At 42.1% G+C, this 57,671-nt stretch carries 52 protein-coding genes and 1 tRNA gene (1 of these 53 running past the window's edge); 28 read left to right on the forward strand and 25 right to left on the reverse strand.

Translation table 11 applies throughout. From position 1 onward, the window contains the following. Positions 1-755: 755 nt before the first annotated feature. The 4 genes from thrS (at position 756) to rnr (ending at position 7,207) form a co-directional block, all read left to right on the forward strand. Complete coding sequence (thrS, locus tag I6E61_RS00005; RefSeq protein ID WP_197128347.1) at positions 756-2,690, forward strand: threonine--tRNA ligase; 1,935 nt, start codon at positions 756-758, stop codon at positions 2,688-2,690. A gap of 23 nt (positions 2,691-2,713) precedes the next feature. Continuing rightward, positions 2,714-3,217 (forward strand): translation initiation factor IF-3, encoded by a 504-nt coding sequence (gene infC, locus I6E61_RS00010; protein ID WP_194363269.1) that lies wholly within the window; start codon positions 2,714-2,716, stop codon positions 3,215-3,217. 339 nt (positions 3,218-3,556) lie between these two features. Then, positions 3,557-4,801, forward strand: a complete 1,245-nt coding sequence (locus I6E61_RS00015) for a toxic anion resistance protein (protein ID WP_197128349.1) — start codon at positions 3,557-3,559, stop codon at positions 4,799-4,801. 141 nt (positions 4,802-4,942) lie between these two features. Further along, positions 4,943-7,207: a ribonuclease R gene (gene rnr, locus I6E61_RS00020; protein WP_197128351.1), complete on the forward strand. Its 2,265-nt coding sequence runs from the start codon at positions 4,943-4,945 to the stop codon at positions 7,205-7,207. A 105-nt stretch (positions 7,208-7,312) separates the two neighbouring features. Here rnr and I6E61_RS00025 read toward each other — a convergent pair whose 3' ends face one another. The 3 genes from I6E61_RS00025 to hisA all read right to left on the reverse strand — a co-directional run bounded on the left by I6E61_RS00025 (position 7,313) and on the right by hisA (position 10,133). Next, a complete protein-coding gene (locus tag I6E61_RS00025) occupies positions 7,313-7,621 on the reverse strand; it encodes a hypothetical protein (protein ID WP_197128353.1) in 309 nt (102 codons plus the stop codon). Between the two features lie 83 nt (positions 7,622-7,704). After that, the gene (locus tag I6E61_RS00030; RefSeq protein WP_197128355.1) at positions 7,705-9,333 is read right to left on the reverse strand and encodes a mechanosensitive ion channel family protein; all 1,629 of its coding nucleotides are present in this window, start codon (positions 9,331-9,333) and stop codon (positions 7,705-7,707) included. Between the two features lie 59 nt (positions 9,334-9,392). Continuing rightward, positions 9,393-10,133, reverse strand: coding sequence for a 1-(5-phosphoribosyl)-5-[(5-phosphoribosylamino)methylideneamino]imidazole-4-carboxamide isomerase (gene hisA, locus I6E61_RS00035; RefSeq protein WP_197128357.1), 741 nt, complete (start codon positions 10,131-10,133; stop codon positions 9,393-9,395). 1,050 nt (positions 10,134-11,183) lie between these two features. Here hisA and I6E61_RS00040 point away from each other — a divergent pair. The 14 genes from I6E61_RS00040 (at position 11,184) to I6E61_RS00105 (ending at position 26,850) form a co-directional block, all read left to right on the forward strand. Next, positions 11,184-12,536, forward strand: a complete 1,353-nt coding sequence (locus I6E61_RS00040; protein WP_197128359.1) for a Na(+)-translocating NADH-quinone reductase subunit A — start codon at positions 11,184-11,186, stop codon at positions 12,534-12,536. A 5-nt stretch (positions 12,537-12,541) separates the two neighbouring features. Beyond that, the gene (locus tag I6E61_RS00045; RefSeq protein WP_197128361.1) at positions 12,542-13,777 is read left to right on the forward strand and encodes an NADH:ubiquinone reductase (Na(+)-transporting) subunit B; all 1,236 of its coding nucleotides are present in this window, start codon (positions 12,542-12,544) and stop codon (positions 13,775-13,777) included. Beyond that, positions 13,758-14,660 (forward strand): Na(+)-translocating NADH-quinone reductase subunit C, encoded by a 903-nt coding sequence (locus tag I6E61_RS00050; protein ID WP_194363277.1) that lies wholly within the window; start codon positions 13,758-13,760, stop codon positions 14,658-14,660. Before I6E61_RS00045 ends, I6E61_RS00050 begins: the two co-directional genes overlap by 20 nt. A gap of 1 nt (position 14,661) precedes the next feature. Continuing rightward, positions 14,662-15,333, forward strand: a complete 672-nt coding sequence (locus tag I6E61_RS00055) for an NADH:ubiquinone reductase (Na(+)-transporting) subunit D (RefSeq protein ID WP_110924425.1) — start codon at positions 14,662-14,664, stop codon at positions 15,331-15,333. Next, the gene (gene nqrE / locus I6E61_RS00060; RefSeq protein ID WP_011281361.1) at positions 15,333-15,941 is read left to right on the forward strand and encodes an NADH:ubiquinone reductase (Na(+)-transporting) subunit E; all 609 of its coding nucleotides are present in this window, start codon (positions 15,333-15,335) and stop codon (positions 15,939-15,941) included. The genes I6E61_RS00055 and nqrE overlap by 1 nt, the downstream gene beginning before the upstream one ends. A gap of 122 nt (positions 15,942-16,063) precedes the next feature. Then, entirely contained in the window at positions 16,064-17,299 is a 1,236-nt protein-coding gene (nqrF, locus tag I6E61_RS00065; protein ID WP_194196320.1) for an NADH:ubiquinone reductase (Na(+)-transporting) subunit F, read from the forward strand. 241 nt (positions 17,300-17,540) lie between these two features. Then, positions 17,541-18,341, forward strand: a complete 801-nt coding sequence (locus I6E61_RS00070) for an SDR family NAD(P)-dependent oxidoreductase (RefSeq protein WP_197128363.1) — start codon at positions 17,541-17,543, stop codon at positions 18,339-18,341. Between the two features lie 157 nt (positions 18,342-18,498). Further along, positions 18,499-19,617 (forward strand): FAD:protein FMN transferase, encoded by a 1,119-nt coding sequence (locus I6E61_RS00075; RefSeq protein ID WP_227685606.1) that lies wholly within the window; start codon positions 18,499-18,501, stop codon positions 19,615-19,617. Positions 19,618-20,035: 418 nt separating this feature from the next. Then, on the forward strand, positions 20,036-20,281 hold the full coding sequence (gene nqrM, locus I6E61_RS00080) for a (Na+)-NQR maturation NqrM (protein WP_197128367.1): 246 nt from the start codon (positions 20,036-20,038) through the stop codon (positions 20,279-20,281). A 350-nt stretch (positions 20,282-20,631) separates the two neighbouring features. Beyond that, complete coding sequence (locus I6E61_RS00085; protein ID WP_197128369.1) at positions 20,632-21,909, forward strand: CynX/NimT family MFS transporter; 1,278 nt, start codon at positions 20,632-20,634, stop codon at positions 21,907-21,909. A 94-nt stretch (positions 21,910-22,003) separates the two neighbouring features. Then, positions 22,004-22,867, forward strand: a complete 864-nt coding sequence (locus I6E61_RS00090; protein WP_197128372.1) for an arylesterase — start codon at positions 22,004-22,006, stop codon at positions 22,865-22,867. Then, positions 22,864-23,592, forward strand: coding sequence for an ABC transporter ATP-binding protein (locus I6E61_RS00095; protein ID WP_227685607.1), 729 nt, complete (start codon positions 22,864-22,866; stop codon positions 23,590-23,592). Before I6E61_RS00090 ends, I6E61_RS00095 begins: the two co-directional genes overlap by 4 nt. Next, a complete protein-coding gene (locus I6E61_RS00100) occupies positions 23,585-26,200 on the forward strand; it encodes an ABC transporter permease (RefSeq protein WP_227685608.1) in 2,616 nt (871 codons plus the stop codon). The genes I6E61_RS00095 and I6E61_RS00100 overlap by 8 nt, the downstream gene beginning before the upstream one ends. Positions 26,201-26,433: 233 nt before the next feature. Further along, positions 26,434-26,850 carry a hypothetical protein gene (locus tag I6E61_RS00105; RefSeq protein ID WP_197128374.1) on the forward strand — a complete coding sequence of 139 codons (417 nt, stop codon included), beginning with the start codon at positions 26,434-26,436 and terminating at the stop codon, positions 26,848-26,850. A 73-nt stretch (positions 26,851-26,923) separates the two neighbouring features. On the opposite strand, the gene I6E61_RS00110 is transcribed toward I6E61_RS00105, so the two are convergent. Beyond that, positions 26,924-28,372, reverse strand: a complete 1,449-nt coding sequence (locus tag I6E61_RS00110) for a protein kinase (protein WP_197128376.1) — start codon at positions 28,370-28,372, stop codon at positions 26,924-26,926. A 435-nt stretch (positions 28,373-28,807) separates the two neighbouring features. Between I6E61_RS00110 and I6E61_RS00115 the strand changes: the two genes are divergently transcribed. Next, a complete protein-coding gene (locus I6E61_RS00115; protein WP_197128378.1) occupies positions 28,808-30,124 on the forward strand; it encodes a valine--pyruvate transaminase in 1,317 nt (438 codons plus the stop codon). A gap of 28 nt (positions 30,125-30,152) precedes the next feature. Here the strand turns inward: I6E61_RS00115 and I6E61_RS00120 are convergent, their stop codons facing one another. From I6E61_RS00120 to hisB, 4 genes are all read right to left on the reverse strand, one after another. Further along, the gene (locus I6E61_RS00120) at positions 30,153-31,187 is read right to left on the reverse strand and encodes an SH3 domain-containing protein (RefSeq protein WP_227685609.1); all 1,035 of its coding nucleotides are present in this window, start codon (positions 31,185-31,187) and stop codon (positions 30,153-30,155) included. A 176-nt stretch (positions 31,188-31,363) separates the two neighbouring features. After that, entirely contained in the window at positions 31,364-31,738 is a 375-nt protein-coding gene (locus I6E61_RS00125) for a hypothetical protein (RefSeq protein WP_197128382.1), read from the reverse strand. Between the two features lie 274 nt (positions 31,739-32,012). After that, a complete protein-coding gene (hisH, locus tag I6E61_RS00130) occupies positions 32,013-32,648 on the reverse strand; it encodes an imidazole glycerol phosphate synthase subunit HisH (protein WP_197128384.1) in 636 nt (211 codons plus the stop codon). Positions 32,649-32,836: 188 nt separating this feature from the next. Next, a complete protein-coding gene (gene hisB, locus I6E61_RS00135) occupies positions 32,837-33,484 on the reverse strand; it encodes an imidazoleglycerol-phosphate dehydratase HisB (protein WP_197128386.1) in 648 nt (215 codons plus the stop codon). Positions 33,485-33,860: 376 nt separating this feature from the next. Between hisB and I6E61_RS00140 the strand changes: the two genes are divergently transcribed. Further along, entirely contained in the window at positions 33,861-34,283 is a 423-nt protein-coding gene (locus I6E61_RS00140) for a hypothetical protein (RefSeq protein WP_197128388.1), read from the forward strand. 122 nt (positions 34,284-34,405) lie between these two features. Continuing rightward, positions 34,406-34,481 (forward strand) — tRNA-Phe (locus I6E61_RS00145). A 343-nt stretch (positions 34,482-34,824) separates the two neighbouring features. Here I6E61_RS00145 and I6E61_RS00150 read toward each other — a convergent pair. Continuing rightward, positions 34,825-35,178: a hypothetical protein gene (locus tag I6E61_RS00150; protein ID WP_197128390.1), complete on the reverse strand. Its 354-nt coding sequence runs from the start codon at positions 35,176-35,178 to the stop codon at positions 34,825-34,827. A 104-nt stretch (positions 35,179-35,282) separates the two neighbouring features. Between I6E61_RS00150 and I6E61_RS00155 the strand changes: the two genes are divergently transcribed. Both I6E61_RS00155 and I6E61_RS00160 read left to right on the forward strand, forming a co-directional pair. Further along, positions 35,283-35,783 (forward strand): DUF4385 domain-containing protein, encoded by a 501-nt coding sequence (locus tag I6E61_RS00155; protein ID WP_197128392.1) that lies wholly within the window; start codon positions 35,283-35,285, stop codon positions 35,781-35,783. 201 nt (positions 35,784-35,984) lie between these two features. After that, positions 35,985-36,677, forward strand: a complete 693-nt coding sequence (locus tag I6E61_RS00160; protein WP_197128394.1) for a phosphoglycolate phosphatase — start codon at positions 35,985-35,987, stop codon at positions 36,675-36,677. 84 nt (positions 36,678-36,761) lie between these two features. Here the strand turns inward: I6E61_RS00160 and I6E61_RS00165 are convergent, their stop codons facing one another. Continuing rightward, positions 36,762-38,336 carry a YifB family Mg chelatase-like AAA ATPase gene (locus I6E61_RS00165; RefSeq protein ID WP_197128396.1) on the reverse strand — a complete coding sequence of 525 codons (1,575 nt, stop codon included), beginning with the start codon at positions 38,334-38,336 and terminating at the stop codon, positions 36,762-36,764. A gap of 401 nt (positions 38,337-38,737) precedes the next feature. Between I6E61_RS00165 and hemN the strand changes: the two genes are divergently transcribed. After that, complete coding sequence (gene hemN, locus I6E61_RS00170) at positions 38,738-40,201, forward strand: oxygen-independent coproporphyrinogen III oxidase (RefSeq protein ID WP_227685635.1); 1,464 nt, start codon at positions 38,738-38,740, stop codon at positions 40,199-40,201. Positions 40,202-40,312: 111 nt separating this feature from the next. Here the strand turns inward: hemN and I6E61_RS00175 are convergent, their stop codons facing one another. From I6E61_RS00175 to I6E61_RS14255, 5 genes are all read right to left on the reverse strand, one after another. After that, positions 40,313-41,173 carry an SPFH domain-containing protein gene (locus tag I6E61_RS00175; RefSeq protein ID WP_110922177.1) on the reverse strand — a complete coding sequence of 287 codons (861 nt, stop codon included), beginning with the start codon at positions 41,171-41,173 and terminating at the stop codon, positions 40,313-40,315. A gap of 15 nt (positions 41,174-41,188) precedes the next feature. Further along, positions 41,189-41,668 carry an NfeD family protein gene (locus tag I6E61_RS00180; RefSeq protein ID WP_197129407.1) on the reverse strand — a complete coding sequence of 160 codons (480 nt, stop codon included), beginning with the start codon at positions 41,666-41,668 and terminating at the stop codon, positions 41,189-41,191. Positions 41,669-41,864: 196 nt separating this feature from the next. Then, positions 41,865-42,437, reverse strand: a complete 573-nt coding sequence (locus tag I6E61_RS00185) for a porin family protein (protein ID WP_197128400.1) — start codon at positions 42,435-42,437, stop codon at positions 41,865-41,867. 209 nt (positions 42,438-42,646) lie between these two features. After that, positions 42,647-43,186 carry a porin family protein gene (locus tag I6E61_RS00190; protein WP_197128402.1) on the reverse strand — a complete coding sequence of 180 codons (540 nt, stop codon included), beginning with the start codon at positions 43,184-43,186 and terminating at the stop codon, positions 42,647-42,649. Positions 43,187-43,282: 96 nt separating this feature from the next. Continuing rightward, the gene (locus tag I6E61_RS14255; protein WP_265091270.1) at positions 43,283-43,414 is read right to left on the reverse strand and encodes a hypothetical protein; all 132 of its coding nucleotides are present in this window, start codon (positions 43,412-43,414) and stop codon (positions 43,283-43,285) included. A 316-nt stretch (positions 43,415-43,730) separates the two neighbouring features. Between I6E61_RS14255 and I6E61_RS00200 the strand changes: the two genes are divergently transcribed. Together I6E61_RS00200 and I6E61_RS00205 are read left to right on the forward strand one after the other, a co-directional pair. Then, on the forward strand, positions 43,731-44,963 hold the full coding sequence (locus tag I6E61_RS00200; protein ID WP_197128404.1) for an 8-amino-7-oxononanoate synthase: 1,233 nt from the start codon (positions 43,731-43,733) through the stop codon (positions 44,961-44,963). Positions 44,964-45,139: 176 nt separating this feature from the next. Next, positions 45,140-45,949 (forward strand): methyltransferase domain-containing protein, encoded by an 810-nt coding sequence (locus I6E61_RS00205; protein ID WP_197128406.1) that lies wholly within the window; start codon positions 45,140-45,142, stop codon positions 45,947-45,949. A 216-nt stretch (positions 45,950-46,165) separates the two neighbouring features. On the opposite strand, the gene dnaK is transcribed toward I6E61_RS00205, so the two are convergent. Both dnaK and grpE read right to left on the reverse strand, forming a co-directional pair. Beyond that, positions 46,166-48,109 (reverse strand): molecular chaperone DnaK, encoded by a 1,944-nt coding sequence (dnaK, locus tag I6E61_RS00210; protein WP_110922170.1) that lies wholly within the window; start codon positions 48,107-48,109, stop codon positions 46,166-46,168. A 256-nt stretch (positions 48,110-48,365) separates the two neighbouring features. Next, positions 48,366-48,965, reverse strand: a complete 600-nt coding sequence (grpE, locus tag I6E61_RS00215; RefSeq protein WP_197128408.1) for a nucleotide exchange factor GrpE — start codon at positions 48,963-48,965, stop codon at positions 48,366-48,368. A 474-nt stretch (positions 48,966-49,439) separates the two neighbouring features. On the opposite strand from grpE, the gene I6E61_RS00220 reads away from it, so the two are divergent. After that, a complete protein-coding gene (locus tag I6E61_RS00220; RefSeq protein WP_197128410.1) occupies positions 49,440-50,678 on the forward strand; it encodes an alpha/beta hydrolase in 1,239 nt (412 codons plus the stop codon). Here the strand turns inward: I6E61_RS00220 and I6E61_RS00225 are convergent. Then, positions 50,663-51,793 (reverse strand): metallophosphoesterase, encoded by a 1,131-nt coding sequence (locus tag I6E61_RS00225; RefSeq protein ID WP_197128412.1) that lies wholly within the window; start codon positions 51,791-51,793, stop codon positions 50,663-50,665. The two genes, I6E61_RS00220 and I6E61_RS00225, sit on opposite strands and share 16 nt — an antisense overlap. Positions 51,794-52,085: 292 nt before the next feature. Next, entirely contained in the window at positions 52,086-53,159 is a 1,074-nt protein-coding gene (locus tag I6E61_RS00230; RefSeq protein WP_197128414.1) for a metallophosphoesterase, read from the reverse strand. A 154-nt stretch (positions 53,160-53,313) separates the two neighbouring features. Here I6E61_RS00230 and I6E61_RS00235 point away from each other — a divergent pair, with 154 nt between their 5' ends. Beyond that, positions 53,314-53,787 (forward strand): hypothetical protein, encoded by a 474-nt coding sequence (locus I6E61_RS00235; protein WP_197128416.1) that lies wholly within the window; start codon positions 53,314-53,316, stop codon positions 53,785-53,787. Between the two features lie 46 nt (positions 53,788-53,833). Here I6E61_RS00235 and I6E61_RS00240 read toward each other — a convergent pair whose 3' ends face one another. The 6 genes from I6E61_RS00240 to I6E61_RS00265 all read right to left on the reverse strand — a co-directional run. Beyond that, complete coding sequence (locus tag I6E61_RS00240) at positions 53,834-54,295, reverse strand: thiol-disulfide oxidoreductase DCC family protein (protein WP_197128418.1); 462 nt, start codon at positions 54,293-54,295, stop codon at positions 53,834-53,836. Position 54,296: 1 nt separating this feature from the next. Further along, positions 54,297-55,166 carry a fatty acid desaturase gene (locus tag I6E61_RS00245; protein WP_197128420.1) on the reverse strand — a complete coding sequence of 290 codons (870 nt, stop codon included), beginning with the start codon at positions 55,164-55,166 and terminating at the stop codon, positions 54,297-54,299. A 116-nt stretch (positions 55,167-55,282) separates the two neighbouring features. Beyond that, the gene (locus I6E61_RS00250) at positions 55,283-55,738 is read right to left on the reverse strand and encodes a hypothetical protein (RefSeq protein ID WP_197128422.1); all 456 of its coding nucleotides are present in this window, start codon (positions 55,736-55,738) and stop codon (positions 55,283-55,285) included. Positions 55,739-55,817: 79 nt separating this feature from the next. After that, the gene (locus I6E61_RS00255; protein ID WP_197128424.1) at positions 55,818-56,300 is read right to left on the reverse strand and encodes a hypothetical protein; all 483 of its coding nucleotides are present in this window, start codon (positions 56,298-56,300) and stop codon (positions 55,818-55,820) included. A 117-nt stretch (positions 56,301-56,417) separates the two neighbouring features. Beyond that, positions 56,418-57,389: an epimerase gene (locus I6E61_RS00260; protein ID WP_197128426.1), complete on the reverse strand. Its 972-nt coding sequence runs from the start codon at positions 57,387-57,389 to the stop codon at positions 56,418-56,420. Positions 57,390-57,408: 19 nt separating this feature from the next. After that, positions 57,409-57,671, reverse strand: the 3' portion of a protein-coding gene (locus I6E61_RS00265) for a hypothetical protein (RefSeq protein ID WP_197128428.1). The gene runs 238 nt beyond the window's last position; the window shows 263 of its 501 coding nt (coding positions 239-501); the start codon falls outside the window, past its right edge — the gene reads right to left on this strand; its stop codon occupies positions 57,409-57,411.

Consider the following 57,671-nt stretch of genomic DNA (forward strand, 5'->3'; position numbering starts at 1 on the left):
CGGCTTATCCTATTTAGCGAGCTGACTATCATATCATGTTTTAATAGTCTGTCAACTTCTTTTTTTATCTCGTTTCAGTAAGTTAACCACGTTATTTCAGTGTAATTATACACTTCCTAACTGCTAGTTCCCCCTAATGAGGTGCGTATTATATAGAGTTCTCACCCTGTGTCAACACCTAAACCAAAGGTTTTTTATCTAATTTCACTGCACTTTTAATAATCGATACTTTTCAATGGGTTAGGGATAGAAATGCTTAAACCGCATTTTAAGAAAGTCTTTTCACTGCTATTTTTTGTTGATTTGAAGGCTCATTTCTATTATCTAGCCTTTCATTACGAACTTATTATAGTCATTGATATGGGATTTAACGTTACCTATATTCATCACTATTGATATTGGTACAAAGTGCACCTATATAAAGTGCACCTATATATAGAGGCAGACCTGACCCCTTGCTATCTAGTGTTAATAAGCAGTTTTTGCTATAATAGCCGCTTTTATGACATTGCCTAATAGCCGTTCTGCTTTATCGTACGAGAAGGTAGTTCGTTTCACCTTATATAGCGTTGATTATAGCTTGTTAAATGGCGCTTAGTCATCATGCTATATAAGGTAAAAGACAGTGCTATTAAGTCGTGCTTATCTCTTACAACATATCATAGTAGTTAGATATAATTGACGTGGTCTTACGGTTATATGATTGATGGTTGCAATCATCACTGCCAACGGATCCAAAAACAGGTGAATAGATTATGGTAGCGATTACTTTACCCGATGGTAGCGTAAAAAACTTCGAAGGCAATACTACGGTCATGGAAGTGGCGCAAAGTATAGGGACAGGACTGGCGAAAGCAACAGTTGCTGGACGTGTAGATGGGCATTTGGTAGATGCGCATGATCCTATCATTGCTGATGCTAAAGTCGAAATCGTGACACCAAAAGACGACGACGGTGTCGATATCATTCGTCACTCATGTGCGCATTTGCTAGGTCATGCAGTCAAGCAACTGTACCCTGATGTGAAGATGGTCATCGGTCCAGTAATCGAAGATGGCTTTTATTATGACATCTATAGTGAGACGCCATTTACCCCTGAGCATATGGAAGCTATTGAGAAGCGCATGATGCAGCTGATCAAGCAAGATTATGACGTTGTTAAAAAGATGACACCACGTGCAGAAGCGATTGAGATATTTGAGTCACGTAACGAAGATTATAAGCTTAAGTTAATCAATGATATGCCAGGCGAAGAAGCCTTTGGTCTGTATCATCATCAAGAATACGTCGATATGTGCCGTGGCCCACACGTGCCAAACACACGATTCCTAAAAGTATTTAAACTGACCAAAATGTCTGGTGCTTACTGGCGCGGTGATGCGAAAAACGAGCAGTTGCAACGTATTTATGGCACCGCTTGGGCAGATAAGAAACAGTTAAAAGCCTATATCCAACGTATTGAAGAAGCAGAAAAACGTGACCATCGTAAGATTGGTAAAGCGTTGAATCTGTTCCATATGCAAGAGCAAGCACCCGGTATGGTGTTTTGGCATGCAAACGGTTGGACGATTTATCAAGTACTTGAACAATATATGCGTAAAGTGCAGCATGATAATGGCTATGAAGAAATCAAAACACCACAAATCGTCGATCGTAGCTTGTGGGAGCGTTCTGGACATTGGGGCAACTATGCCACCAATATGTTCACGACCTCTAGTGAAAACCGTGATTATGCTGTAAAGCCGATGAACTGCCCTTGCCATGTGCAAGTATTTAACCAAGGCCTAAAATCTTACCGTGACCTGCCTTTGCGTATGGCAGAATTTGGTTCTTGTCATCGTAACGAACCATCAGGTTCATTGCATGGCTTGATGCGTGTTCGTGGCTTTACCCAAGATGACGCGCATATCTTCTGTACCCAAGCGCAAATTCAACAAGAAGTGGCTGATTTTATTAAGCTGACGCTTGCAGTCTATGAAGATTTCGGTTTCGATAACATTATCATGAAACTCTCAACCCGTCCTGAAAAACGTGTTGGTAGTGATGAATCATGGGATTTTGCAGAGAAAGCCTTGTCAGATGCACTTGATAGCTCAGGTCTTGACTGGGATTATTTACCAGGCGAAGGCGCATTCTATGGTCCAAAGATTGAATTCAGTCTAAAAGATTCATTAGGTCGTGTATGGCAGTGCGGTACCATTCAGGTTGATCCAAACATGCCTGAGCGTTTAGATGCTGAATTCGTCAATGAGCAGAATGAGCGCGAAGTACCTGTTATGTTGCACCGTGCTATATTGGGTTCATTTGAGCGTTTCATTGGTATATTGATTGAAAACTATGCGGGTTGGATGCCAGTATGGCTAGCACCACAGCAAGTAGTTGTCATGAATATCACCGATAAACAAGGCGAAGCTTGTGAAAACGTCGTCAGTGAACTAAAAAATGCAGGTTTGCGAGCTATTAGTGACTTGCGTAACGAAAAGATTGGATTTAAGATACGAGAGAAAACATTAGAACGTATTCCCTATATGCTAGTATTAGGGGATAAAGAAGTCGAATCGGGCAGTGTCAACGTCCGTACGCGTGAAGGTGAAAACCTTGGCGTAATGAGTGTTTCTGAATTTATTACATTAGTACAGACCGCTGTCAGTAAAAAAGGCCGACAGACCCCAAAAACAGATGAGGAGTAATACCTATTAAACAGTCGAACCGTTTGAACATCAACGAAGATATCAGTGCCAAAGAAGTCCGTCTCGTTAAAGAAGATGGCGAACAAATGGGCGTGGTCGATATCGCAACCGCGATGAAAGCGGCACGTGAAGACAGTCTAGATTTGGTTGAATTAGTTCCTGAAGCTAAGCCGCCAGTATGTAAGATCATGGATTATAAGCATTTCCTCTATGATCAAAAACAAAAGGCAAAAGAAGCTAAGAAGAACCAAAAACAGACTCAGCTCAAAGAGATGAAGCTACGTCCTAGTACCGAAGAGGCCGATTATCAGGTTAAACTGAGAAAAATCGTGAGCTTTTTGGAAGATCAAGACAAAGTTAAAATTAGCATCCGTTTCCGCGGACGTGAAATGGCACACCAAGAAATCGGTCGCAAACAACTTGATCGTATCATCGAAGACACCGCTGACATCTCAAACGTCGAACAGTATCCTAAGATGGAAGGTCGTCAGATGGGTATGCTGCTTGGACCAACCAAAAAGAAATAATCGATTTTTAAGGTTATTTTGAGCGGGCACTGTCAACTGACATAGATATTTATCACTATGACCATCAATATGCTGCGGGATATTGATGGTTTTTTAATATTCAGGCCTATGAATAGCCATTTTTTAATATAATAAGTCGACGCTACTTTACAAAATCTATCTTCTCAACCTTTTCATTACCAGTTAGTCTAAAGGTCTGCTGTACGACATTTATACCATTCAAATAAGTACAATCGAGTGTATAAAAATATCCATTTACTGCTAACGTGTTTTACGATTACCGTCTTTTGTAGCTATTGACCAAAAATACTGTCCATTTCAGATATTATAGGAAACTTCATGCAAGAATTGACTCCACCAGAAAACGCAACAACTCCAAGTATTTCTTTGACTCCGCCTGAACCTGTGAAAGAAATACAAAAAAGTGAAGCAGATCAGATGGTCAAGTTGGATGAAAGCCAGATTCCAGAGCTCGATGCCAAAGTTGACGCTTTTGTAGATCACGTTATCACTAACTCTGTGCATAGCGATGAGTTTAGACAAAACGTGCAGTCTATTCATAACTTGGGTACGAAAGAGATTCGTGAATCGGCACAAGTATCTAACCGTATGTTGGATTTACCAGCGAAAAGTCTCAATGATAGCTTGTTTGACAACTCCCCTATTGCTAAGTCGTTGACTGAATTACGCGGTATCGTAGAAGACTTAGATCCGAGTAAAAAAGAACTGACTAGCTCACGCAAGCTGTTCGGTCTCATCCCATTTGGCAACAAAGTGCAAGACTACTTTCGCCAATATGAGTCAGCACAGTCACACATCAATGCAGTGGTAACCAGTCTTTATAATGGTAAAGATGAGCTGCTCAAAGACAATGCGATGATTGAGCAAGAAAAAGTCAATATGTGGGAGCTGATGCAATCTATTCGTCAATATGTCTATGTCGGCAAAAAAATTGACGAGCAGTTGGAACACAAAATCTATGCAATCGAAGCAACGGACCCTGAAAAAGCTCGCATTATCAAAGAAGAAATGCTGTTCTATGTGCGTCAAAAGAATACAGATTTCTTGACCCAATTAGCTGTCAATGTACAAGGTTATTTGGCGCTTGATACTATTCGTCGTAATAATTTAGAGCTAATCAAAGGCGTAGATCGTGCAACAACGACAACCGTCTCAGCATTACGTACAGCTGTCGTTGTCGCTCAAGCAATGACCAATCAGAAGCTAGTACTTGATCAAATCACTGCGTTGAATAAAACTACCAGTAGCTTGATTGAATCAACCTCAGCGATGCTAAAACGTCAATCAGGTGAAATTCATGAACAAGCCACTAGCAGCAGTATCGAGCTTGATAAACTGCAAAACGCCTTTAATAATGTCTATGACACGATGGATATGATTAGCAATTATAAGATCGAAGCACTAGAAAACATGAAGCAGACGGTCAATACCTTGACTACTGAAGTAGATAAAGCACAAAAGTACCTCGATAAGTCTAATCAAACAACCGTGCTAGAAGTATCGAAAGAAATTGACAGTAAAAAGATAACCAATAAATCAAGTAAGGTCGATGTTGATATTTGATTTATCACGATAGTTGTTACCAATTGAAAGCAACAACTCCTTGCTACTGAACACACATAAGACAATTGACGCAAGATATTGCCACGTTGTTCGTGTTAAGATAGCCCCTATTAATAATTTTAAAAATAGATACGGTAATTTATGAGTTGGAATGATCCAAACGCCTCAAGCGAGGCAAAAAGATATGACAATCCCATCCCTAGTCGTGAGCTAATACTTAGCACGATTACTGAGCATGGTGAAGTCACTCATCAGCAATTGGCAAAAGCCTTTAATATTGATGATCCGGACCAGTTTGATGCTTTGGGCAATCGCCTAAAAGCAATGGCGCGTGATGGACAAGTAAACCGCGACGGTCGTCCTTATCGCTATCGCACAGTGACTCAGCAAGATGTTGTCACTGGTACAGTGTCTGCGCATCCTAAAGGTTTTGGTTTTGTACTTTTAAGCGATATGCCAGATTTGTTTTTGCATGAAAAGCAAATGCGTTGGGTATTCAATGGCGATACCGTCGAAGCGGTTGGCACGTCAACAGACAATCGCGGCCGTACTGAAGGGCGTATCGTCGATGTCGTCGAACGTCGCCAAAATAACTTCATCGGTACATTGTCTCGTGATGATGACGGCTACTGTGTCGAGCTTGGCAGTCCAAACAACCATCAGCCGATTACAGTCACTGAAGACAATGTACAAGCGTTTAACGCCAAACAAGGCTCTCCTGTCAAAGTCGATATTATCGATTGGCCAAACCAGCATGAGTTTGCTACTGGTAAAATAACGGAACTGCTGTCTGATGATAATGATCGTGAACTGATCATTGAAACCACGCTACTCAACTATGACATCCCTTCAGACTTCAGTGAAGCCACACTCAAACAAGCTGATGGCTATCAAGAGCCGACTGAAAAAGATATCAAAGGTCGCACAGACTTACGTCATTTACCACTCGTCACGATCGATGGTGAAGATGCACGTGACTTTGATGATGCCGTATTCGCTGAAAAACGCTCTGGTGGTAACTATCGCGTTTTAGTAGCGATTGCTGACGTTAGTTATTACGTGACACCAAATTCAGCACTTGACCAAGATGCTTACGAACGTGGTACCTCAGTATACTTCCCGCATCGAGTGATTCCGATGTTGCCAGAAGTGCTTTCTAATGGTCTGTGTTCATTGAACCCTAATCTTGATCGTCTGTGTATGGTTGCTGATATTAAGATATCACGCGCTGGCAAGGTTACTGGGTATGAGTTTTATCCTGCGGTCATGCATTCACAAGCACGTTTAACCTATAATCAAGTAAATGATTATCTGGTAAATCCTACTGATAAGCGCTTACCTGAATCATTAACAGGTAATAAAGACGTTAAAAAATCTATCGACACGTTACATCAGCTTTATGAGCTACTGCTTAAAAAGCGTGAAGAACGTCATGCGATGGAATTTGAAACTGTTGAAACGTATATCAAGTTCAACGAAAAAGGCGGCATCGAGGCTATTCTGCCACGTACTCGTGGTGATTCTCAGAAGCTCATCGAAGAATGTATGCTACTGGCCAATACCTGTGCAGCGAACTTTGCGCTCAAGCATGAACTGCCTGTCTTATATCGTAACCATGATAAGCCTGATGGCGAAAAATCGATGCGTATTCATGAATACGCAAAGAACTTTGGCCTATCGTTCCCAGAAGAGAACCCAACGCAAGCCGATTATCAGCGCATTATTGAAGCAACCAAAGACAGACCTGATGCGATTAGCATCCATAGCATGTTATTGCGCTCAATGATGCAAGCAAACTATGCACCGGACAATATCGGTCACTTTGGTCTAGCATATGACGAATATAGCCACTTTACGTCCCCTATTCGTCGTTATCCTGATCTGATGCTGCATCGTGCTATTAAAGCAAAAGTGACTAATAGCCAACAGCCTGCCATGGACTTTTCTCTTGAAGGTGCTGGTACGCAAACGTCAGATACAGAACGCCGTGCAGAAAAAGCCTCTCGCTATGTAGAGTCTTGGCTCAAATGTCATTACATGAAAGACCATGTCGGCGAAGAGTTCGAAGGTGTGGTGACTACCGTTACCAGCTTCGGTCTATTTGTGACATTGACCGACTTATATATCGATGGTTTGGTTCATATCTCAAACGTTGGCGATGACTTTTTTGTCTATGATGAACAGCAGCAACAACTGATCGGTAAAGACAAAGGTACTTTGTTTGGACTTGGTGATTCGGTCAAAGTCAAAGTTGCTGGTGTGAACATGGATCTCCTGCAAATTGACTTTGATTTAAAAGCCAAACTGCAATCTAGTGAAATGAATCAGACAAAAAAAGTACCTGCTAAAAAGAGCCCAGCCAAGAGAAGTAGCAGTCGTAGTAAAGGCGCTAATAAGAAAGGCTAGTTTTGGTTAGACGCTCGAAATATAAAAAAGGCTAACGTCATCGTTAGCCTTTTTTTATGTCTCACTATTCATATAAATGCGTGGTACTTGCTTAATAAGCACTGACTACTGTGCAGTGTTATCCATCTCTTCTAGATTTTTCTGTTCTGCTTGTTGAGCTTGATCTATTTGAGTCGTGGCACTGTCAAGGATGGCTTTAGGCTGCTCACCCAAAGGCTTGCTAGTGATAGCATCAGAGCTGCTTGCTTCGATATGAGTCTCAGGTATTTCTGTGTTGATACTACTCTGCTGTGACGCTGCACTACTGACGAGCGCTTCTCTATTTTTATCACGTTGACTACCATTAATAAGGTTAAAGCCAAGTAAGGCTACCATGCCAACTAGTGCGAATATAATCAGATGTTTCATTTGCATAGAAAATGTCTCGTATTTGAATAATTATCAGATATACGTTTCGTTGCATTTTCTATGCCTATTTTAAAATTGGTTTATATATATTACTCTTGCGGGCTATTATTGTTCAATAAATCAGTCTCATCTGAACGTTCTGCAATCTCCTGCTCGACCTTTTTCATTAGCTTGTCATCTGAACGCGCACTGAGAACCTCATCCGCATTGTCATCTTGTAATATAAGCTTGGCACGTGCTTTTGCTTGTTTTTTGTCGTTATTATCAGTAGGGCTACTATTACCATTCGTAGTAGTCTCAGACACGGTCGGTTTAACCATTACATTAGATGTATCGTTTAAATGACTGCTTTGCATATGTTCAAAGGCTTTTTCTAAATCACGATTAAAACGCAATCGATAAATAGGTTCAGGTAGGCTGAAACCTTCATCCTCTAATGCATGCTTGGTCTCACGAATGGCAATACTGCGTGCTTTTGAAAAGTCCGTCTCTGATTGATCTACCCAAACTTGAAACTCTAAGACGATGTTAGAATCGCCAACATTATTAATAACAGCGATCGCTTTTGGCTCATCTAACACGAACGCCAAACTATGTATTGCGTCCAATCCAACCTTGATAGCAGCTAACGGATCATCATTAGCATCAACACCCAACTCAAAGGTGAATCGACGTTCGGGGTTTTTGGTGTAATTGAGGATAGTACCTTTGAAGACTTCAGAATTAGGAATACGCAATTGATTACCATCTAGTGTCATCAATATCGTCGCGCGTGAGGTCAAGCGCACTACTATACCCTCTTGCCCATTAATCACAATGTGGTCACGTGCGCGAAATGGTTGGCGAATACTTAACATTAACGATGCGATATAGTTTTCAATGGTATCTTTGACTGCAAAACCAACCGCAATACCGATGACGCCAGCACCACCAAGCAATGTGCTTAAGATGGTCTCTGCTCCTATCAAGCTTAGCGCTAAGATAAGGCCAAATATAATAAAGATGACTTTGACAGTTTGTGACAGTAGCTCAGCGACAAATGGATTGGGTGTCAACCGTTGCCACATTCTTTTGCGATTAGACAACCAGCTGCCAAACCAGCTTACCAGTATAAACAGAATGATACCGACCAATAATAGTGGTAAGGCTTTGACCAGATTTTTGGCTTGTACTTTGAGACCTTGATAGACAGTAGTGACGTTATCTTGCACATCTAGAGTACGATCAATCTGATCCGAAACGGTGACCACATCTGTCAAACGATTGGTCAAATTAATGGCCTGCTGTGCTTTTTTTTCGTTTGGGGTCTCTCCCGTTAAGGTAACAACACCTTGGGCGACACTCACATTGACAGCTTGCAAACCATCAATTTCTGAAAAGATACCTTTGATACGTTGACGAATGTCATTGTCTTTTTGCGGGGTCGGTGTGGTTTCAATTTGGGCGTTATTAGTACTTTCACTGACGATTACCGGTGAGGGAGTTGGCTCAGGTTCAGATGACTGCGTAGGAAGCTCGACAATGTCAGCTTCTAGTTCCGCAATATCATTTGATACAACGCTTTCTGCACGCTCTATTTCTGATATTTCGGCTATATCAGTCGTTTCTTCACCAACAGCATAAACCGGAAGAGAACAAAGGAGGCTTAATAGCAACCATATCTGACACCACGCTTTTGGACAACTGCGTATCCTTGGAAGGTCTAAACGAGTTGCCATAAGCATCCTTTGCTAGCTTTACTGATTTTTATTGCTAATTTTCACTACCAAATTGTGTCTTATTTACGATCTAGATAAATCTGCGCCTCACTTAGGCTTAGTGTACCTTCATAAATAGCACGGCCAGTAATAATGCCCTCGATACAGTCACCATAAGGCTTTAATAGCTCGATATCTTTCATATTGGTCACGCCACCTGACGCAATCACTGGTAAGCCACCTTCACGAGCTAAGTTAACCGTTTGCTCGACATTGACGCCTTGCATCATGCCATCACGGGCAATATCAGTATAGACGATTGAAGAGACACCTACATCAGCAAAACGCTTGGCAAGCTCAGTCGCTTTGGTATCAGTAACATTCGCCCAACCATGGGTTGCGACCATGCCGTCTTTTGCATCGATACCTACAATGATATGACCCGGAAATTCGCGGCAAGCTTCTGCGACAAACTCAGGGTTTTCGACTGCTTTTGTACCGATAATAATATAAGTTAAACCTGCAGTGATATATTGTTCAATGGTGTTCATGTTACGCACACCACCGCCCAACTGAATAGGCAAATTCGGATAAGCTTTGGTAATATCATTGACTACTTGTCTATGAACAGGTACACCATCAAAGGCACCATTCAAATCAACCAAATGCAGTCGGCGCGCACCTTCCTCTACCCAGCGCGCTGCCATCGCCACTGGATCATCAGAGAATACCGTATCATCTTCCATACGGCCTTGTTTTAAGCGTACACATTTACCATCTTTTAAATCAATCGCCGGGATAATGACAGGCACAGCACACATATCGCATTCCTTATAAAACAAAATATTGAATAAATTTGAAAAACTAAACTTTGAATATTATGGTGTATTGAGTTCTTAACACACGCTAAATAATGATAAAAAATATTGCTCAAAACTGTATTCATGACAATAAAACTAAAAGTGATAACTATAAGTTTTTATAATTACAGCCATTGAAAACATTAGGTAAATTGAATTCCTGACTGGCAATTTTAGGTCAATTTAGCGTATAATCCTAGGTAAATTTTATTTGTTTCTATGTGATAGTAACCATACGTTATATTTTTATTAGGTCATTCACGACTAAAAAAAGATTAGCGGTCAGGATGAATCGAGTAAGAGCTAAATACATTTACATGATATTGGCTGACTTCTTGCTAAGAAAGGTTATATTAGAAATCTCAACTGGTCGATCGAAACAGATTACCCTGCAGTATTACACACTCTAATTAAATACCTTTCCTAACGTTTTCATATTGTCTTTATCACTGGTCAACGATACTAAAATAGCTATTATTGGCTTTATAGCAATATTATACGATAAGTGCACACTGCTTGTTAATTGCTTAGCCAGTTTGTCTTTTTACCAGTTTATCATCTATCTCAATAGATCGTTATTTGGCTACATACTTATTCAATTAAGTATCTTTTCTAGGATACTGAACTCATAAGTGGGGTCTACAATACTGGTATTAAGAATTTTAATTTTCAATGAAACGTATGATAAAGCTGTTTATCTTAAGAACTGTCACTTTTAGCTAACTGCTTTAGCGATGGTTTTTAATTGGATGGTTTTAATATACACCTTGGTAGCCAGTCGCCACTTTGGTAATTCGAATAAGACATTAACGTGTTGTTAAGGAGTCTAAGGTCAGCGTTAATACTCTTAATAGTAGTTATGATCATGCTTTATTTTTAGAGAACTCTATCACCATCCTATTATAGGAATAGGTGAGTGAGTGCTTTATTAAATGATGCATATGTTCATGCTACCGATGTACCAAACAGGAAGTCTGGTATCGTTTTAGACTATGGACTAAGTTTTCGCTTATGATTACCATCAAAAAAGGTTTGGATTTGCCCATCACCGGCGAACCCTCCCGCGAGATATCTGAGCACCAACCGACACACGTAGCCCTTATTGGCTATGATTATATCGGTATGAAGCCCACGATGAATGTCAAAGAAGGTGACATCGTAGCAAAAGGTCAGCCCGTTTTTGAAGATAAAAAACGTGCAGGCGTTATCTACACTGCCCCTGCTGCTGGTAAAGTTGTCGCGATTAAACGCGGTGACCGTCGTGTGTTTGAGAGCCTCGTTATTGCGGTCGACCCAAAAGGTGAAGAAGTAGACTTCGAGCGCTATGACTCCCAGCAACTGGCTGACCTAGACTCTGAAGTTGTCGAAACCCAATTACTTGCCTCTGGCGAATGGACTGCGTTTCGCACGCGCCCCTTTAGCCGTACGCCAGAAATCGGTGCCCGTCCTCATGCCATCTTTGTCACTGCTATAGATACCAGTCCCCTAGCGTTTGATCCGATGCTGCTGATCAATGAGCAGCTACAAGCGTTCAATGATGGTCTTGCTGTGTTGTCGACACTCAGCCCAAAGACGTTTGTCTGCCATCATGGTAATGCTCAGCTGACACCAGTCGCAAAAACTGCTGCGAATAACGTCACTGAGTATCATGGTTTTGCTGGTAAGCATCCAGCTGGTCTGGCAGGTACGCACATTCACTTTTTACACCCAATCATGCGTGGCGTGAGTGTCTGGACAATTGGCTATCAAGATGTGATTGCGATTGGTAAGCTATTTACCACCGGCCGTCTATACACACCTCGCTTGATTAGCTTAGCAGGCCCTTCTGTCAGTAACCCACACTTAGTTATGACTGAGCGCGGTGCTGATATTACTGCCTTGACCAAAGGTCAGCTAGCAGCTGGCGAGAACCGTATCATTTCAGGTTCGGTATTATCTGGTCGCAAAGTGTTTAGCAATATTGCCTATCTTGGTCGTTTTCACAATCAGATCAGTGTGCTAACGGAAGGTCATGAGCGCCCAGCGTTCCACTTCTTTACGCCAGGTAAAAACCGTTTCTCAAAACTGCCTATCTATATCTCGCAGTTTTTTGGTGGCAAAAAGTACAACTTTACCACCACGAGTAACGGCTCACCGCGAGCGATGGTGCCAATTGGTGTCTATGAAGAGGTCATGCCTCAAGATTATCTGCCAACCCAACTGCTACGGGCATTGATTGTCGAAGACATGTTGGTCGCCGTTGATTTAGGCGTACTTGAGTTGGATGAAGAAGATTTGGCACTATGCACCTTTGTATCTCCTGGCAAATATGAATTCGGTGATATCTTGCGTGATAACTTAACGCGCATCGAACTGGAGGGCTAACCACGATGAAATTTTTACACAATATGTTCGATCGTATGGAGCCATCTTTTACCAAAGGCGGCAAACACGAAAAATACTATGCCATCTTTGAGATGTTTGATACGTTTTTGCGTCAACCAGACTCAACCACATACGCGTCATCACACGTACGCGACGGGATTGATCTAAAGCGCATTATGATTACTGTATGGCTATGTACTTTCCCAGCGATGTTTTGGGGTATGTACAATATCGGTCATCAAGCGCTAACGGCGGTTGCTCAGCTTGGCTTGCAGCCTGAAGGTTGGCGTACGGTTATCACTAGCATGGCAGGCTATAATCCAGACAGTGTCTGGGCAAGTTTTGTCTACGGTGCGATGCAGTTCCTACCTATTTACCTTGTGACATTTGCCGTTGGTATTCTCTGTGAGATTATCTTTGCTGTTGTCCGTGGGCATGAAGTCAACGAAGGCTTCTTTGTGACCTCGGTACTATTTGCACTATGTCTACCACCAGATATTCCTTTATGGCAAGTTGCCTTGGGTATTATCTTTGGTGTGGTCGTAGCCAAAGAAGTATTCGGTGGTACAGGTAAAAACTTCCTTAACCCTGCCCTATCGGGTCGTGCATTCCTATACTTTGCTTATCCAGCCTATATGTCTGGTGACTCTGTATGGACAGCGGTTGATGGTTTTTCAGGAGCAACGCCTCTAGGTCTTGCTGCACTTGGTGTCTCTCCTCAAGATTTCGTCGATGTCTATGGCAATGCGATCACGTGGAGTGATGCATTCTTAGGTAACATGCAAGGCAGTATCGGTGAAGTATCAACACTAGCAATCTTAATGGGTGCCGCTGTTCTATTATGGACGCGTATTGCCTCATGGCGCATCATGGCAGGTTGTGTGATTGGTCTTGTGGCTACCTCGCTTATCTTCAACATGATTGGCTCTAAAGACAATATGATGATGAACTTGCCGTTCTATTGGCACTTAGTCATCGGTGGTTTTGCCTTCGGTGCGGTGTTTATGGCAACCGATCCAGTCTCAGCTGCACATACCAATAAAGGCCGTTGGGCTTATGGTATCTTGATTGGTTTTATGACGGTATTGATTCGTGTCATCAACCCAGCTTTTCCAGAAGGCATCATGCTGGCTATTCTATTCGCCAACTTATTTGCGCCATTGTTTGATTATTTTGTGACCCAAGCAAACATCAAACGCCAAACAGCTCGGAGGGTTCGTTATGTCCAAGCCCAAAAGTAATAATGCGAAAACCATTAGTGTGGCATTGACGCTATGCTTGGTGTGTTCAGTATTGGTCTCAGCAGTTGCGGTTGGCCTAAAGCCAGCTCAGCTTGAAAACGCGCGTTTAGACCGTAACAAAAACATCTTGGTCGCGGCTGACATGTACGATGCTGAGTCTGACACACAAGACGATGTCGCCGAACGATTCAAAGACTTTGATGTCGAGATTATTGACTTAAACAAAGGCAACTATGTCGATGATGCAACGCTAGCAGACGCGGGTATCCCTGATCGCAATGCTTATGACGCTAGTCAAGCGACTAAGAATCAAGCATTGAGTGACGACCTAGGTAACGATGATCCTGCGGGTATCGGTCGTAAGCCTAAATATGCCAAAGTCTATGTCAAAAAAGACGATGCGGGTCAACCTGAAGTAGTCGTATTGCCTATTCAAGGTTACGGACTATGGGGTACTATCTATGGTTTCTTGACGCTTGAAAGCGACATGAATACTATCAAAGGTATCAGCTTTTATGAGCATAAAGAAACCCCAGGTTTGGGTGCTCGTATCGAAGAGCCAGAGTGGCGTGCCAAGTGGACCGGTATCCAGTCTTATGATGAAAACGGTGAAGTTGCCACTGGTGTAACCAAAGCAGGTAATCCAAAAGACAACTGGGTTGATGGTATCAGTGGTGCGACATTGACTAGCCGCGGTGTCAGTAACATGATTCAGTTTTGGTTAGGCGAGCAAGGTTATAAGCCTTATCTAGATATGCTGCGCAAAGAGGGTGGTCAGACAGTTGATAATGCAGAAACACAAGCAAATCAATCAAAGAAAACCGCTCAACCTAAAACCGAACTGGCAGCGAAACTACCAGTAGCAAACGGCAAGGAGGCTTAACATGGCTGACACTAAAAGTATTTTAACCTCGCCTGTCTTTGATAATAATCCTATTGCCCTACAGATCTTAGGTATCTGTTCGGCACTAGCGGTCACCACGAGCATGGCAAATGCCATGGTTATGTGTGTAGCATTGACACTGGTAACGGCATTTTCGAGCTTCTTTATCTCGATTATTCGTAAACAAATTCCATCAAGTATTCGTATCATCGTGCAGATGACCATCATTGCCTCATTGGTTATCTTGGTCGATCAGGTTCTAAAAGCTGTCGCTTACGATGTGAGTAAGGGCTTGTCAGTTTTCGTTGGTCTGATTATCACTAACTGTATCGTAATGGGCCGTGCTGAAGCGTTTGCTATGAGCAACCCACCAGTACCGAGCTTTTTAGATGGTATTGGTAATGGTCTTGGCTACTCTGCGGTACTACTGTTCGTTGCCACTATCCGTGAGCTATTAGGCGCAGGTACTTGGTTCGGTATCACTATTCTACAACCAGTGACTGACGGCGGTTGGTACATACCAAACGGCCTATTATTATTGCCACCGTCAGCATTCTTTATTATTGCTTTGTTCATTGTCATCGTCCGTATTTGGAAACCAGAACAGGTTGAAGAAGCTGAATTTGTAATGAAGCCGCAGTCTAAAGGCATGGCACATGGAGGCGGTCACTAATGGGACATTATGTTAGTTTATTTATAACCTCAGTCTTTATTGAGAATATGGCGCTTGCCTACTTCCTAGGTATGTGTACTTTCTTGGCAGTATCAAAGAAGGTTTCAACCGCTATCGGTCTTGGTGTTGCTGTAGTCGTCGTCATGGCGATTACGGTTCCATTAAACAACTTACTATTTCAGTTCATCCTAAAAGATGGTGCACTGGCATGGGCAGGTTTCCCTGATATCGATTTAAGCTTCTTAGGTTTGCTTAGTTATATTGGTCTTATTGCCGCTACCGTACAGATTCTAGAAATGTTCTTGGATAAGTTCGTTCCTAGTCTATACAACGCCCTTGGTGTTTTCTTACCACTCATCACTGTAAACTGCGCCATCTTAGGTGGTGTACTATTTATGGTTGAGCGTGACTATAACTTCGGCGAATCAGTCGTTTATGGTGTGGGTGCAGGTTTTGGTTGGGCATTAGCGATTACCGCATTGGCTGGTATCCGTGAAAAACTGAAATACTCAGATATCCCAGCACCGCTGCGTGGTCTTGGTATTACGTTTATCACCGTTGGTCTGATGTCACTTGGCTTTATGTCTTTCGGCGGTATGTCAATTTAGACCGCTAAGCTTAAACACTTATTTAGCGATTTGACCTATTTAATTCATTTATTCGGTAGGGGTTCAGAAAAACGTTATGACGTTACTTCGCTCCCCTACTCCATAGATTAAGGATACCTACCATGGATTACGCTACGGCGATTGGTGGCGTTGCTATGTTTACCTTGATCATCATGGGCCTTGTCGCCATTATTTTGGCGGCGCGCTCAAGACTGGTCAGTTCAGGCGATGTTACCATCCATATCAATGATAATTCCGATAATGACGTCGTGACACCAGCGGGCGGTAAACTACTGCAAACACTTGCGAGCGAAGGTATTTTCTTATCTTCAGCATGTGGTGGTGGTGGTACCTGTGCGCAGTGTCGTTGCCGCGTTATTGAAGGCGGCGGTTCTATCTTGCCGACTGAAGAAGGCTATTTTACTCAAGGCGAAATCCGCAATCACATGCGCTTAGCTTGTCAGGTAGCTGTTAAGCAAGACATGAAAATCGAGATTGACCCTGAGTTTTTTGATGTACAAAAATGGGAGTGCGAGGTTGTCTCTAACGATAACGTTGCCACTTTCATTAAAGAGCTGGTACTAAAAATTCCTGAAGGTGAAGAAGTTAACTTCCGCGCTGGTGGTTATGTACAGTTAGAAGCGCCACCGCATGAAGTGCACTATAAAGACTTTGATGTTGCAGAAGAGTACCGCGAAGATTGGGAAAAATTTGGTATCTTCAACTATGTATCAAAAGTTGATGAGCCAGTTATCCGTGCTTATTCAATGGCCAACTACCCTGAAGAAAAAGGTCTTATCAAGTTCAACATTCGTATCGCAAGTCCACCACCACGTGGCCCAGACGGTATCCCACCAGGTAAGATGTCTTCTTGGACATTTAGCTTAAAACCTGGTGATAAAGTAACGGTATCAGGTCCTTACGGTGAATTCTTTGCTAAGAAAACTGAAGCTGAAATGATCTTCGTCGGCGGTGGTGCAGGTATGGCACCAATGCGCTCGCACATTTTCGATCAGCTTAAGCGTTTGAATACAGACCGTAAAATCAGTTTTTGGTATGGTGCACGTTCTATTCGCGAGATGTTCTACGTTGAAGACTATGATCAACTTCAAGAAGATTTTTCTAACTTTGAGTGGCATGTGGCACTATCAGATCCACTTCCTGAAGACAACTGGACAGGCTACACCGGCTTTATCCATAACGTCTTACTAGAAGAATACCTGAAAGGTCATCCAAACCCAGAAGACTGTGAATATTACATGTGTGGGCCACCGATGATGAATGCTGCGGTCATCGACATGCTACATAGTATGGGTGTTGAAGATGAAAACATCATGCTTGATGACTTTGGTGGTTAAACCTACTGGTTAGGAATTACGATTAAATCCATACTATAAAAAAGAGTCTCAATTGAGGCTCTTTTTTTGGCTCTGATTAAATAGCAAAGATAATTTTTGTTAGTAATAGCTCTGATAGACTAAATAAGTTTGAGGCCGCTAATCGTATTTTTTGGATGTAGTGTAAGGCTACAAATTTAACTAGTCGCTAGCACTTATCATCCTATATTATGACCTATTCACATGTGAAGAAAGGACTCTTATGAAAACCAACGTTAAAAAATTAACCATTTGGATCACTGGTGCCTCTAGTGGTATTGGTCAAGCACTTGCTATTTCTTTCGCCAAGCGAGGCGCCAGAATTATATTGAGTGGTCGTGATCAAGAGAAACTAGAAGCGGTCAGAAAAAGCTGTAAAGGTAGTAAAAACCATATCGTCATCCCATTTGATATTGGTGACACCGATCAGACAAAAATAGCATACGAGTCAGCTATTCAGCAGGCAGGTAAAATCGATTGGCTAATTAATAATGCTGGCATCAGTCAACGCTCATTAATCATGGACACCGCAGAAGACGTCGAACGGCAATTGATGGAAATAGATTACTTCGCACAAACACGTCTGACCAGACTGGTATTACCAAAGATGATCGCACAAGGCGGTGGTAAAATAGTCATGATATCGAGTATCGCAGGTCTACTAGGTACTCAGTATCGCGGTGCTTACAGTGCTGCCAAAGCTGCTATTCATATGTGGGCGAACAGTTTGCGTGCTGAATTACATGATCAAGGCATAGAAGTTGCCACCATATTCCCAGGTTTTATCCAAACTAATGTGTCTATCAATGCGTTGACTGGAGATGGTAGCGCGCAGGGTACGATGGATGAGGCTACTAAGAAAGGTTTGACTGCTACTGCATTTGCCAAACAAGCCGTTAAAGCGCTATTAAAAGAAGAAGAGTATATTGTTATTTCCGGTCAAAAAGAGAAGTTCGCTACCAAGGTCAATCGCATATCTCCACCTAAGCTATATAAACTCATTCGTGAGTCAAAAGTGACTTAGGCAAAATGCCATCCTCATCCTATAGCGTTAGCTATGAATACATAGAGCAAAAATGTTGTTTACGCTTAAAGCGATTGGCGTTATTGCTAGCAAGAGGTGTAAAATAAGCACAGTTTATTTTATGCCTCTCTCACTCCTCTGCTATAGCAAAAAGCTTATGAAAACGATAATACTTTCTACTAAGACAACTCGCACAGGCTACGGCATCATCGCTCTTGTCGGTGCGCTTAGCCTCACCGCTTGCCAGCAAACGCCAGATTACGATTATCTGGCTGGTGAGACAATGGGTACTAGCTATCACATTAGCTATCAGCTACCCGATGATGCGGATGAAACGGCGATACAAGCTTCGATAGATGAGCGTCTAAAGCAAATCAATGACAGTATGTCTACCTACCAAACAGACTCAACTATCTCTAAATTTAATCAGTTAGATAAAGAGACACCCATAACTATCGATGCAGATTTTAGTCGTGTGCTCGACGTCTCACGTATCGTGTACGAACAATCTGGCGGGGCATTTGATCCGACTGTGATGCCATTAGTAGAAACGTGGGGCTTTGGTAGTACTATGACCGTTGATCGGTTACAAAGCCCGCCAACGGCCTTAGAAATTGCTCAAGCTAAAGCGTTAGTAGATTTTGACAGTATCATACAGAAAGACAAAACCGTCTATAAAACCAAAGAGGGTGTCGAACTTGATTTTTCAGCAGTGGCAAAAGGCTATGGCGTCGATGTCATCGCTGACGTATTGAGAGAAGACTATAAGATTCGCAATTATATGGTCGAGATTGGGGGTGAGATTTCTACCGCTGGTGTCAATAACCAAAAGCAGCCATGGCAAATTGCAATCGATGCGCCTATTGAAGGTAGCACGGTGAGCGAGCGCGAAACGATATCGGTCATTCGCCAACCAATCAATACGCATAATAAAATGCATTTAGCGACGTCTGGCAACTATCGTAACTCCGTCATATTCGATGGTAAACGTTATAGCCATACGATTGATCCCACCACTGGGGAGCCTATCGCTGGTGGCGCACCTTCTGTCACCGTAGCAGCTGACTCAGTTGCACTGGCTGATGCCTGGGCCACCGCGCTCACTGCGATGCCTTATCAGAAAGCCTTAGAAGTTGCTAAAGAACAAAACCTAGCTGCTATGTTTGTCGTCTTGACTGACGATGCAAAAAAGAACAATACCGACGATAGCATTGATGATTGGCAAGTGATAGAAACACCTGCCATGCAAGCCCTACGTGCTGATAAAAAGTCTTAGGTGCTAGGGCGTGTTGAGCACTCAACCATAGCACTGACAGAGACTATTTTTTAGACAGTTCGACGTTAAAAATAGTAAGTTTAGTCATTCTAAGCGTCTATATTTTAACAATGAAATGGCAAAAAATAGTCCTGTCTCCTTCTGTTGGTATTGGAGCTGATGCTAAAACTGCCCCATACTGCATTGTAAATCTCGTTAAGGCATGAGCATTACCGTCGTTTTACGCCTTGTCTGGAACCGTTTTAGCGATCAGCAGTGCCTATCTGTGAATATTCAACACGCCCTAATAATACATGAACTAACACGATAGGTATAAACGAGCGAAACAAAAATTTGCTATACTATTATGTAGATAATGTTGAAGATATATCGTTATCATAAAGATAACTACCCTATTTTGAGAACTGAGGTGCCCACTATGCTTAGCCAATTGCTTCCCATGCTCGCTATTACTTTTACTGTATTCGTCCTATTTTTTATCTTTATGGGTATTGGCTATATGGTAAAAAAGACACCACTTAGAGGGTCTTGTGGCGGTGTCGCTAAACTGATGGGCAATGAGAAGTGCTCATACTGCGGTGATGATCCTAATAAGTGCGATTCTATTATTGCTGAACAACAAGAGAATGCACTTAAAGCCGCTCAATTAGGCAAGTCGGTATAAATTAGATTTTTATATACACCGCGTTTGTTACCATACGCTGGTAGTATTTGCCTGACATCTGTTCTTATAATAGCGCTAGTTCTTTGAAAAGGACTGGCGCTATTTTTATTATATTATTCAAATAATATCGCTTAGGTTATAACGCTTAGGTCATATAGTTCTTTTCAAAGTCACGACTCATATTTTGTACTCTGCACGTATTTTTAATTTGCGATTCTGTTTTACTATCCTGATTTGCCATATTAGTCACCCTCTAGGTGCTTTTTCTTTGGTGTTGTTTACAAGCGACGATTCTTCGGCGCGGTTTAACGACGTGTTCTTTTTCTTACTCTAATAATAGTCGTCCTGTTATGCCTACCTCTTCTCACTCTCAATCGGATGTGTCATCACAGCCTCATTTGGATAGCGCCTCACCATTGAAGCTGCCTTCTTCGCGCTTCACGTTTTGGCTCATATTATGTGCCATGATTCTACTTGCCAGCAATATGCGAGCGCCTATCGTGGCGCTAGGCTCTATTGCGCCAGTGGTAAAAGACGCACTCAATATCTCCGAGACACAAATTGGCTGGCTAGGGGCAGTACCTATGCTAGGGTTTGCCATTGGTGCACTGATCTCACCTGCCATCGGTAAGCGCTTCGGTCTAGAAAACACACTCATTGCGATGATTGCGCTATTAACCGCCGGTATGATTATTCGCAGTATTGTGCCGACGTGGAATTGGTTTTTGGTTGGTACGTTATTACTGACATTGGCTATCGGTTTTGCCAATACCTTAGCAGCACCCATCATCAAACAGCGTACACCCAAACATATTCCGCTAATAACAGGACTGTTTAGTCTGACTATGACGGCGACAGCAGGAGTTGTCTCGGGAGTGGTATTGCCATTGTCTGAGCAAGTAGGCTGGCAATGGGCACTAGGTGGCTGGGCAATTTTGGGTATCTTTGCGATTATTCTTTGGATTTTTCTGCGCTTGCGCCTTGGCTCATCCAGCCATCAAACAGCCGTCTTATCCTCGTCAGCTTCTTCCGACACATCTAGCAAATCTATATGGCGTTTGTCTTTTGCTTGGCAAATCGCCATCTTTATGGGTTTGCAATCATTGCTATTTTATACTGTCGCCAGCTTCTTACCCTCTATTTGGATCGGTAAAGGGTTATCCGCTGTTCGGGCAGGACATATGGCTTCGGTGTTCCAATTTATGGCGCCGATATCTATCTTAAGCTTAACGTGGCTGATCAACCGTGGTCGCCCTATTCAAGCATTGGCAGTATTTGCGTCGGTACTAAATGTCATCGGAGTATTAGGCGTCAGTTACTTATCACCGAATTTGGCTTGGCTATGGTCAGGTATGATGGGCATTGGTTGCTCAGCGATTTTCACCCTAAGTATGATGCTATTCTCGTTACGGACTTATACCACCAATCAATCAAGTGAGCTGTCTGGGATGGCACAAGCCGTCGGGTACTTGATTGCGTTTTTTGGTCCATTGGGTACTGGTTGGCTACATGAAGCGACGGGTAGCTGGGATTTACCTCTACTACTTATCTTAGTGTTAATGGTGATGAACGTGGTGATTGCGTGGCTAGTCAGTCGTCCTATTATGGTCGATGGTAAAAAGTTTTAATAGTTACGATTAGATAAAGTAACCTTCGGATAATACTGGTATCTGTCTTATTTTGCTACACTGTTTCGATTGCATATAAGACAGAATAACTATCATGAAAGTATTTCCTCATTTCTCTCGACGCTTGCCAGCAATGGCAGTGCTGACTATCGCCGTGGCTATCAGTGGTTGCCAAAAAGACGCTGAACCAACTGACGCGACCGATTCGCAAAATACCAGCTCGCAAAACACTGATGTCCAAGCCGTTAATACTCAAAATGACACCAGTGAAGTAATGACTGACGCGCCCGTATCTGCCGACCAACAAATCGACTCTCCATTGACGATATTAGCGCTTGGCGACTCATTGACTGAAGGGCTGGGGGTTGAGAGTGATGCCAATTATCCTGCTCAGTTAGAAGCTAGCTTAAAAGAGCTAGGCTATACCAATGCCAAAGTCATCAACTCAGGCTTAAGTGGTGAAACCAGTACTGGCTTAGTTAATCGTCTAGACTGGGTAGCGCAGACCAAACCTGACATTACCATCTTAACGATTGGTGCCAACGATGCCATGCGCGGCTTAGATGTAGCGACGATTGAAGCCAATATCCGTACTGCGGTCAAAACGCTGCAAGACAATGGTAGTCACGTGATCTTAGGGGGTATGTCGATCTATGACAATCTTGGTAATGACTATGTGTCCGCGTTTTCAGACATCTATCCTCGTGTGGCAAAAGACATGAATGTGCCCCTTATCCCTTTCTTTTTAGAAGGCGTGGGCGGTGACCCTGAGCTGAATCAAGCCGATGCAATTCATCCGACCAAAGAAGGCTATCAGATTATCGTCAAAGACAATATCTTGCCTATCTTAAAGCCTGAGATTGAAAAATTAAAAGCCAGTAATAGCACTAATACGACAGCATCAAACACGCCTAATGAACTAGCATCAAACAACACGCCAACTGAGACCACGCAATGACATCATCACCTTCAGCTGACACAGTGACGACGCCTACCGCTACAACAAAAGCATTACTGACCGCCTCGCATTTAAACAAAACCGTACAAGTCGGCGAACAAACCCTATCTATTATTAAAGACGTGAACGTTCATATTAATGCGGGCGAGTTTGTGGTCATTATGGGCAAGTCTGGCTCTGGTAAATCGACGTTATTGGGATTGCTAGCAGCACTCGACTACCCTGATAGTGGCACTGTTGAGCTGGCAGACCAAATGCTCAGCAGCCTTGATGAAGATGCACTCGCAGCCATCCGTCAGCGTGACATGGGTTTTGTGTTTCAGTCATTTCACTTGCTGCCAACGCTAACCGTGGCAGAAAACATTGCCTTCCCGCTAGATATTGCGAGGCAGCCAAACCCTGCACGAGTCGATGAATTAATCGAAGCCGTTGGACTCGGACATAGACGTGACAGCTTGCCCAACCAATTATCAGGCGGTGAGCAGCAACGTACGGCTGTCGCCCGCGCATTGGTTTCGCATCCAAAAATCGTATTCGCTGATGAACCTACGGGGAACTTGGATGAGCAAAACGCCGACCAAGTTATGCAGCTATTGTTGGATTTAAGACATCAAGTCGGTTCGGCATTGGTCGTCGTGACCCATGACCCCGCACTGGCTGAGATGGCAGACCGAGTCATTACCATGCATGACGGTATGATAGACGGGTCAGCTGCCAATGGATAAGCCTTCTATAGATGCCAATGGCAACGATGCCGATGTGAAACAAAGCAAAAGTAGCAATCCCTTCACTGCGCGTACTTTAGGTGCGAAAGCGTTGTCTCGTAGTTGGTGGCGACGCTGGGTATATCCCCTGCTCTTTTTGCTAACACTGATGCTATCGCTTGCCACTTATCTGACCTTGGACTCTATCCAACAGTCAGTAAATACCTATGTCAATGACAATCAGCTGGCACTCGTTGGCGGTGATTTAATATTAGAAAGCAATCAAGCATGGCCTGAGGAAGTATTGGCGCAAGTCCAGACGTTGCCTGATAGCCAAACGGTTTATGATTATCAATTCAATGCTATGTTGGTTGCAGCAGACCAGACACTGTTGGCTCGTATCAAAGGCGTTACTGCTGCTTATCCTTTATACGGTGAGGTTGAACTGGCATCAGGCAAACCCTTGTCCGAACAGCTGAGTGCGACCAACGTGGTGGTCGCGCCTGAAGTTCTTAGAAGTCTAAACGTCGCTATCGGTGACAGTATCAATATCGGTGAGGGAAAATTCACCATCAGTGATGAGCTCGTCAAAGAACCAGATCGCCCATTAACGGCATTCGGTTTTGGTGGTCGCGTCATGATGCAGCAAGACGCTTTAGAATCGACCAATCTAATTGGTCAGCGCAGTCGAGTCAGTTATCAAATCGAGATAGCAGGCACGCCAGAAGTTATTGCCACTCAGCGTGAGCAGCTGACACAGATGCTGGTGAATTATCCTGAGATTGAGCTGTCTGACCCTACCTCAGAGGAGACGTCTGTCTCACGTATCTCTGACAATGTCCTGATGTTCCTTAAATTGCTAGTCATCGCCGTTCTATTATTATCTGCGGTTGCCATGTATGGGGTCATCACTGCGTTTGTGACCAAACAGCAATCCAACGATGCCATACGCATGGCTTTGGGTGAGACCAATCGTTCGATTAAGCGTAGCTATTACTGGCTCCTATTAATCATGTCTGTCTTGGCCTGCGTCGCCGCCGTATCGCTCAGCCTTGTGTTACTCAAGATTGGTCAACCGTATCTGACGGCTATTTTACCGTCAGATTTAGGATTGGCCATTAACCCGATTAGTATCTTCAAAACCATCGTCATAGCCCTTGTCATGACGCTGCTGATTACCCAGCGTAGTCTGCGTGCGCTTGATGGCACGAAACCTGCGGCACTGCTCAATCAAAGCACAGGGCAATCATCAAAACGTTTGCCTTGGCAGCAGCGGATGCCATTCTTGCGCTATGGTTTATTATTCATCGGGCTGTATGCCTTCCTTGCTTACGAAGTGCAATCTTTAGCGTTGGGCGCACAGATACTGGTTGGATTGATTGTATTCATTGCGATATTTTGGGCATTGGCACGCGGTTGGCTCTGGTTGTTGGCGCGCATCGCCACTGGCAAAAAAATCAGCTGGATGCAGCGTATTGCGATTCATAATCTGGCACGTAAAGGCAATCAGTCGGCGTTGTTCTTTGTGACATTGTCATTATCCGTCGCGGTATTGACCCTTATCACGTCGATTAACCATAGTATCAATGAGCAGTTTATCAATGCCTATCCTGAAGATGCGCCAAATCTATTTTTGTTAGATGTACAAACCGAGCAGCACGATAAGATAGACAGTATTCTCAAAGAACCTGTCACGTATTATCCAGTGATTCGAGCACGTATCGGTACGGCTAATGGTGTCGAACCCAAAGATATCGACGCGCCTGAAGGCGAAGACGACCCTACTCGCGTGTTCAATTTAAGTTATTCCGATAGCATCATGGACACAGAGTTTATTACCGAGTCGCTGACTGACGATGCGCTTTATACGCCCATTGAAAATCAGGATGCGAGTGCCTCTGCGATCTCGCAAGTGCAGCCGTTGTCTATTTTGGACACGGCAGCCGAGATGCTAAATGTCGGCATGGGTGATCAAATCAGCTTTAATATTCAAGGTATCGAGTTGATTGGCGAGATTACCAGTATTCGCTCACGTTTCGAGCGTGGCCCTAGCCCGTTTTTCTACTTCTTGTTTGAGCCTGAGATACTGGCGAGCGCACCGCAAATTCAATTTGCGACGGCGCATGTCTCTGCCGATGATATTCCTGACCTGCAAGGTGAGCTGGTACGCGAATTCCCAGCGGTGACCAGTATTGACGGTACGATTATCGCGGAGCAAGTCCAAGGGTTGGTCGCGCAGATGAGCCGCTTGGTGTATATCTTTACTTTGCTTGCCCTGCTTACGGGCATCATGGTGCTCATCAGCTCGCTACTCTCTACGTCACAAGATCGTATGAAAGAGAGTGCTTCGTTTAGACTACTCGGTATGCAAAAGCGTGACTTGTATATGCTCAATATTTTAGAGCTGGGTGTGCTTGGGATTAGTGCGGCGACATTTGCGGTGATTATCGCCACTGGTGGTGCTTGGCTGGCGGTTACTCAGTGGTTCAATCTGCGCTTTAGTGTGCCGTGGGCAAACTTAGGACTTGGCGGTATTGCGTTAGTTGCCTTGCTGTTTGCCATTGCCATTATTTATGTGAGATTGGTGATTGGTCGCGGGATTATGGCGCGGGTAAGGGCTATGGTTTAGATACGTAAAGGAACTTGCGGTCTATAAAAATACAAAGTATTTCTTCAAATTTTAATTAGTAACATTCCTAAAATCCTTATAGTACGTGGTACGATAATAGGTAATATAAGTTTGATAATCTAAAGTAATATTATTATATAGTGTCAGGAAATAGGTTCAGATTAACCAATAGAGTTTGTTTTTTACACATATAACTTTTTACTGAACATACAACTTCAAAATAAGGATATAAAATGAAAAAATTAAATTATAAAGGTTTTCATAATTGTGAATCTTCTTGTCATTATGTAATTGGTGAAATTGATGATAAACAAGCTTTAATATTTTATACTGACAAGATTCGAGGGACTAGCGTAACAAACTTAATTGAAGATGTAACCACTCAAGTCTTAGCGTCTGATCTACCAGAGGTTTCTCCTAAAGACATAAGAGTATTTGAACACTATAGCCCTCAACTTGATCCTATTTGGGAATGGAGGGAAGTTATATTTGAAGACTTCTCAGGAGGTAAGCAGAAAGGAGGTCTTATAAAAAGAATTAAAAATAAGGTGTTTTCGATTCATACGGATGAAAGTTATTATGTGTATAGTCCTCATTGGAAACCTGTATCAAAAATAGATATCGAGAATCTTTCAAGACTAATTGGTTAACTAGATATATGTTATGCAAAATAATTAACCTGTTAGTTTAATAATAGCTCAGTTACTGTCAAAGCATTTTGTTCTATGTAGTAGCAAGGTGCTCTGCATGATTTAGAGCGCCCTTAGTTATGTAACTTCTAAACTCATCTTCTGACATTTTATTATGTCTTCCGTCATAAGTAGCTGATGTAAGATTGTAAATTGAACGTGTGCTAAATATTACAAATGAACCACCAACATACCTACATATTAGGTTTGCAGAGTCTGGCAAATCCTCACCATTGTATTCATTATAATCCCAGTGAACTCTTTCAATATACAACGTCGGCTCAATTTCAACAACTTCTTCAAATAAGTAAGTAGAGCAGGAATTATCATACACGCCTGTATATGAAGATATTTCAGCCTCTAACCTAAAGTAGTTCCATTGAGCATCTACACCGAAAGATTCATAAGTAAGCTTTTTCGGTTTGAAAATATAGTATAGCTTTGAAGATATCTTTATAGCTATAAAACCTTTTTCATTGGCCATCTTTGCACCAATAAACGTATTACCTCCTCCATCAGGTAAGAACATGTGGTTCAAACTTTTAACCTGTGCAATTTGATTTAATATAATTAAAATATCATCTTTATCAACCCAAGTTACCGATTTCGGTGCTCCAGCAGGAAATATACTACGTTGTAAATCAAACCATTCTGTTAAGTTTTTCAAATGGAAGTCGTCATTAAGTTCTATCCACTCTTTTAATCTTTTGACAACCTCTATCATTTTTGGTCGTTTTTTTGGAGAATGTTCAGTGCATTCTGTTAATAGAACATCAAGTGGTTTAGAGTACATCCCTTCACAATATTTATTTAAGCTTACAGTTGATAAAACATTATACTGTCCATCAAAGCATTGAATATCACCAGTAATTGCAATCCAAAGAGTCTTAGCAAATGAATATATATCCGCCAATTCACCATCTGCTATATTTGCATTACGTCTCATTTCTGGAGCCATAGTGAACTTAGGACCTACATCCTTACCTTCTTCAGTAAAGTTGTTACTACTAGGATATTTAACGAGCCCAAAATCTGCTAAATACAATCTGTCGTTTAAAAATAAAATATTTGCAGGCTTAATATCACGATGATAATATTTTCCATTGTGCAAATTCTTTAAAGTTTCTCCTAAAGCCAATATGTGTTTAAGAACCTCCAAGATGTTCTTATTTTTTCTCCATTCGGTAAATCGAATACCTACTGGCATCACGAACCACGGTAAACTTTCTTTGATATCGCTAGGTAAATGGTATTCAGTGATCTTAATAACCCCACCAATACTCTGATTAGCGAGAATGGCATTAACTTCACTTTTAAAACGTGCATACGTGCTTTCTCTAGGGTATTTTAAGACTTTAATGGCACCTACTTTCCCATTCTTAGTTGCATGCCATACTTCTGCATTCCCCCCATGACCTAATCTTTCTACAAATATCCAGCCACCAACCATAGTGTTCTTTTTATATCTTTTTCTACTAGACATCTAAATACCTTCAATTTTTTAGAAATAATATGTAATAGTATTAATTATTAGCATGCTAACTATATTTGAATATACTAGTAAAATAGTATTAAATATATTCCCCAACATGTTAAACATTAGAATACCAAAATTATTTAGTTTGTTTTTTAATACTTTAGATTTTGTATTACTCAATACTTAACAAAGCTTTTCAATAGTCGCGTTAGAAATGCGAATGGCGAGATTAGCTCCAAAACCTCACCCCCCTAAGGCCTCAAACCAAAACGCCTTCTACTCACCTAGAAGGCGTTTTTTTACTTCACAACCTGTATAGACATATAAGTCGATATCCACCCTGCACTTTGCTTATTTTATACTTCCCATTTGCTATACTAGCCTAACTTTTATCAATCAAATTCCTTCTTACAACATCCTCCAAAACAGCATGGTAGTCTTATGAAATTCTCAAAGTTCGGTCAAAAATTTACCCAGCCTACTGGCATCTCACAATTGATGGACGATCTAGGCGACGCGCTAAAAAGCGATCAGCCGGTCAACATGCTGGGCGGTGGTAACCCTGCCAAAATTGATGCCGTCAATGAGCTGTTTTTGGAGACGTATAAAGCACTGGGCACTGATAACGACGCAGGCGTACCCAATAGTAGCGCGATTATTAGCATGGCCAATTACTCTAATCCGCAAGGTGATTCGGCCTTTATTGATGCCTTGGTTGGCTTCTTTAACCGTCATTATGATTGGAATCTAACCTCAGAAAATATTGCCCTGACCAATGGCTCACAGAATGCGTTTTTCTATCTGTTCAATCTATTCGGTGGTGCTTTCGCTGATGAAAAGAATGGAGCTGTAGACAAATCCATTCTACTGCCATTAACCCCTGAATATATCGGCTATAGTGACGTGCATGTCGAAGGTCAGCATTTCGCAGCGGTATTGCCACATATCGATGAAGTGACTCATGATGGTGAGGAAGGCTTCTTTAAATATCGTGTCGATTTTGACGCATTAGAGAACTTGCCAGCGCTAAAGGAAGGCCGTATCGGCGCGATTTGCTGCTCACGCCCGACCAACCCGACTGGCAACGTGCTGACCGATGACGAAATGGCGCATTTGGCCGAGATTGCCAAACGTTATGACATACCGCTTATCATCGATAATGCCTACGGTATACCCTTCCCTAACATTATTTATTCAGACGCGCATTTGACGTGGGATGACAATACGATTCTATGCTTTAGCCTGTCTAAGATTGGCCTGCCCGGTATGCGTACAGGTATTATCGTGGCCGATGCAAAAGTAATCGAAGCGGTCAGCGCGATGAATGCTGTAGTAAATCTAGCACCGACACGCTTTGGTGCAGCGATTGCCACGCCATTGGTAGAAAATGACCGTATCAAGCAGTTAGCCGATAATGAGATTAAGCCGTTTTATCAAAAGCAGGCCACTCTTGCCGTGAAGCTGTTAAAAGAAGCATTGGGTGATTATCCGTTGATGATTCATAAGCCTGAAGGCGCGATTTTCTTATGGTTGTGGTTTAAAGACTTACCGATTAGTACGCTTGAGCTATACGAGCGCCTCAAAGAAAAAGGCACGCTTATTGTGCCAAGCGAATACTTTTTCCCCGGTGTCGATGTTAGCGATTATCAGCATGCACACGAGTGTATTCGTATGAGCATCGCGGCTGACGAGCAGACGCTGACTGATGGTATTAGAGTGATTGGTGAAGTGGTGCGCGAGTTGTATAATCAGAAATAGGTTTCTAAAGGTCTTGGTGGCGTCTTCTCTATAGAGCCACCTTTATCCTAATATATTGAAACTCATCATTGATATGCCCGTCTTCTTTCCAAAAGGCGGCGCTATGATTAACCGCTAGGTATAGATAGCCGTCTCTTGCCCAAAATATATTTTCTGGTTCAACAGTAGACATCCAATGCATAAAGCCTGCACCCATAATCTGGATGATGTCTGTTCCCTCAATTTTATACAGCTCTAGATCAGTGTATTGCTCATATGGGTTGGTATAGGCTGAGATGATATATTTTTTATTAGGAGAGATATGAGGGTAATCTATAAACGTCTGCGTCATCTCACCTGAATTTTTATCAATCATCTTGTAGTTCGAGCTTTCCCAGTAGTTTCCTTCTATTACATGTTGGTTTAAAAAATCGATACTACCGATGTAATCAAAACGCTCATCGCCGTCATCACCATTATCTTTATCAACAAACTTCACTGGTTTTTTTGCAGTTGGAATGGATATCACACCATTTCTCTTTTTGATACTTTCATCTTTTGATAAAAAATCAACGGCAAGTGGGCGTTTTTTCTCAAAAAAAGCCTTGTCAATTAGCTCTATTTTCAGGTAGTCGTTAAGTGCTTTCCCATCTTCAAAAGACTCGTACTCTTCGCCGACGGATAGATACGCTAGTATATTTAAATCTTTGGACGTTAGCGAGGCAGGCATAGTAGAACCCGTTTGCTCTTTTTTCACAAAGACCTTTTCCCATTTGACAATATGAGTCTCTACAATGCCATCATTGTTCTCATCATATTCTCTACGAATTCTGTCTTGCACCGCATACCAATCTTTTTGCTCTTCAATGACTTCTAATTTCTCACCAAACGCATAGCTCTTAACGCTTCTAGCAGCGCCACTTGGCAGTTGACGCGCTACTATACCGTCTTTGGCAGTCACATATACTTGCTTCAATACAGTCGTATCATCGTAGTCAATCTCGATACCATCACGATTGTACTGTGCCAAAAGTGCTGCCGATATGGGTTTATTTAGGTCAATGATGACGTTTTGATTTGCCATTGCTGAATGATAGCTAAACGTCGTTAGGCATAGAATAGTAGAAGAAAAAATGTAAGTAGGTATTTTAAATGAAGGCATAATATGGACTGCTATATATTTTATATTATGAATTTTACACCATAAAATCCTACTTAAGTTCACTTTATTAACATCTGAAATAAAATCACTTCGGAATATTAGCGTTGCTTTAGTAGCTTAGTTGAGGGGTTGGACGCATGAAAGATTTTCGTCCACTTATTCAACGCATAAAGCACATAAGACAGCAAGCACGTATTGATCAAATCGCGGATACTGGCAGTAATCTGATCACGGCTTAGACCTGCCATGCCTAGCGACTCAATCGTCTCTCGATTGTCCAAATACTCACCCAATAACGCAATGCAAGTCACTATTACTAAAGCGACAAAAGACCTGACACCTTGCTTCTTAAAAATAGGACGCAGCAGTACCAAACACAGCAAATAGACACCAATACCGACATAAATGTGCAAAGCATCTTTGGCCAGCCCTGTTGTCTCGATAATATTCATTTTAAAGGCAGTAAAATCCACTATATATTCCAAATATAAGCCAGTAGAAAACAACTGAGGGTATTACTATAGCCATCCCACTATAAAAGTATTACAGCGTTAACCTCGCTTGAAGTATTTGATATACATCTACACTCGGTTGCCTTGTACTACTTTTAAATTGAATCGACTATAAACAATATGACTAAAAAGTAGTCGCTAAAAAATCGATAGCTGAGAACAAAAAAGGCAGATTATACAATGGATAATCTACCTTACTGCTGAATCAAATATTCAATTCACATTTATCGTCTATTTATATATCCCACTCGACGAAGTTCTTTAACAGTTGCAAGCCAGCGGTATGGCTTTTCTCTGGATGGAACTGGGTCGCAAATAAGTTATCTTGGATAACACTAGCACAAAACGGCTGACCATAATCACAAATAGCAGCCACTTGTGAGGGATTGGCAGGCTCGCAGTAATAGCTGTGCACAAAGTAAAAATGCGCATTGTCTTGAATGCCATTCCACAATGGATGATCAAAGTCCATGCCACTGATGGTATTCCAGCCCATATGCGGTACTTTGATAGTTGCGCCTTGCTTGTCTTTCCACGTAGGGTCAAATGCTTCTACCGTGCCTTTTAAGATGCCAAGACAGTCTGTACCACCATTTTCAACTGACTGTTCAAACAATGCCTGCATGCCTATACAGATGGCCATGACGGGCTTATTAAATATCGCCTGACGTATGACATCATCAATCCCAGCATCATGCATGCCAGCGATACAGTCGCGCATGGCACCGACACCGGGGAAGACGATTTTATCTGCTGCAGCAACGACTTTGGGGTCGTTGGTGATAGAGACGTCTGCCCCGACCACTGACAACGCTTTACTGGCGGAATGCAAATTACCCATACCATAATCTAGTAGTGCTACTTTAGTCATCGATTGGTTCTCATTTTTAAATATTTTGACTACTGTACTATTTATATCGTTAGCCATTTATATTGTTGGCTATTACCAAGGTGTAGATAAGGTTTTGCTACAAGGAAGTCAAGCGCAGGCTGTACAGCTAGTACGCCAAGCTTGACTGACTCTCTTAACTGACCTTGTAGAAGAGCCTTAAATGCGCCTTAGAAAGCCTCTTTGGTCGATGGTAGTGTATTTAACGCACGCTCATCATACTCACAAGCCATACGTAGGGCGCGAGCAAAAGCCTTAAAGGTCGACTCAATTTGGTGATGGCTGTTTTTGCCTTTAAGATTGTCCAAATGCACGGTCATCCAAGAATGGTTAACGAAACCGTAGAAAAACTCACTGAACAAATCAACATCGAAACGGCCCACGTGCGAGCGAGTAAAAGGGATGTCCATGTGCAGACCAGGACGACCTGATAGGTCGACAACAGCACGAGTCAATGCTTCATCGAGCGGCGCATAAAAATGCCCGTAACGACGGATGCCTTTTTTGTCGCCCAATGCTTTGTTAAATGCTTGGCCAAGGGTAATACCAGTGTCTTCAACGCTATGGTGATCATCAATAAAGGTATCGCCGTTGCATTTGATATCCAAATCAAACAAACCGTGACGCTTGATTTGATCAATCATATGATCCAAAAAAGGTACGCCAGTGTCTACCCTGCCTTGACCAGTCCCATCCAGATTGACGGTACAAGTAATTTGCGTTTCGGCAGTGATACGCTCAACGGTCGCAATACGCTCAGGGCGACCGTGTAAGTTTGCATTTTTTGGTGCATTTTGCTCAGTGGCATTGGCTGTCATGGCTACTCTCTATCAGTTTTTTATCAGTGAAAAGCGGTCAATAAAATAGGACGAAAACACGCCTAAAATATTTTACTAGTGTCTGAGTCAGACCTTAGCGAAAAAGGTATTAGAAAGTGATATATACAAAAGATATCAAGATATTAGGCGTTATACGTACTACATATTATTTAGTCTCATCATAGCAAACCCTAACATTTACTGCTATGTCCAAGCCGTAAACCACGCACAAATTTACGTCATTCTGCTAAAATAGTGTGTTCAGTATTATCAATCATGACGCACGCTAATGCTATAACACGATAATTTGCGACATCACACTCTATGACATTATGATGTCTCACATCATAGAAACCCTCTGTTTATAGGAACTGCTATGCCTTTAGAAGCGATCGCCATCAATAGTTTGGATGCACCACTGATTAAAAAACCTGCACGCGAAAACGAGCTAGCAGAACGCTTGCAGTCTTTATATGACAGCGATGATACTCAGCCTAGTGGTGCCGATGTACTCAGTCTCGTTGAGCAAGGTTTTAAACGTGGGCAGTATCTCTATGTCGGTATGTTCAATGACAAGCCTATCGCTGCTGTCGCCTGTTTTGATGATGGTCAGACCAATGCTAAACGCTTGCAGTATTTAACAGTGCATGCACAAAATCGCGGCCGAGCCATTGATGCCAAGTTTATTAAACTGGTCTATGATGCCGAAGTAAAAAAAGGCGTGCGTGAGTTTGTTCCTGCAGATACTGATATTCATCGTATTATGAGCGAGTACGAACTACTGCGTGTTAAAGACTAAACTGAGAATTAGAATGTTTAATTTTGCCCATATCTGACTATTTATCGTCTTTTATCAGATATAATGCAAAAACTGCTTGACAGCAGTGCGTATATTTAGTTTAATAGCGCCTCAACGAAGACGGCTCGATAGCTCAGTCGGTAGAGCAACGGATTGAAAATCCGTGTGTCGGCAGTTCGAACCTGCCTCGAGCCACCATCTCGTTTAAGAATTCTAAAAAGCCCCAAACATTTATGTTTGGGGCTTTTTTTATGTTTAAGTTTTTATGTTTAAGTTTTTATGTTTAAGTTTTTATGTTTAAGTTTTTATGTTTAAGTTTTTATGTTTAAGTTTTTATGTTTAAGTTTTTATGTTTAAGTTTTTATGTTTAAGTTTTTATGTTTAGGTAGCATGCTTAGATTTATTTAATATCCCTGTTATATAGTCGATTCAATTTAAAAGTAGTACAAGGCAACCGAGTGTAGATGTATATTAAATACTTCAAGCAAGGTTAACGCAGTAAGATTTTATAGCGAAATGACTATAAGCGCTTTCTTACTTATCACAAACGCTTTCTTAACAATAACTCACATCGCTCATTCGCGTCTAAATCATAAACCGTCGCACGGTAGTCAATACCATGACGCCCTTCAAAAAATATCACTCGATCACCCACTGCTAAAAAACAAGACGTGCGCGCATCATAAATAAATCCATCAATCACAAATGCCACATCACGATCTATCTCGCGTACCGTGTACATCTCTCCTTTGGGAATCAAACGCTCAAACCAAGCGCTATTAGCTGCATTGGTCGTTAGTACGCTCATTAGTACTGTCGTTACCATGAGTACATTTTTTAATGGCTTCACGAAAGTCAAAACGAAAGTCAAATAAGTGATGGGTGTTCTATTCATGATGATTGGCTTCCTAATAGTCACAGCTGAACAACATTTCTAAGCTGTTTTTTCAACAACTTGGCTCAGTATACTAAACATCGATATCTTAATCAGGTGAGGTTATGAGAGAGTTTGATTACGACTTGGATTATAAGCATTTAGATTTGCGTGCACAGCCAGAATTGTATCGCGTCGGACGTGGCGAACAAGGCGTGTTACTGGTTGAGCCATACAAATCTGAAATACTGCCCCACTGGCGCTTTGCTACTCCTGATATAGCGACAGAAAGTAGCGACACTATTTATCAGATGTTTTTAGACTATCTGGCTGCCGATGACTTTGTCGGTGCGGATATGGCGCGCAAATTTATTCAAATGGGCTATACCCGTGCCCGTCGCTACGCCAATCATAAAGGTGGCAAAAAATACAAAGGCGCCGTCCCTGATGATAAAAAAGGCCAAAGCGGTGCACATGGGCGAGAAGAGCTGCCACGACAAGAGGAAGACCATATCAAGGCCGAATCTGCACGTATATTTAAACAGAAATGGGATCTGTGCCGCGAAAACGAAGATTATTTAAGAATGAAAAAAGAGCATCGCGAACGTTATAAAGAGGTTGAGTAGACTTAAAGTATTATCAACAACCCATAAATATCACGTAAACAAATGGCCGTTCATAATAAATGGTCATAATTTCTGTTTATAATGATCGTTTATCGTTACTGGTGACAAAAAATTAGACTTAAAGACTCGCTATGCTAAGGTAATAAAAACTGTAGCCAGCAATTCAAAAAAGTACACACTTAATAGCATGGATAAATAATAATGACCGTAAAAACGAAGCAACTTTTGATTTTTGATTTCGATGGTACATTGATCGATAGCGTACCAGATTTGGCTGATGCAACCAATGCCATACTAACTACCCTTGGCAAAGAGACTTACCCTATCGAGACGATTCGCAACTGGATAGGCAATGGCTCACGCTTGCTCGTTGAGCGTGCGCTAGTGGGCAAGGTAGAAGTGCTGGAAGGTGAGTTGACGGTCGAGGAAGCTGATCACGCGGAGCAAATATTTTTTGATGCTTATAAGAAACTCAGCGGCAGCAAAACCGTCGCTTATCCAAATGTGGACAGTGGACTAAAACAACTGAAAGCTGCAGGGTATACACTGGCATTAGTGACCAATAAACCCATTCGTTTTGTACCGAAGATATTGCAGTCATTTGGCTGGCAGGACTTATTCAGTGAAGTGCTGGGCGGTGATAGTCTCTTAACCAAAAAGCCTGATCCTGCACCGCTACTACATGTCTGTGAAGCGTTGAACGTCGCTCCAGAACAAGCCGTTATGATTGGTGATTCTAGAAACGATATTTTAGCCGGAAAAAACGCCAATATGGACACGATTGGACTGTCTTATGGTTATAACTACGGGCAAGATATTCGTGAGTTAAATCCGACCGAAGCGTTTGATGGTTTCGCTGATTTGGTGACTTGGATTATGAGAAACAATGCTTAACCCATACTTTATCTCTCATGCGTCATATTTCATGCATCATCTTTACCGTATGGTAGTAGTAAACACTGGCTTAGATAAGTAGGATTATTTACTGCGATAACTAAGTGCCTCAGATACATGGACGCTCGTTATATCTATACTATCAGAAAGGTCGGCGATGGTACGCGCTACTCTCAGTACTCTATGATACCCACGAGCGGATAAATTCAGGCGCTGCTGAGCAAGCTGTAATAGCTGCTGCTCGCTCTCTCCTAGTTGGATATATTTATCAATCTCGCTAGGACTCAGCTCATTATTGACCTTTTGTTGCCGCTGCATCTGATTTTTATGAGCGGCGGCTACCCTTACCCTCACCTGTTCGGAGGTTTCTCCAGCCTGAGCATTTTGTAAGTCAGCAATCGGTAAAGCGGGCACAGTGATATGCAAATCAATGCGATCTAATAGTGGTCCTGATAGTTTATCTTGATAGCGTTTAATCTGCTCGGGGCGACAGCGGCAACGCCCTGATGTATCGCCATCATAACCGCATGGACAAGGGTTCATAGCAGCGACCAATTGAAAATTTGCGGGAAAAGTCATTTGTGAGTTGGCACGGCTAATCGTTATTTGCTTGGCTTCCAATGGCTGCCGCAATACCTCTAACACCGTACGATCAAACTCTGGCAATTCATCAAGAAATAACACACCTTTATTCGCAAGAGTAATCTCACCAGGTTTTGGGCGTGAACCACCACCCACCAATGCCACGGCTGATATCGTATGATGAACTTGCCTAAATGGCCGTGTACCATAGTCATAATCGCTGTCTGCGACTGAATACGTACTGGCTACTTCTAACGCATCTTCGTCACTGAGGTCAGGCAAAATAGTCGGTAGACGCGATGCCATCAATGTCTTGCCTGAACCGGGCGGCCCTGTAAATAATATCGAGTGACCACCTGCAGCGGCAATCTCTAATGCACGCCGAGCATGATGCTGACCTTTGACATCGGCCAAGTCCACTTGATAACCCACATGCTGCGGTGCTGGGCTAGGTGTGACGACTGCCAAACTCTCATTGGGTATGCTTGGATTCGCTAGCGACTGTAGATGGTCGCAAACGGCTTTGAGACTCTGAGCGCCTAATACCTCTACTCCCTCGACACGGCTGGCTTCTGCCCCATTATCCATTGGCACGATTAATTTGACTGATGTTAGCTCTGCTGCTGGCTGCTGCTCATCTAGTCGTCGCTCATTACTACTTGATGACTTCACAGCCAATCGCTCCGCTTTAATTGCTCGTGCCACTGCCAAGCTGCCTGTCACTTGCCGCAAGTTTCCGTTTAGCGCCAATTCACCGATGAACTCAAACCCTGATAGCACGTCTGGGTCAAGCTGATCGCTGGCTGCCAAGATACCGATAGCAATCGGTAAATCTAGCCTTGCGCCATCTTTGGGCAAATCAGCAGGGGCCAAATTGATAGTGAGACGGCGATTGGGAAACTGAAATCCAGAATTCAATATCGCAGAACGGACTCTGTCTTTACTCTCACGTACCGCAGCTTCTGGTAGACCGACAATGGTGAGTGCAGGCAAACCTTGCGACAAGTGCACCTCAATAATAACCTTAGGTGCATGCAAACCGACGACTGAACGGGTATAGACTTGAGCAAACGACATGAGTGTTTCCTATAAAGAGGCTCTCTCGATAATAGAGGATTACACATAGGTACGCAAATGTCGTGTTTTGAGTCATAAAACCTCATGTGATTGATGATTCAATCATGAGCTTATTATCTTAATAAGTTTTGCCTAAGAGCACTCGCTATTCACCCCACTATTAACAAGGATTTGTTATACTAGCCACTGTCTATTTAGACATAAATATTGCTAGAAAGGTGATCATAAATGAACGATTTCAATTGCTACCCTTGAACCACATAAACTCTAGCAATATATATGGTCAAAACGAGGAATATCGCATGACAGAACATTCAGAACAAAACAATTCTAACAGTGCTGACCATATTGAGCAGCCTTACAATCGCGCCGGAGAGCAGCCGACCACGACACGTCCTGTCATGCAACCAGACAATCCTTATGCCAGTACACGCGGCAGTATTACGAGCAAACATCTACCCGCCTTTGATGAAGCGATCATCAATAAGTACAATCGTTCTGGGCCACGATATACCTCTTATCCAACGGCTTTAGAGTTCGCACCAATCGCTGACAGTCTTGAGACCAAAATTCTGCAGAACCGTGAAGCGCGTGCACCACTGTCTCTATATTTTCATATTCCGTTCTGTCGTCACCTTTGCTACTACTGTGCTTGCAATAAAATTATTACCAAAAAAAATAGCGACTCGGGCGATTATTTACAGTACTTAATTGCCGAAATTAAGCATAAGCGTCGCTTATTATCGGCACCCGAAGGCAGTAGCAAACCATTGGTCAAGCAGCTACATTTGGGCGGTGGTACACCCACATTTTTGCGTGATGAAGAGATGGTTCAGCTGTGGGAGTTTTTACAGACGCAGTTTGAATTTTTACCTGAAGATGAAGGTGATTACTCTATTGAGATTGACCCGCGTGAGCTGAGCAAAGACACACTAAAAGTATTGCGTGGTCTTGGTTTCAACCGTATTAGCTTAGGTGTGCAAGATTTAGATGAGACCGTACAAATCGCTGTCAATCGTGTGCATTCAGCAGAATTGATTGAAAATGTGTTAAATGAAGCTCGCGAACTCGGCTTTCACTCTATTAACATCGACTTGATTTATGGCCTACCACATCAAACGCCTGATACCTTTAACCAAACGGTACAGCGCATCATAGAGATGTCACCAGATCGTTTGTCGGTATTTAACTATGCGCATCTGCCAGAACGCTTTAAAGCGCAACGTCAGATTAAAGATGAAGATCTACCAAATCCAGCAGCGAAGCTTACGATGCTTGGTAATACCATCAATATGTTGAGCGAAGCAGGCTATCAATACATCGGTATTGATCACTTTGCAAAGCCTGACGATGAACTCGCTATCGCACAGCGCGAGGGCAAATTACATCGTAACTTTCAGGGTTACACCATCATGGGTGACTGCGACCTATTAGGATTCGGTGTCTCTTCTATCAGTCAAATTGCCAATGCCAGTACCCGCTATATCCTACAAAATGATACGGACCTGCAAGCCTACCAATCCAATATTGATATGGCGAAAATTAACCCCAATGTTATGCCTGCGGCAAAAGTCATTAAGACATCAATCAAAGATCGTCTGCGTGAATACGTGATTATGAATTTACTCTGTCATGACTATGTCGACTTTAAAGATGTGAATCAGAAATTCGGTATCGATGCGATTACCTATTTTATCGATGAAATAGCACAGCTCGGCGCCATGCAAGACGATAAGCTCATCGATATGGATGCCGCTGGTATTCGTGTTTTACCACGGGGACGCTTATTGGGTCGAAACGTTGCGATGGTCTTTGATGAGTATCTTGAGACAAAGCATAAAGATCGCTTTTCCAAAGTGATTTAAAGCAACTTTAAGAAGCAATGTTAAAAAACAACTTGAGAAAGCAACTCTGAATTTATGGCACAAAAAAGACCTCGTTTGAGGTCTTTTTTTATCTGAAATAATAGTTATCTATTACACTTTTAACTTATCACCCACCATACCTTTTACGGTACTTAAAATATCAGCAGGTAACACTACCATTTTTGAGTTATCAGATTCAGCCAGTTCACGGATTGCCTTAATATACTGCTCACCAAGTAAGTAAACAATCGGCATCTCTTCTGTGCCCATGGCGTTGGTAATCAAACGAATCGACTCTTCTGAGCCCCTCGCTAGCACTACCTGCGCTTCAGCATCACGACGTGAGGCCTCTAGACGCCCATCGGCTTCTAAGATAGCTGCTTGCTTTTGACCATCAGCACGGGTCACTGTGGCACGGCGTAGACGCTCTGCCGCCGCCTGCTCTTCCATTGATGCCTGCATGGTTTGCGACGGGTTAATATCTTGAATCTCTACTGTCTTTAGGGTGATACCCCAATCAGCGATATCTTCTGAGATTGCATGCTTTAGCTTCATCTTGATTTCGTCACGACTAGACAAGGCACTATCCAGATCCATCTCACCGATGATTGAACGCAGTGAGGTCTGCACCAGATTACGGATACCGTATTCATAATCTTCGATGCCATACACTGCTTTATCAGGGCGCACGATATTAATATAAGCCACTGCATTGGCGATAATTACCACGTTGTCTCGAGTAATGACTTCTTGTGATGGAATATCAAGGACGATGTCTTTAGTTGTCACTTTATAGGCGACATCATCAACGAAAGGAATAATCAGATTTAACCCAGGCTCTAGCGTTTGGCTGTATTTACCCAAGCGCTGCACCACCCATTTGTAACCTTGTGGAACGATACGAACACCCTTAAACACCGTAAATACGACCAGTGCCACCAAGACTAACATTACAATACTAAAGCTTCCCATAACCCACCCCTATTATTATACTTGCGTATTTTTATTAATCGCTACCTGCGATTTCATACTACTCACAATCAGCTCATTGCCAACGATATCGGTCACTACGACTCTATCACCGACTGCTACTTGTTCCCCTCTCGTCCGGCATACCCACTCAGCAGCACCAACAATAGGTACACTAAATCTGACGGTACCTGTCCTATCTGGCTGCGGCTGTACGATAATCATGCCAGTTTCACCAATGATAACGCTGCCACCTAGCCCTGCTTTAGTTCGGTCTACCGATAACGGCTTAATAAATTTGAACCAAGCCAATAAAAATATCGCTGACAATACCAGCCAAATAAGAATTTGGACGAAAACTGAAATAGGTAGTAACCACGACAGGGCTGCAACTATAATAGCCGCAGCACCAAACCAAAGGCTGGCAAACGTGGGTGCAAACATCTCAACAATCAATAAGATGAAGCCTAGTACTAGCCAATGCCAAGGTTCAATCATCCAAAGTATGTCCATCGCTGCGATACCTCTTATTTTTAATATTCTAGCTTTTAATGTAACACATTTTCAGTATCAACAATCTCTTAAAAATCATCAATATATGATGTATTTATCTTAATAAATATTAGAGAAATTATAAAAATTCAACGTATAAAAAAACGCACCCCAAAGGATGCGTTTTTTATTTATTGTTTGATTAGAACTTAAAGTGAGCACCTAAAGTAACGCCGCTCACATCAATATCAGCTAATCCATCTTCAATTTTAGGATAAATGTTATACATAGCTTCAATAGAAGCTGTAGAACTAATGTTATAACCAAGACCTAATCCACCAGCCACGCCTGTATCAGAATAGCTAAAGCTTTCATTTTCGCTAGAGTCTAATTTATCTGTATAGTCTACATCGATTTCATTTTTTGCAACACCCAAACGACCTTTTGCGTAAAGTCCAGTGTTTGGAAAAGTATAATCATATGTTGCATAAAGGCCTAACACATCGGCACTGTATTCAGATTTCTCGAAACGTTCATTGAATGCATCAGCATCACCAGTGGTTAAGTACTCGGCTTCCACACCAAATTCTGGAGTAAACTTATAACCACCGTAAACACCATATGACACTGCATCATCATCTACGTCGTCTGGACTATACTGACCAATTTTAACACCAACGTAAGGCTGACCTGCATAGTTAACAGCCGCTTGTGCGCTAACACTTATTAAAGAACCAACTGATAATGCGATCAAAGCTTTTTGTAAGGTATTCATATATCTTCCTGTTGAATGAAAATAAAGTGTAGTCTGAATGGACATAACAGAGCATACAATTTAGCCAAACTATTGTTGGATGCAGGATTCTAACAGAACCGTATTTTTAATGCACTATTTTTTGGTTATTATCATATTGTTTTTATAGCACACAAAAAAACGCACCCCAAAGGATGCGTTTTTTGTTTATGATGCGACTTGCTAAAAACTTAGAACTTGATGTTTGCACCAACAGTCATAAGATCTGTATCGCTACCTAGCATGTCGTATTCTGCTTCTACGTTGAAGTTAGGCGTTACTGAATAACCAAGACCTACACCACCAGCTAAGCTAGTATCTTTATCTTCGCCATTGTAAAGTCCACCAAGATCCGTATTTCTTGCTTCCACTTCAGTTCTTGCCACACCGACCTTACCTTTTGCGTATACACCAGTATCAGCGAAAGCATAACGATAAGTACCATAAGCACCATAAGACTTAGCATCGATATCACCACCACGGTAATCAGCATCGTCTGAACCGACATATTCTGCTTCGATACCAAAGTTAGGATCAAAGTTATAACCAGCATAAACACCGTAAGCAGTTGGGTCATCAGCGTTATTGGTATCTAAATCAAATTGACCAACTTTAGCACCGACGTACGGTTGACCAGTATAGCCATTACCATAAGATACAGCAGCTTGTGCGCCTACGCTTAATAAAGAACCAGCTACTACTGCCATTAGAGTTTTTTGTAGAGTTTTCATTTTATTTCCTTAAAATTACGTTTTGATTGGTTATATATTATCTGTATGAGAAAAGCCCACCAGATAAGCCTTCAACAAAAAGGTTTAAAAAAGTATTTATAATTTCAGCTGTGCACCAACAGTCAATAGTTTGGCATCAACATCGCTATCCATCATGTCGTATTCAGCTTCGATACCAAAATTATGATTGACTGATAATGTAAGTAATACTTTTTGTATGTTTTTCATCATTAGCTCCTTAACATCAACTCGAACAAGCAAGTTATTTCTAATGTTTTTATAACCGCGTTACCTTGCTTGCTTGCTTGCGATGAATGTAATAGTAACAAACTATTTCACGGCGTCTGTCAGTGTTTGATAGCATGAGAGTTAAGATTTGAAAGCATTCATCATTGGGCGGGTTACAAAGGCTAGAAAATGAAATCTTTTGTTACATCCAGCCTATTTATGCAATAATCCATACTCATTTCACCGTCTTCCTACTAAAAAACTAAGCTTAAAATACTCAAAAAGATATCGAATAATAAAGATTAAGGAAGAAAGTATGACCAATCTCATCACTGATCGCTTGCAAGTAGCGCTTGAAGATCTCAAAACAAGCCAACAATATCGTCAATTACTAAACCTGCAACATAATGGACAGTACGTCATGAGCAATGGCAAAGCTTTGCTTAACATTGCGAGCAATGACTATCTTGGCTTGGGTGGTGATATCAAGCTACAAACTGAATTTCTCAATCAAATAGAACAGCTACCTACTGCACAGACCCCTAAAATGAGTGCAACCTCTTCACGGCTCCTCACAGGCAACGATATACAGTTGCAATCATTAGAAGCTGAATTGCAAAGCTGGTATCAGAATGCTGTGAATCAACAAACCGCTGCGACTGAAAAATCTGTACTGGTGCTAAATAGTGGCTATCACGCCAATCTTGGTATATTGCCAGCATTGACGACTTTACCAGTCAAGACACTTATTTTGGCTGATAAGCTAGTACATGCCAGTATTATCGATGGGTTGCGTCTGAGCCAAAGCAAACTTGTCACCTATCGTCGTTACCGTCACAACGATTACGAGCACTTGGCTAGGTTTATCGAGCAAGCAGATGAAACGGTTGAGCGCATCATTATTGTCACTGAGAGTATTTTTAGTATGGATGGTGACCGCGCCAACTTACCTCAGCTGGTGCAATTAAAAGCAAATGACGCTCGTATTGAGCTATATGTCGATGAAGCACATGCCGTCGGTGTTTTAGGTGATACAGGATTGGGTCTAGCAGAAGAAACAGATACGCTGTCCGATATTGACTATTTGGTGGGGACGTTTGGGAAAGCGTTTGCTTCAGTTGGTGCTTATATCATGTGTGATAAGGTCGTCAAACAATGGCTGATTAATACGATGCGCCCACTTATTTTTAGTACGGCATTACCCCCTATCAATCATGCCTGGACACGCTTTATCTTAGCAAAAATGCCGATGTTGACTGAGCAACGTACGCATTTAGCGCAGCTGTCTATCACACTTAGCCAGGCCATCGCCCCACAACACCGTGTATCATCTACTGCTCAACATACCAGTTATGACTCTCCTATCATTCCTTATATATTGGGCGATAATGCACGTGCGCTTGCTAAAGCACAGCAGTTACAGACAGCAGGATTTTACGCGCTACCTATCAGGCCACCCACCGTTCCTGAAAACACCGCTCGTATTCGCTTAGTTATGAATGCCAAGCTGACCAATGAAGACTGCGAACGGCTAATACAACAGTTATAATTCCACTCTCTAACAGGGACAATAATCCTACTATAGTCGATTCAATTTAAAAGTAGTACAAGGCAACCAAACGTAGATGTATATCTAATACTTCAAGCGAGGTTAACGCTGTAATACTTTTATAGTGGAATGACTATATCGATTAATAACTGGCTCAATTGGATGTAATGCACTCTATGAAAAAACTCGACATACCTGATGACCTCAGTGCTAGAAAGCAAACCATCGCTCGTCATTTTGCGAGTGCTGGTGACTATGACCAACATGCCCATATTCAGCAGACAGTCTGTCAGTATTTACTAGAAAACATTGCTCAGTCCAAGCAAAGCAGTGTGCTAGAAGTGGGTGCAGGCACAGGTCAAATGACGCGCCTACTCGCTGAGCATATACAGAGCGAGTATTGGGTCATTAATGAATTATGTAATGAGCAAGCTGCTACATTGCAATCCATACTACCAACTGCTGATATCGTCATTGGTGATGCTGAGACCATAGATTTAGAGTCAAATCATAGTTTAATCGTCAGTGCCAATGCAGTGCAGTGGTTTGATAATCCATTAAGTTTTGTCACGCAGTCGGCTCGCAGCCTACAAACTGGAGGGCAACTGATATTCAGTACCTTTACCCCAAATAACTTTTTGCAAATTAAGACGCTAACAGGTCAAGGACTCTACTATCCAGATATCGACGAATGGCAATCTGCATTGGTTGATACAGGTTTTGAGAATATCGAACTCTCAACTCAGCGCTTTGATCTACCCTTCCCTACCCCCTACGCTATCCTAAAACATATGAAACTGACTGGCGTATCGACCAATCAGACACAAGTACAATCAAATAATACCCAGACTTTTATGTGGACAAAATCGCGTCTACAGCAGTTTGAGTCAGACTATTGGCAACACTTCTCAGCACAAGATGAAGGAGGACAGCCTTGTGTGAATTTAACGTATGAGGTGCTAACAGTGAGTGTGTTTAAAACTTAAACCCTCAACTTATATAGTCGGTGAAATACTAAACGGCTATGGCGTTACCCTCCTTAGATGTACTACTTGTACAATCTGCAGTCGGCTGCCTTGTACCCATTTTAGAGTTCTTTGACTATAGTAGAAGTAATGACAACTCGTAGAAATATTAGCCACAAAAAAAACGCATCCCGAAGGATGCGTTTTTTAATTTAACTAGTTAGTAGATTAGCAGTATTACTTTTTGTCTTCGTCTACTTCAGTAAACTCAGCATCAACAACGTCGTCATCGGCTTGGCTGCTATCTGCTGCACCGTCAGCACCTTGTTGGAACTGGCTTGGATCCATACCTTCTGCACCAGCGCCTGCATCAGCATAAATCTTCTGGCTAACTGGTAAGAAAGCATTATCTAACGCTTCAAGCTTGGCTTTGATGTCATCATGATCATCTTCTTTAGCTGCTGCTTCAAGCTCAGTGATAGCAGTCTCAACTGAAGATTTTTCTTCATCAGACACTTTATCTGCTGCTTCTTTTAGTGCTTTTTGCACAGCATGAATACGACCATCTGCTTCATTACGTACTTGCGCTAGGTTAGCGAACTTCTCATCTTCAGCAGCATTGGCTTCTGCATCACGAACCATTTGTTCAACTTCTTCGTCCGACAAGCCAGAATCCGCTTTAATTTGGATGCTTTGTGCTTTACCAGTACCTTTGTCAGTTGCTGAGATGTTCATGATACCATCAGCATTGATGTCAAAAGTTACTTCGATTTGTGGCAGACCACGTGGTGCTGGTGGAATATCAGTCAAATCAAAACGACCAAGCTGTTTGTTTTGGTTAGCGATTTTACGCTCACCTTGATACACCTGAATCGTTACTGCTGGTTGGTTGTCTTCAGCAGTTGAGAATACCTGTGATTTCTTAGTAGGAATCATCGTGTTTTTCTCGATAACTGGCGTCATTACACCACCCATCGTTTCGATACCTAGTGTCAGTGGCGTCACATCAAGTAGCAATACGTCAGTTTTGTCACCAGACAATACAGCACCTTGAATAGCTGCACCAGCTGCTACCGCTTCATCAGGGTTCACGTCTTTACGTGGCTCTTGACCGAAGAATTCTTGTACTTTTTGCTGTACTAGTGGCATACGAGTCTGACCACCAACTAGGATAACGTCATCGATATCACCAATTTTTAGACCAGCATCTTCAAGAGCAATTTTACAAGGGCCCATAGTACGCTGTACTAGTTCTTCCGTTAGGCTTTCTAGTTTTGAGCGGCTGATAGTAACAACCAAATGCTTAGGACCACTGCTATCAGCAGTAATATAAGGCAGGTTCACTTCAGTACTTTGAGCGCTTGATAGCTCGATTTTTGCTTTTTCTGCGGCTTCTTTTAGACGCTGCATCGCAAGAGAATCACCTTTTAGGTTAACGTCTTGGTCTTTTTTGAACTCGTCAACTAAGAAGTCAATCAATGCTGAGTCAAAGTCTTCGCCACCAAGGAAAGTATCACCGTTGGTTGCAAGTACTTCGAACTGCTGCTCGCCATCAACGTCAGCGATTTCGATGATTGATACGTCAAAAGTACCACCACCCAAATCATATACAGCAACAGTGCTATCGCCTTGCTTCTTGTCCATACCATAGGCAAGAGCAGCAGCAGTTGGTTCGTTGATGATACGTTTTACATCAAGACCAGCGATTTTACCTGCATCTTTAGTTGCTTGACGCTGTGAGTCATTGAAGTAAGCAGGTACCGTTACAACCGCTTCAGTCACGCTCTCACCAAGATAATCTTCTGCTGTTTTTTTCATTTTTTTCAAGATTTCAGCAGAAACCTGTGGTGGCGCTAATTTTTTGCCGTTGATTTCTACCCATGCATCACCGTTATCTGCTTTAGCGATTTTGTAAGGCACCATACCGATGTCTTTTTGCACAACTTTGTCATCAAAACGACGACCGATCAAACGCTTGATTGCAAACAAAGTGTTGTTTGGGTTCGTTACCGCTTGGCGCTTAGCTGACTGACCAACGAGGATTTCGTCATCTTTGTAGGCGACGATCGATGGTGTAGTGCGAGTGCCTTCAGCATTTTCGATGACTTTAACTTTATCACCTTCCATTACTGCAACACATGAGTTCGTTGTACCTAGATCAATACCAATTACTTTACCCATAATCAAATGCTCCTAATTTATTTTCAATATAAATACTTATATGTTCAGACCATAGTCGGTCACTTGTTGCTATATATCGGTTTACTTATTAATTTTTTCAAGTCAAAAGCCACGCAAAAACTGCCTTTTATGTGACTTTTTGTGAAAACCCTTACTAATAACGAGGTTTAGCACAATTAGAGACTGATTGTTTGCTGCTTATATAATGAAGTCATAACTTCAAACACTACTGCTTCAGACAATGTCAGCTTAAATACTATTGACCGACGCGTACCATTGCTGGGCGCAACAGACGACCATTCAAGCTATAGCCTTTTTGTAGTACGGTTCCAACGGTATCAGCTTCAGCGTCTGCATCAATACCAACGGCTTCATGAAAATCAGCGTTAAATTTTTCGCCTTGTGGATCAACTGCTTCTACGCCGTTCTTAGTGAGTAGTGCTAATAGCGCTTTATGCGTCAATTGCACACCTTCAGCTACTGGATCGTTGGCGTTGGCATTTTCCATGGCACGCTCTAAGTTATCAACGATATCTAGCAGCTCTTTAGCAAATTTTTGTAGAGCGAATTTTTTGCTCTTGTCAGCTTCTTGCTCCATGCGTTTTTGTGCATTGTAAGCTTCTGCATTGGCGCGGGCAGTTGTTTCTTTGGCTTGCTTAACTTCGCCTTCTAACTCAGCGATGCGCGCTTTAAAAGTATCAAGATCGATATCGTTTTCGATAGTCATCTCTTCGCCTGAATTATTTTGTGGATCAAACTCTTTCATCGTTTCTTCTAGAATACTGTCAGTATGGCCGATGTTGTCATGCACCACAGTTTGCTCAGCAGATTCGTGATTGGTATTTTGCTCGCTCATGATAGCTCCTTAGAATGTAATAATGACGATTCATATAGAATGCAATAGATAGGCTCATCGCCAGTCATACTGCGACCTTATTAGATACTTAAAACATTTTGCTCATTGTTTTTATTAATGCGCTTTACTAGCTGCTTGATAAAGGTGATGAGTATAAATTTCAAGCCTAAGAAGAGGATTTTTTTACTTTAATGCGAAGAATTTCTAACAACTGCTTTTAATAGCTATTTTATCACCTTGAGCCACAAACTATTGATAGTATGAGTAGTGACGCTGTAAACAACATTATATAAACAGCAACACTCTTATTCTGCTGTATTGCTGCTAGTAGCTCGCATATAAGTAACGTACAGCGGCTTATGAATACAACCACTTATTGTTCAAATTATATTTTGACAGCGGTATTTTGCTAGATGTACTTTAACAGTAATGCGTTTAAGCCTGTACCAACCATCTAATTCAGTTAGGACCCTTATGCCCATACTAACTTTACCTGTATCACGCTACCGTCGACACGCCTTGTACTATGCGTTAAAAAGCTTGGGCTACTTGCCAGCTCCATTATTAGAGCGACTGAACCGGTCTCTAAATTCGCCCACCGTGGCACAGTATCCACATGCTGACGGGCATTTGCGTGCCATTATTGGTGCCAATAAGAAAATGAAGCAGCCCATAAAAGTATCTCAGCTCACTCAGATGCGCAAAAAGTTTGCTGTAGATGCGGTATCCATGCAATCGCCAAACGTTTGGCAGACGCAACCGAATAGCGCACGGGTGCAAGCTAAAAATCCGCAAGCTAAAAGCCTGCAAACTAAGAAAACAGCTAGTCAGCAAGTAACTTGGCAAGACAAAACGATTGCTAATGCCGATGGCGAAGACATGCAGATACGCTGCTATGGGACAGGGCAACATAGCAATCCTGATAAAGTCGTGATGCTATTTATTCATGGTGGTGGGTTTTGTATCGGTGATATTGATACGCATCATGAATTTTGCCATACCGTCTGCCAGCAAACTGGCTGGGCAGTTGCGAGTGTCGACTATCGATTGGCTCCTGAACATACTGCTCCAACGGCCCTCAGAGATTGTTTAGCCGCTTACTTATGGCTATCAGAGCATTGTCATACGATGGGTGCGTTACCCTCTCGTATTGTTTTATCGGGAGACAGTGCAGGTGGTTGCCTTGCAACACTAGTGGCACAGCAAGTGATTTCACCTGACGAGGCACAGTGGCAGCAATTGAAAATACATAGCGTAACCGACATACAAACAGTCCAGCGCTTGCCGCATCCATTGGCGCAGCTACCGCTTTATCCTGTGATCGACATTACCGCCGAACACCCTAGTTGGGCACTGTACGGTGAAGGGCTATTTTTAGATCATAATGATGCTGAAGTGTTTGACGCCGCTTATGTGGTGCATAGTACCATCCCGCCAGAGCATGGCTTTGTCTCGGTGGCACGTGGTGATAGCACAGACATGTGCCCAAGCTATATCGTGGCAGCAGAGCTTGATATTTTGCGCGATGAAGCGCTTGATTATGCCGAGCGGCTAAAAGCAAAAGGATATCCAGTTAAAGTCCATACAGTACTGGGCGCACCGCATGGCTTTATTCATTTGATGAGTATTCATAGTGGTCTAAACCACGAGGTCCATCACATCATCAGTGATTTTGCTAAATGGGTACACACGCTGTGTCAGACTGCTGACTGAACAGTGATAAGCCATACCTCAGACCGTGAACCCAATCGAAAAGGAATACCCCAAAAGCCATAGCCTGATGACACCACAAAGTGCCCAAGCCCAATGGCCTCGTAACCGTAACCCAAACGGTTGATGGCTCGCACAATAAAATTGGCGGGAAATATTTGCCCATCATGTGTGTGACCTGATACCTGTAAATCAATAGGTAGCTTACTGTGTTCTATAATATCACTCGGTCTATGATCTAGCAGTATCACGGGCACAGTGGTATCCACTTGCGATAACAGCTCGGTGGTTGCGACTCGCTCACGCTTATGATTGTCAAAACGTCCAATCAACCAAACTGGTTGATCTTGATGGTTAATACACAGCACATCATCATTCAATAAATGCACGCCAGCACTGCGTAACGAGTCACTAATCGGCCGCTCATGCCCGTACAAGTCGTGATTACCTAGCGTGGCATACACACCTAAGGGCAATTGATTGCAAAGTTTGGTCAGGTTGGTCTGCATATCATATGCTGCATAGGCATGCGTATTATCATCCATGATATCGCCCGGCATCAACAACATATCAGCGCGCTGCTCAACAAGCACACGACCTAATCTATCAATCGCACGACTCCCAAACAAGCGGCCCAAATGTAAATCACTGGCCACTGCAATACGCAATTGTCCCTGCATAGACTTATTGATATGAATGGTGCGTTTCCTTACCACTGGCACATAAGCACTATGTAAGGCGTAAACAAACAGCCCAATAAATAAGACAAAGGCAAATACGCGAAGGCCAAAAGCGATGGTTTCTGGTTGACTGATTATACTGCCAAATACCATTGTGCTTAATAAATAACTGCCATATACCGCACCGGTAAATCCAGCGGTAAGTATTATAAAATGCATCACTAGCATCCAACCACTCACCCATCGGTAGCTATTTGCGAGCAGTTTGCTGACGCTTAGCAGCAATAAACCATTACTGATTATAAAAACCGTTATCATAACCGCTGTTTGTAATGCGGAGGTTGTCCAAGGCTGTAACCACCACTGTAGGCTTAGTGCAGCGCCCAAGCTAAATAGTTGCAGCAAACCAATGATAACTGCAAAAAATACGTAGCGCATGGGCGTTCCTCTTTTGTTTTATCTTATTGTTATATAGTTGATTCAGTTAAAAGAGAGTCAAGGTAATCGAGTGCAGATGTATATGTGATACTTCAAGCGAGGTTAACGCTGTCACTCTTTTATAGAGAGTTAACTATAGTGTGGTGGCGTGGTACACAGTGCTATTAAGTGTATGTTTTACAATAATACTAAAGCTAGAATCATTGTCTTCATAGCCGCTGTTTTTATAGCTTCTGTTTTGGGGCACTACCTCCTTATTACTATGTTCATAAAACCAATAAAGTAATAATTCTTACTTTGCTGACTGTAACGTAATCATCCAAATCTCTGAACGTGTGCCTAATCTAAAAGGCACTGCTCCTATACCATAACCTGACGTCACCAAAAACTGCGTACTCTCTATTGTTTTGGTGCCATAGTTTAGCGGTGAGAACCAATTCATCAGTATCGTTAATGGAAAAATTTGTCCGCCATGGGTATGACCAGACAGGTGCAAATCCACTGGCAACTCTTTTATCTCTTCCATCATAGATGGAGGATGCTCTAAAAACACCACAGGCTTATCAGTATCAACTTGAGTCAATAACTCATCCGCTGACAACCTAGTCTGGTCGACATCATCTGAACGCCCAACCAACCATACTGAATCATTGAGCAGCACACTCTCATTATCAAGCGCTTTGATCCCTGCTGCTTCAACAGCTTGAGCGATCTCTTCATCGTAACCTCGATAGTCATGATTGCCTAAAGTAGCATAAACCCCAAGTGGCGCCTTCAGCTTTGATAAATGCTCATGCATATTGGTATTGTCATAAGCAATCGTCGTGTCATGCATGATATCTCCTGCTATGACGACCACATCAGGGTGTTGGGCATCGACCAAATCTACCAACTTATCTATCTGGTGGTTTCCAAACCATCTACCCCAATGAGTATCAGACACTAATGCTATGCTCATAGGCTTATTGAGCGGCTTATCTGTCGTAACCGTCAAACGGTGTACCACAGGCGAATACGCATTAAATACAGCTAAGCTGACAATAAATGCATAAGTAGTCAAGGCAAACACGCGTAACAATTTAGGGCGCGGCTGCCGCTTCAAAACCTTATAAAAAATAAGTGCTAAGACAGCAACTATCACACCAGCATAGAACATAAAGCCTTGTAAGATACCGCTGACCAGATAAACATTAAAACGCTCACCCCAAAAATCGCTTAGACCGTACAGTAGAAAGCCATTATTAACGATAAAAACACTGAGTACCAAACGCACCTTCACACTCTGGCGTTTTGGTTTAATAAACCACCAAAGCAATAGACAAGTCATGATAGAGAGCAGTTGCGTGAAACCAATAAAAAGCCACATAGTAAAATCTACTCAGATAAAAATGAGATTATCTTACTTTAAAAACAGCTTATTATTGGCACTTAGACTATATTCCATATTTTTTACATAAAGCTTTATAAGATAAAATCGTATGATTTATCGTAAGAATCGTACAGACAACAAAGGTGAAAAGATGAATAAACGCTGGGGTTTTTGGACACTTTGGGTTTGTATTAGTGCAGTAGCAGGTTTTGTATGGGGAGTTGCATTAAACGATAATTCTGGGTTATCTATAGCTGGCATGGCGTCAGGAATTGGCTGCTTTATTATCTTCTATACGTTGCTTGATGATTTTTCACGTAAAAATCAGTGGCATCGGTCTATAGCAGCATTACAGAAAGGCGTCTACGTAAAAGCAGGACTACAGATTTTGAATCTGGCCATGCCTATTTTTCCTTTTATATCACCAGAGATTTTGGCAGGGGTAGCGGCTAGCTATATCGTTGAACTGTTAGGGTTGGGTTTTCACCAGTCCTTCTTATCAAGTTTTGCCATGACGTTAATAACTGGTACTTTATTGTCATTATGCGTCGGGGTTATCAGTCTTATTATTCTTTTGATATCAAATAAGGAAGCACGTACTATTACGACAAACAACGTGTCATAAAGCTGCTTGCCGTAGAATCGTCTTAATTGTTTTTGATAGAACTGCCCTAACGTTTATCTGGTGCTATTTTACAGACGCCGTTTTCACACGCTTGCAGGACTGCTGTGCCATACACCATCTTGGTCACCCAGTTTGGAATTCGATAGCGATTGCGAGCGACATACGGATAAGCAAAGTTACCCAGTTGTTTGACCACTGGCAAAAACAACAACGGTGACCATTTAACGCCGCCTGTCTTATATAGCAGCCGTACAGCATCCATATGTGTATACCAATTGCCATAACTGTCTTTCATACACATATAAGTCATCGCATCCTCACGGCTGAATCCTGCGGCCGCCAGCTCATCTAGCCCCTCCTCTACAGGAACTAAGCGTATTTTCTCTGGTTGACGTTTTTTCATATTATGCGCCTCAGTGCTGCATATCACGCACGCATCGTCATAGTACATCGTGATGGATAAATTTGCTTGCTCTCTGTAGCTGTTGATATGGTTCTGGATAATCATGTTAGGACTCCTTTATGAGTGATACCTCAGTATCAAGACTATTAGATTTTTTATTCATGTTAACTACGGGATACTTATTGACTGGTGCTAAAAAAGGAATGACGGGTTGCTGCGTCCACTGCGGTGCGGCGGCATCTAAGCGCTTAGCCAGTACTGGTAGGTGATTAGTCGGCACTGCTGGAAATAGATGGTGCTCGATGTGATAGAGCAAGTTAAAAGTCAGTAGATTAATCAACGGATGGCGCTCACTACGGGCGTATACCACGTCATCACAACCATGATGTACACTCCATACGGCAAAGAATCCCACCATCGTATTGGCCAATATCATCACCAATACGTGATAGATCAATATTGGGTGCATCGTGATAAAACCAGTGGCAATCACTGCGAAAATGAGCAACATATCACAGGCAACCAGAATGCGATTGTGACGACTACCATGCGTCAAGCCAAACCACTGAATCGCAATCGAAAAAATCCCGCCGCCCAATATCGCCTGATACCACGGTAGGCGTGCCCAGTTACCTTCGACATCGCTATCGCCAAGCGGATCTTGATGATGATTGAGATGTGTGTGCCGAATAGCGTGTGTGCTACAGAGCATCGTGATACTAAGTAAAAAAAGCATGAGCCCAGTGGCAAGCCTCCCTACTCCCAACGTTCGATGATAACAATCATGCGCTTGTCTCAGTGCAGCGGTGAAAAAGAAAAAAGTCGCCACAAGCGCAAGTAACCACCACCCTTGCCACGCGCTCCACCATGACAGCAATAGAAAAGGTAATGATAAAAAAATATTATAAATATTCTCGCTCAGACTAAGCTGACGCAAATCTTGCCATTCAATATTGGCTAACGAAGGATGACGCATGATGTTCTCCTTACTTAGTGATAAGCAATAGCTGTCTTACTGGCGCGACCACTTAATTTAATTGGCTTAGTATTATTTATTTTATTTCTGTCAAAAATGAAATTCATAGACAAATTTTATTGATGTTTAGGTAATGCGATCAGACCCGTGACTATGGCACTTGCGCCACCAACACAGCAAATTAGCATGATATTTACTACGGAATCTATCGAATCCGACTTTAACATAAACCAAACTATACATAGAAACGTGCTCATAAAACCAACAGTAAATAAAGGCAGTACCTTTCTCATAGAATCAAAATAAATCTCAAGTTTGTATGCGCTATAGCCAGTCAATAATGCAGGCAACAAACCCAAAGGGAAACCAAAAACCGTACCAACTGCTAGTATTTTTATAAAGTCTGGTATTTCTTGTAGAGAAACACTTCCCTCAATTACAGAAAATACAATTATAAAAGAAGTAGCAATTAGACCTCCTATCGCACCACCTAAGAGCCCATAGATGCCTATTACTTTACCTTTCGGATAATTGGAGACACTAACTGTAACGCTGCTCTCAATGTCGCTCATAAATACCTCTACGTAGGTTTCACATGAAACAATTCGACCTATAAGTAAGTCCTTTATTTTAAATAAAAAACTAGTCAATTTAAGACTTAGGAATAGTTAATCCACCTATGATAATAGCGCTAAATAATCCCGACAAGCCCACTAATATAGCTAAGAGAAATAGTTCAAGATCCATTGATCCAACCATCGTCATAGCTATTAGACTAAATGGAATAGTTACAACAAAACCAAGTAAGCCTAAGGCGAGCCAGTCTCTAAACGTTCTAAGGTACAGTTTTATATAAATGACAATACCTGCAGTTATTAAGGCAGGAAGTAGACCTATTGTCACCTTAACAACAAGACCTTCAAATATATTCTCTATAAAGTACTGAAAGTCAAAGCCTTGCCATGGTCCTCGTAGAAAGCTCTCAAATAAAAAGAGCGTAAAAACTATGACATTAGCCCCTACCCACCCACCGAGTAGACCGAATCCTATAAGCACTTTTAACCAAGGGTAAGGCTTATTAATACTTTTCTTTTTTAGCATTAAATTTAAATTTTTATCACTTTTAGAAACCATATTTTTATCGTCTTAATACTTTGATGTAAGCAAATCGTTATGCTTTAGGAAATAATAATCTGTAAGAATTAGAATAAATTAACTTCCTTGTTTCACATGAAACCTATTTTAAAATATTCAATACTTCTGCTCTGCTAACGCTTGCTCTAGCGTCGGCTGCTTGAACTCATAACCTGCATCCTGTAATGCTTGTGGTAATACTTTTTGACCATCTATCAATAGTGTCGACATCTCACCAAACATCAATTTTAGTAAAAAGTTAGGTAAAGTAAAAAAAGTTGGACGATGCAGCCATGCTCCAAGCGTTTTGGTAAAAGTATGATTGTTTACTGGGTTTGGCGACGTTAAGTTATACACAAACGCTGGTGTATCATTAGTAGTCTGCAATGAATTATCATCTATAGTGTTAGCAGCACTAGCGTGCTTACCAGCAAGATGCTGCTCAATGATAAATATCGTTGTTCCTACCCAGTCTTGACGACTGATCCAGCTCATGATCTGCTGACCATTACCCAACTGACCACCGACACCCATTTTAAACGGTGTCAAAAGCTTACCAACCATTCCGCCCTCAGGATGAATAACTACACCAGTTCGCACGATAGCCACAGGTACAGCATATTCTGTTGCTGTCAAAGCCAGTTGTTCCCATTGCTCACATAACTGATGTGAAAAGTCGGTCTCAAAACCACTGCTTTCGGTTAATGGTTTATCACCTTGCGTGCCGTACCAACCAATCGCTGAACCACTGACTAGCAGCTTCGGCTTGACAGTGGTGCGAGCAATAAATGCGAGTATGGATTCGGTCGGTTTGATGCGACTGGCGAGCAACTGCTCTTTGCGCTCATCACTCCAACGCGAGTCGGCAATACCTGCGCCTGCTAGGTTTAAGATAACATCAAAGGTATTTTCTGTTTTTGATAGCTCATCATAAGTCATCATTGCAATATTATTGGGATGTGCTTGGCTATCATCACGTGTCAGCCAAGTGACGTGTATATCTCTATTATCCTGTTGATAATGCTGTTGAATCTCTTCGCTGAACGCACTACCCAAAAACCCTGAACCGCCACTGATTAGAATATTCATACCTTACTCCCGATGTGTATTATTTTTCAGTAAAACGTAACCCGTTATAGTTATCGTCTTCTTTTTTAGCCTTTATATCAAAACGACTTTTACATACTTTTGGTAAAGCAATGCAGCTAGCGATCGCTGAGTTGATCGCACCAAATACCCCTATAGCAAACATAAATGCCAATAGCACGCCAATCTCTATCAATGAATTTATGCCTAAATATAAAACGATTGCGCCCATATAACATGCTGATGTTACGAACCCAACTAAAAATGTCGTGCGTAAACTCTTAT

It is taken from the genome of Psychrobacter sp. NZS113 (genome assembly GCF_015864825.1).
In the GTDB taxonomy this organism is placed as follows: domain Bacteria; phylum Pseudomonadota; class Gammaproteobacteria; order Pseudomonadales; family Moraxellaceae; genus Psychrobacter.

Excerpts from the sequence above, each read along its gene's own strand:
- I6E61_RS00255 (WP_197128424.1), bottom strand. The coding sequence starts at position 56,300 with ATGGTTTCTAAAAGTGATAAAAATTTAAATTTAATGCTAAAAAAGAAA.
- I6E61_RS00115 (WP_197128378.1), top strand. The coding sequence starts at position 28,808 with ATGAAATTCTCAAAGTTCGGTCAAAAATTTACCCAGCCTACTGGCATC.
- I6E61_RS00120 (WP_227685609.1), bottom strand. The coding sequence starts at position 31,187 with ATGGCAAATCAAAACGTCATCATTGACCTAAATAAACCCATATCGGCA.
- I6E61_RS00225 (WP_197128412.1), bottom strand. The coding sequence starts at position 51,793 with ATGCGCTACGTATTTTTTGCAGTTATCATTGGTTTGCTGCAACTATTT.
- I6E61_RS00165 (WP_197128396.1), bottom strand. The coding sequence starts at position 38,336 with ATGTCGTTTGCTCAAGTCTATACCCGTTCAGTCGTCGGTTTGCATGCA.
- I6E61_RS00050 (WP_194363277.1), top strand. The coding sequence starts at position 13,758 with ATGTCCAAGCCCAAAAGTAATAATGCGAAAACCATTAGTGTGGCATTG.
- I6E61_RS00160 (WP_197128394.1), top strand. The coding sequence starts at position 35,985 with ATGACCGTAAAAACGAAGCAACTTTTGATTTTTGATTTCGATGGTACA.
- I6E61_RS00085 (WP_197128369.1), top strand. The coding sequence starts at position 20,632 with ATGCCTACCTCTTCTCACTCTCAATCGGATGTGTCATCACAGCCTCAT.
- rnr (WP_197128351.1), top strand. The coding sequence starts at position 4,943 with ATGAGTTGGAATGATCCAAACGCCTCAAGCGAGGCAAAAAGATATGAC.
- nqrF (WP_194196320.1), top strand. The coding sequence starts at position 16,064 with ATGGATTACGCTACGGCGATTGGTGGCGTTGCTATGTTTACCTTGATC.
- I6E61_RS00055 (WP_110924425.1), top strand. The coding sequence starts at position 14,662 with ATGGCTGACACTAAAAGTATTTTAACCTCGCCTGTCTTTGATAATAAT.
- I6E61_RS00155 (WP_197128392.1), top strand. The coding sequence starts at position 35,283 with ATGAGAGAGTTTGATTACGACTTGGATTATAAGCATTTAGATTTGCGT.
- I6E61_RS00175 (WP_110922177.1), bottom strand. The coding sequence starts at position 41,173 with ATGGGAAGCTTTAGTATTGTAATGTTAGTCTTGGTGGCACTGGTCGTA.
- I6E61_RS00110 (WP_197128376.1), bottom strand. The coding sequence starts at position 28,372 with ATGTCTAGTAGAAAAAGATATAAAAAGAACACTATGGTTGGTGGCTGG.
- I6E61_RS14255 (WP_265091270.1), bottom strand. The coding sequence starts at position 43,414 with ATGAAAAACATACAAAAAGTATTACTTACATTATCAGTCAATCATAAT.
- hisB (WP_197128386.1), bottom strand. The coding sequence starts at position 33,484 with ATGACAGCCAATGCCACTGAGCAAAATGCACCAAAAAATGCAAACTTA.
- I6E61_RS00220 (WP_197128410.1), top strand. The coding sequence starts at position 49,440 with ATGCCCATACTAACTTTACCTGTATCACGCTACCGTCGACACGCCTTG.
- I6E61_RS00105 (WP_197128374.1), top strand. The coding sequence starts at position 26,434 with ATGAAAAAATTAAATTATAAAGGTTTTCATAATTGTGAATCTTCTTGT.
- I6E61_RS00015 (WP_197128349.1), top strand. The coding sequence starts at position 3,557 with ATGCAAGAATTGACTCCACCAGAAAACGCAACAACTCCAAGTATTTCT.
- I6E61_RS00240 (WP_197128418.1), bottom strand. The coding sequence starts at position 54,295 with ATGATTATCCAGAACCATATCAACAGCTACAGAGAGCAAGCAAATTTA.
- I6E61_RS00140 (WP_197128388.1), top strand. The coding sequence starts at position 33,861 with ATGCCTTTAGAAGCGATCGCCATCAATAGTTTGGATGCACCACTGATT.
- I6E61_RS00040 (WP_197128359.1), top strand. The coding sequence starts at position 11,184 with ATGATTACCATCAAAAAAGGTTTGGATTTGCCCATCACCGGCGAACCC.
- I6E61_RS00245 (WP_197128420.1), bottom strand. The coding sequence starts at position 55,166 with ATGCGTCATCCTTCGTTAGCCAATATTGAATGGCAAGATTTGCGTCAG.
- I6E61_RS00230 (WP_197128414.1), bottom strand. The coding sequence starts at position 53,159 with ATGTGGCTTTTTATTGGTTTCACGCAACTGCTCTCTATCATGACTTGT.
- I6E61_RS00025 (WP_197128353.1), bottom strand. The coding sequence starts at position 7,621 with ATGCAAATGAAACATCTGATTATATTCGCACTAGTTGGCATGGTAGCC.
- nqrM (WP_197128367.1), top strand. The coding sequence starts at position 20,036 with ATGCTTAGCCAATTGCTTCCCATGCTCGCTATTACTTTTACTGTATTC.
- I6E61_RS00190 (WP_197128402.1), bottom strand. The coding sequence starts at position 43,186 with ATGAAAACTCTACAAAAAACTCTAATGGCAGTAGTAGCTGGTTCTTTA.
- thrS (WP_197128347.1), top strand. The coding sequence starts at position 756 with ATGGTAGCGATTACTTTACCCGATGGTAGCGTAAAAAACTTCGAAGGC.
- I6E61_RS00205 (WP_197128406.1), top strand. The coding sequence starts at position 45,140 with ATGAAAAAACTCGACATACCTGATGACCTCAGTGCTAGAAAGCAAACC.
- nqrE (WP_011281361.1), top strand. The coding sequence starts at position 15,333 with ATGGGACATTATGTTAGTTTATTTATAACCTCAGTCTTTATTGAGAAT.
- I6E61_RS00150 (WP_197128390.1), bottom strand. The coding sequence starts at position 35,178 with ATGAATAGAACACCCATCACTTATTTGACTTTCGTTTTGACTTTCGTG.
- I6E61_RS00185 (WP_197128400.1), bottom strand. The coding sequence starts at position 42,437 with ATGAATACCTTACAAAAAGCTTTGATCGCATTATCAGTTGGTTCTTTA.
- dnaK (WP_110922170.1), bottom strand. The coding sequence starts at position 48,109 with ATGGGTAAAGTAATTGGTATTGATCTAGGTACAACGAACTCATGTGTT.
- I6E61_RS00070 (WP_197128363.1), top strand. The coding sequence starts at position 17,541 with ATGAAAACCAACGTTAAAAAATTAACCATTTGGATCACTGGTGCCTCT.
- hemN (WP_227685635.1), top strand. The coding sequence starts at position 38,738 with ATGCAACCAGACAATCCTTATGCCAGTACACGCGGCAGTATTACGAGC.
- I6E61_RS00250 (WP_197128422.1), bottom strand. The coding sequence starts at position 55,738 with ATGAGCGACATTGAGAGCAGCGTTACAGTTAGTGTCTCCAATTATCCG.
- I6E61_RS00180 (WP_197129407.1), bottom strand. The coding sequence starts at position 41,668 with ATGATTGAACCTTGGCATTGGCTAGTACTAGGCTTCATCTTATTGATT.
- I6E61_RS00075 (WP_227685606.1), top strand. The coding sequence starts at position 18,499 with ATGAAAACGATAATACTTTCTACTAAGACAACTCGCACAGGCTACGGC.
- I6E61_RS00095 (WP_227685607.1), top strand. The coding sequence starts at position 22,864 with ATGACATCATCACCTTCAGCTGACACAGTGACGACGCCTACCGCTACA.
- hisA (WP_197128357.1), bottom strand. The coding sequence starts at position 10,133 with ATGTGTGCTGTGCCTGTCATTATCCCGGCGATTGATTTAAAAGATGGT.
- hisH (WP_197128384.1), bottom strand. The coding sequence starts at position 32,648 with ATGACTAAAGTAGCACTACTAGATTATGGTATGGGTAATTTGCATTCC.
- I6E61_RS00200 (WP_197128404.1), top strand. The coding sequence starts at position 43,731 with ATGACCAATCTCATCACTGATCGCTTGCAAGTAGCGCTTGAAGATCTC.
- I6E61_RS00100 (WP_227685608.1), top strand. The coding sequence starts at position 23,585 with ATGGATAAGCCTTCTATAGATGCCAATGGCAACGATGCCGATGTGAAA.
- I6E61_RS00030 (WP_197128355.1), bottom strand. The coding sequence starts at position 9,333 with ATGGCAACTCGTTTAGACCTTCCAAGGATACGCAGTTGTCCAAAAGCG.
- I6E61_RS00090 (WP_197128372.1), top strand. The coding sequence starts at position 22,004 with ATGAAAGTATTTCCTCATTTCTCTCGACGCTTGCCAGCAATGGCAGTG.
- I6E61_RS00235 (WP_197128416.1), top strand. The coding sequence starts at position 53,314 with ATGAATAAACGCTGGGGTTTTTGGACACTTTGGGTTTGTATTAGTGCA.
- grpE (WP_197128408.1), bottom strand. The coding sequence starts at position 48,965 with ATGAGCGAGCAAAATACCAATCACGAATCTGCTGAGCAAACTGTGGTG.
- I6E61_RS00045 (WP_197128361.1), top strand. The coding sequence starts at position 12,542 with ATGAAATTTTTACACAATATGTTCGATCGTATGGAGCCATCTTTTACC.
- I6E61_RS00260 (WP_197128426.1), bottom strand. The coding sequence starts at position 57,389 with ATGAATATTCTAATCAGTGGCGGTTCAGGGTTTTTGGGTAGTGCGTTC.